General features: G+C 66.2%; 48 protein-coding genes and 1 tRNA gene (2 of these 49 running past the window's edge). 25 read left to right on the top strand and 24 right to left on the bottom strand.

Translation table 11 applies throughout. The features are described from left to right. The 4 genes from J9314_RS08340 to guaB1 all read right to left on the bottom strand — a co-directional run. Window positions 1-625: the 5' portion of a M15 family metallopeptidase gene (locus J9314_RS08340; RefSeq protein WP_210605295.1), read on the bottom strand. The gene continues 419 nt to the left of window position 1, outside the view; the window shows 625 of its 1044 coding nt (coding positions 1-625); its start codon is at window positions 623-625; its stop codon lies beyond the left edge, outside the window. A gap of 299 nt (window positions 626-924) precedes the next feature. After that, a complete protein-coding gene (locus J9314_RS08335; protein ID WP_210605294.1) occupies window positions 925-1986 on the bottom strand; it encodes a hemolysin family protein in 1062 nt (353 codons plus the stop codon). Next, window positions 1983-3320, bottom strand: a complete 1338-nt coding sequence (locus J9314_RS08330) for a hemolysin family protein (protein WP_181275336.1) — start codon at window positions 3318-3320, stop codon at window positions 1983-1985. The genes J9314_RS08335 and J9314_RS08330 overlap by 4 nt, the downstream gene beginning before the upstream one ends. 131 nt (window positions 3321-3451) lie before the next feature. Then, window positions 3452-4909 carry a GMP reductase gene (guaB1, locus tag J9314_RS08325; RefSeq protein WP_210605293.1) on the bottom strand — a complete coding sequence of 486 codons (1458 nt, stop codon included), beginning with the start codon at window positions 4907-4909 and terminating at the stop codon, window positions 3452-3454. Between the two features lie 102 nt (window positions 4910-5011). Between guaB1 and J9314_RS08320 the strand changes: the two genes are divergently transcribed. The 3 genes from J9314_RS08320 (at window position 5012) to J9314_RS19450 (ending at window position 9511) form a co-directional block, all read left to right on the top strand. After that, on the top strand, window positions 5012-8755 hold the full coding sequence (locus J9314_RS08320) for a multifunctional oxoglutarate decarboxylase/oxoglutarate dehydrogenase thiamine pyrophosphate-binding subunit/dihydrolipoyllysine-residue succinyltransferase subunit (protein WP_210605292.1): 3744 nt from the start codon (window positions 5012-5014) through the stop codon (window positions 8753-8755). Then, a complete protein-coding gene (locus J9314_RS08315) occupies window positions 8752-9366 on the top strand; it encodes a GDSL-type esterase/lipase family protein (RefSeq protein WP_210605291.1) in 615 nt (204 codons plus the stop codon). Before J9314_RS08320 ends, J9314_RS08315 begins: the two co-directional genes overlap by 4 nt. A gap of 70 nt (window positions 9367-9436) precedes the next feature. After that, complete coding sequence (locus J9314_RS19450; RefSeq protein WP_373563657.1) at window positions 9437-9511, top strand: 50S ribosomal protein bL37; 75 nt, start codon at window positions 9437-9439, stop codon at window positions 9509-9511. Window positions 9512-9615: 104 nt separating this feature from the next. Here J9314_RS19450 and rsrA read toward each other — a convergent pair whose 3' ends face one another. Together rsrA and J9314_RS08305 are read right to left on the bottom strand one after the other, a co-directional pair. Beyond that, window positions 9616-9882 (bottom strand): mycothiol system anti-sigma-R factor, encoded by a 267-nt coding sequence (gene rsrA / locus J9314_RS08310; RefSeq protein WP_181275340.1) that lies wholly within the window; start codon window positions 9880-9882, stop codon window positions 9616-9618. Beyond that, a complete protein-coding gene (locus tag J9314_RS08305; RefSeq protein ID WP_181275341.1) occupies window positions 9879-10487 on the bottom strand; it encodes a sigma-70 family RNA polymerase sigma factor in 609 nt (202 codons plus the stop codon). Before J9314_RS08305 ends, rsrA begins: the two co-directional genes overlap by 4 nt. 194 nt (window positions 10488-10681) lie before the next feature. Here J9314_RS08305 and J9314_RS08300 point away from each other — a divergent pair, with 194 nt between their 5' ends. The 5 genes from J9314_RS08300 to J9314_RS08280 are packed head-to-tail and all read left to right on the top strand — an operon-like array spanning window position 10682 to window position 15629. Beyond that, on the top strand, window positions 10682-11179 hold the full coding sequence (locus J9314_RS08300) for a DoxX family protein (RefSeq protein ID WP_181275342.1): 498 nt from the start codon (window positions 10682-10684) through the stop codon (window positions 11177-11179). After that, a complete protein-coding gene (aroA, locus tag J9314_RS08295; RefSeq protein WP_246490687.1) occupies window positions 11172-12506 on the top strand; it encodes a 3-phosphoshikimate 1-carboxyvinyltransferase in 1335 nt (444 codons plus the stop codon). The genes J9314_RS08300 and aroA overlap by 8 nt, the downstream gene beginning before the upstream one ends. A gap of 1 nt (window position 12507) precedes the next feature. Next, entirely contained in the window at window positions 12508-13566 is a 1059-nt protein-coding gene (gene rsgA, locus J9314_RS08290) for a ribosome small subunit-dependent GTPase A (protein ID WP_210605289.1), read from the top strand. A gap of 9 nt (window positions 13567-13575) precedes the next feature. Further along, window positions 13576-14367 (top strand): histidinol-phosphatase, encoded by a 792-nt coding sequence (gene hisN / locus J9314_RS08285; protein ID WP_210605288.1) that lies wholly within the window; start codon window positions 13576-13578, stop codon window positions 14365-14367. Continuing rightward, window positions 14367-15629, top strand: a complete 1263-nt coding sequence (locus J9314_RS08280) for an aminotransferase class I/II-fold pyridoxal phosphate-dependent enzyme (RefSeq protein ID WP_210605287.1) — start codon at window positions 14367-14369, stop codon at window positions 15627-15629. The genes hisN and J9314_RS08280 overlap by 1 nt, the downstream gene beginning before the upstream one ends. Window positions 15630-15896: 267 nt before the next feature. On the opposite strand, the gene J9314_RS08275 is transcribed toward J9314_RS08280, so the two are convergent. Further along, window positions 15897-16445, bottom strand: a complete 549-nt coding sequence (locus J9314_RS08275) for a YceI family protein (protein ID WP_210605286.1) — start codon at window positions 16443-16445, stop codon at window positions 15897-15899. Window positions 16446-16740: 295 nt separating this feature from the next. On the opposite strand from J9314_RS08275, the gene J9314_RS08270 reads away from it, so the two are divergent. After that, window positions 16741-16817 (top strand) — tRNA-Met (locus J9314_RS08270). Window positions 16818-17148: 331 nt separating this feature from the next. On the opposite strand, the gene J9314_RS08265 is transcribed toward J9314_RS08270, so the two are convergent. Continuing rightward, the gene (locus tag J9314_RS08265; protein ID WP_210605285.1) at window positions 17149-20178 is read right to left on the bottom strand and encodes a UPF0182 family membrane protein; all 3030 of its coding nucleotides are present in this window, start codon (window positions 20176-20178) and stop codon (window positions 17149-17151) included. Further along, window positions 20178-21239, bottom strand: coding sequence for a YlbL family protein (locus J9314_RS08260; protein WP_246490686.1), 1062 nt, complete (start codon window positions 21237-21239; stop codon window positions 20178-20180). Before J9314_RS08260 ends, J9314_RS08265 begins: the two co-directional genes overlap by 1 nt. A gap of 249 nt (window positions 21240-21488) precedes the next feature. Between J9314_RS08260 and J9314_RS08255 the strand changes: the two genes are divergently transcribed. Together J9314_RS08255 and J9314_RS08250 are read left to right on the top strand one after the other, a co-directional pair. Continuing rightward, on the top strand, window positions 21489-22973 hold the full coding sequence (locus J9314_RS08255) for a zinc-dependent metalloprotease (RefSeq protein WP_210605283.1): 1485 nt from the start codon (window positions 21489-21491) through the stop codon (window positions 22971-22973). Then, complete coding sequence (locus tag J9314_RS08250) at window positions 22974-23528, top strand: NUDIX hydrolase (protein ID WP_210605282.1); 555 nt, start codon at window positions 22974-22976, stop codon at window positions 23526-23528. A gap of 70 nt (window positions 23529-23598) precedes the next feature. On the opposite strand, the gene J9314_RS08245 is transcribed toward J9314_RS08250, so the two are convergent. Beyond that, the gene (locus J9314_RS08245; RefSeq protein WP_246490685.1) at window positions 23599-24150 is read right to left on the bottom strand and encodes a M48 metallopeptidase family protein; all 552 of its coding nucleotides are present in this window, start codon (window positions 24148-24150) and stop codon (window positions 23599-23601) included. 532 nt (window positions 24151-24682) lie between these two features. On the opposite strand from J9314_RS08245, the gene J9314_RS08240 reads away from it, so the two are divergent. Further along, entirely contained in the window at window positions 24683-25585 is a 903-nt protein-coding gene (locus J9314_RS08240; protein WP_210605281.1) for a hypothetical protein, read from the top strand. Here the strand turns inward: J9314_RS08240 and J9314_RS08235 are convergent. Both J9314_RS08235 and nudC read right to left on the bottom strand, forming a co-directional pair. Next, window positions 25562-27601: an ATP-dependent DNA helicase UvrD2 gene (locus tag J9314_RS08235; protein WP_246490684.1), complete on the bottom strand. Its 2040-nt coding sequence runs from the start codon at window positions 27599-27601 to the stop codon at window positions 25562-25564. The two genes, J9314_RS08240 and J9314_RS08235, sit on opposite strands and share 24 nt — an antisense overlap. Continuing rightward, a complete protein-coding gene (gene nudC / locus J9314_RS08230) occupies window positions 27598-28575 on the bottom strand; it encodes an NAD(+) diphosphatase (RefSeq protein WP_181275353.1) in 978 nt (325 codons plus the stop codon). Before nudC ends, J9314_RS08235 begins: the two co-directional genes overlap by 4 nt. 224 nt (window positions 28576-28799) lie before the next feature. Between nudC and J9314_RS08225 the strand changes: the two genes are divergently transcribed. After that, on the top strand, window positions 28800-30137 hold the full coding sequence (locus J9314_RS08225) for an aminoglycoside phosphotransferase (RefSeq protein ID WP_210605279.1): 1338 nt from the start codon (window positions 28800-28802) through the stop codon (window positions 30135-30137). A gap of 81 nt (window positions 30138-30218) precedes the next feature. On the opposite strand, the gene J9314_RS08220 is transcribed toward J9314_RS08225, so the two are convergent. Together J9314_RS08220 and J9314_RS08215 are read right to left on the bottom strand one after the other, a co-directional pair. Then, window positions 30219-33404: an ATP-dependent helicase gene (locus J9314_RS08220; RefSeq protein WP_210605278.1), complete on the bottom strand. Its 3186-nt coding sequence runs from the start codon at window positions 33402-33404 to the stop codon at window positions 30219-30221. Further along, window positions 33404-36721, bottom strand: coding sequence for a PD-(D/E)XK nuclease family protein (locus J9314_RS08215; protein WP_210605277.1), 3318 nt, complete (start codon window positions 36719-36721; stop codon window positions 33404-33406). The genes J9314_RS08220 and J9314_RS08215 overlap by 1 nt, the downstream gene beginning before the upstream one ends. Before the next feature lie 169 nt (window positions 36722-36890). Here J9314_RS08215 and J9314_RS08210 point away from each other — a divergent pair, with 169 nt between their 5' ends. Then, window positions 36891-37427 carry a TetR/AcrR family transcriptional regulator gene (locus J9314_RS08210; RefSeq protein ID WP_246490683.1) on the top strand — a complete coding sequence of 179 codons (537 nt, stop codon included), beginning with the start codon at window positions 36891-36893 and terminating at the stop codon, window positions 37425-37427. Window positions 37428-37523: 96 nt separating this feature from the next. Further along, on the top strand, window positions 37524-37745 hold the full coding sequence (locus tag J9314_RS08205) for a DUF3107 domain-containing protein (RefSeq protein ID WP_166971320.1): 222 nt from the start codon (window positions 37524-37526) through the stop codon (window positions 37743-37745). Between the two features lie 324 nt (window positions 37746-38069). Here the strand turns inward: J9314_RS08205 and J9314_RS08200 are convergent, their stop codons facing one another. Then, complete coding sequence (locus tag J9314_RS08200; RefSeq protein WP_181275357.1) at window positions 38070-38702, bottom strand: ferritin-like fold-containing protein; 633 nt, start codon at window positions 38700-38702, stop codon at window positions 38070-38072. Between the two features lie 62 nt (window positions 38703-38764). Here J9314_RS08200 and J9314_RS08195 point away from each other — a divergent pair, with 62 nt between their 5' ends. Both J9314_RS08195 and J9314_RS08190 read left to right on the top strand, forming a co-directional pair. Continuing rightward, complete coding sequence (locus J9314_RS08195) at window positions 38765-40318, top strand: DEAD/DEAH box helicase (RefSeq protein WP_210605276.1); 1554 nt, start codon at window positions 38765-38767, stop codon at window positions 40316-40318. Between the two features lie 326 nt (window positions 40319-40644). Continuing rightward, window positions 40645-41295 carry an acyltransferase family protein gene (locus tag J9314_RS08190; protein WP_210605275.1) on the top strand — a complete coding sequence of 217 codons (651 nt, stop codon included), beginning with the start codon at window positions 40645-40647 and terminating at the stop codon, window positions 41293-41295. Here the strand turns inward: J9314_RS08190 and J9314_RS08185 are convergent. After that, window positions 41260-42117 (bottom strand): PHP domain-containing protein, encoded by an 858-nt coding sequence (locus tag J9314_RS08185; RefSeq protein ID WP_181275360.1) that lies wholly within the window; start codon window positions 42115-42117, stop codon window positions 41260-41262. The genes J9314_RS08190 and J9314_RS08185 overlap by 36 nt on opposite strands. Before the next feature lie 79 nt (window positions 42118-42196). Here J9314_RS08185 and J9314_RS08180 point away from each other — a divergent pair, with 79 nt between their 5' ends. After that, window positions 42197-43711, top strand: coding sequence for an aminopeptidase P family protein (locus J9314_RS08180; protein WP_210605274.1), 1515 nt, complete (start codon window positions 42197-42199; stop codon window positions 43709-43711). Continuing rightward, window positions 43708-44793, top strand: a complete 1086-nt coding sequence (locus J9314_RS08175; protein WP_210605273.1) for a P1 family peptidase — start codon at window positions 43708-43710, stop codon at window positions 44791-44793. Before J9314_RS08180 ends, J9314_RS08175 begins: the two co-directional genes overlap by 4 nt. 56 nt (window positions 44794-44849) lie before the next feature. Here the strand turns inward: J9314_RS08175 and J9314_RS08170 are convergent, their stop codons facing one another. Continuing rightward, a complete protein-coding gene (locus J9314_RS08170) occupies window positions 44850-46775 on the bottom strand; it encodes a calcineurin-like phosphoesterase C-terminal domain-containing protein (RefSeq protein ID WP_210605272.1) in 1926 nt (641 codons plus the stop codon). A 301-nt stretch (window positions 46776-47076) separates the two neighbouring features. Here J9314_RS08170 and J9314_RS08165 point away from each other — a divergent pair, with 301 nt between their 5' ends. From J9314_RS08165 to J9314_RS08150, 4 genes are all read left to right on the top strand, one after another. Continuing rightward, complete coding sequence (locus J9314_RS08165; RefSeq protein ID WP_210605271.1) at window positions 47077-48351, top strand: magnesium transporter MgtE N-terminal domain-containing protein; 1275 nt, start codon at window positions 47077-47079, stop codon at window positions 48349-48351. Window positions 48352-48353: 2 nt separating this feature from the next. Then, the gene (locus J9314_RS08160; RefSeq protein WP_246490682.1) at window positions 48354-48905 is read left to right on the top strand and encodes a DUF1003 domain-containing protein; all 552 of its coding nucleotides are present in this window, start codon (window positions 48354-48356) and stop codon (window positions 48903-48905) included. Between the two features lie 53 nt (window positions 48906-48958). After that, a complete protein-coding gene (locus J9314_RS08155; protein WP_210605592.1) occupies window positions 48959-50080 on the top strand; it encodes an Mrp/NBP35 family ATP-binding protein in 1122 nt (373 codons plus the stop codon). 315 nt (window positions 50081-50395) lie between these two features. Then, entirely contained in the window at window positions 50396-51949 is a 1554-nt protein-coding gene (locus J9314_RS08150) for a polysaccharide deacetylase family protein (protein ID WP_210605270.1), read from the top strand. Between the two features lie 69 nt (window positions 51950-52018). Here the strand turns inward: J9314_RS08150 and J9314_RS08145 are convergent, their stop codons facing one another. Continuing rightward, on the bottom strand, window positions 52019-52495 hold the full coding sequence (locus tag J9314_RS08145) for a twin-arginine translocase TatA/TatE family subunit (RefSeq protein ID WP_246490681.1): 477 nt from the start codon (window positions 52493-52495) through the stop codon (window positions 52019-52021). Window positions 52496-52577: 82 nt separating this feature from the next. Between J9314_RS08145 and J9314_RS08140 the strand changes: the two genes are divergently transcribed. Both J9314_RS08140 and J9314_RS08135 read left to right on the top strand, forming a co-directional pair. Beyond that, the gene (locus J9314_RS08140; RefSeq protein ID WP_181275368.1) at window positions 52578-52910 is read left to right on the top strand and encodes an MGMT family protein; all 333 of its coding nucleotides are present in this window, start codon (window positions 52578-52580) and stop codon (window positions 52908-52910) included. A 36-nt stretch (window positions 52911-52946) separates the two neighbouring features. After that, window positions 52947-53582: an O-methyltransferase gene (locus J9314_RS08135; protein ID WP_210605269.1), complete on the top strand. Its 636-nt coding sequence runs from the start codon at window positions 52947-52949 to the stop codon at window positions 53580-53582. A gap of 77 nt (window positions 53583-53659) precedes the next feature. Here J9314_RS08135 and J9314_RS08130 read toward each other — a convergent pair whose 3' ends face one another. The 6 genes from J9314_RS08130 to dapE all read right to left on the bottom strand — a co-directional run. Continuing rightward, the gene (locus J9314_RS08130; RefSeq protein WP_135538791.1) at window positions 53660-53830 is read right to left on the bottom strand and encodes a DUF3117 domain-containing protein; all 171 of its coding nucleotides are present in this window, start codon (window positions 53828-53830) and stop codon (window positions 53660-53662) included. A 116-nt stretch (window positions 53831-53946) separates the two neighbouring features. Continuing rightward, complete coding sequence (locus J9314_RS08125) at window positions 53947-55182, bottom strand: hypothetical protein (RefSeq protein ID WP_181275370.1); 1236 nt, start codon at window positions 55180-55182, stop codon at window positions 53947-53949. Continuing rightward, on the bottom strand, window positions 55179-55643 hold the full coding sequence (locus J9314_RS08120) for a DivIVA domain-containing protein (RefSeq protein WP_210605268.1): 465 nt from the start codon (window positions 55641-55643) through the stop codon (window positions 55179-55181). The genes J9314_RS08125 and J9314_RS08120 overlap by 4 nt, the downstream gene beginning before the upstream one ends. A gap of 63 nt (window positions 55644-55706) precedes the next feature. After that, window positions 55707-56606, bottom strand: a complete 900-nt coding sequence (folP, locus tag J9314_RS08115) for a dihydropteroate synthase (RefSeq protein WP_246490680.1) — start codon at window positions 56604-56606, stop codon at window positions 55707-55709. After that, a complete protein-coding gene (locus J9314_RS08110) occupies window positions 56603-57370 on the bottom strand; it encodes an LOG family protein (RefSeq protein WP_210605267.1) in 768 nt (255 codons plus the stop codon). The genes folP and J9314_RS08110 overlap by 4 nt, the downstream gene beginning before the upstream one ends. A 5-nt stretch (window positions 57371-57375) precedes the next feature. Next, on the bottom strand, window positions 57376-57671 hold the 3' end of the coding sequence (dapE, locus tag J9314_RS08105; protein ID WP_210605266.1) for a succinyl-diaminopimelate desuccinylase. The gene runs 871 nt beyond the window's last position; the window shows 296 of its 1167 coding nt (coding positions 872-1167); the start codon falls outside the window, past its right edge; it ends in the stop codon at window positions 57376-57378.

Genomic DNA, 57671 nt, shown 5'->3' with positions numbered 1-57671 from the left:
GTGCTTCACCGTCGCAGCCGGGCAGAACGGACTTCGTGATCGCCCGGGAGGCGGCCTCGACCTTCGTCTGCTTGGCACTCGGGGCACCGATCGTCATCGAGGTCTTGTCGTCCTTGTCGACCTTGATGTCGGCGGAGACTGATTCGGCGTTGATCGCCCGCGGCTGAGATTCGGCCGCTGAGTCGTCGACCTTGACTTCCTGGCTGCCGCCGAGGTTGCCGGCGACCATGACCGCCGCGATGGCGGTGCCCGTGACCGAGACGGTGGCCAGCGCAGAGAAGGTCGTGACCTGACGACGGCGGACCGAGCGCAGCAGCGAACCGTCGGATCCGCGACTGCCCAGCCGGGTCGCCGCGAGCGTCGAGGTGTGTCCGGCGGGTGTCGTCACAGGCGCACCGGCGGCTTCCTTCGCCATCGCCTGACGTCGCGGTGAGTCGGCCGCAGCCCGGGCTTCAGCGGCCATGGCTGCCCGACGCGGGGACAGAGTCGTCTGAGAATCGATGACGCGCGACGGCGATGTCGCGGCCTGCTTCCTGGAGAAGATCGTCTGCGTCGGTGCGTTCTGGCTGCGCAGGTCGCGCCTGCGCACCGGCGGCGCCTCGACGGTCGAGAGCTCACTCGACATAGTGCTCCATACTGTTGGCTGTGATTGTGCGGCGGACGTCCTCCCCGGAGCGTCCCAAAAGCTCATGTCACAACACTATAACGACATCGTTACAGAATGTCACTTCTTCCTCAGACACCGAGTGTGACCTGGGCATACGCCCACCGGGCAAGGGTCACGAATCACTACAGATGACCTTCTGTGCGTGGCGGGGTTCACCGCTTCGTTACCATTCGTTACCGACGGCGTCGAGGCGGCGATCCCGGCCTGAACCGGGCAGCGCCGCCTCGAGGGGCCCTGTCGGCCGGCCGGGCTCGCCTTCAGCTGCGGGAGTCGAATCGGCCCCGCTGCATCGCATCCTGCACCTCACCGACGAGCTCTTCGAGCACGTCCTCGAGGAACAGCAGACCGAGGACCTGCGCCTCGGCGTCGATGACCCTGGCGACGTGGATGCCGACCTTCTGCATCTGCGCCAGCGCCTCCTCGACCTCGTCATCGGCAGTGACGGTGAACAGCGGTCGGAACCGCTTGCCCGGCACGGGAGCATCGAACGCGTCGTCGGTGTCGGCATAGAGGACGTCCTTGATGTGGAGGTAGTCCTGCGGGTACCCGTCGTCGCCGACGACGAAGTAGCGCGAGTAGCCGGTCTTGCCGACGAGCGTGACGAGTTCGTTCGGAGTGACCTTGCCAGAGATCGTCACCAGCTCCGCCATCGGGACCATGATGTCGGCGGCGGTCTTGTCGCTGAACTCCAGTGCTCCCTTGAGCAGTCCCGTGTCGTCGCTGAGCAGTCCTTCGCGCTTCGACTCGGCGACGATCGATTCGACCTGCTCGATCGTGTACGCCTCGTTCACCTCGTCGCGGGCCTCGATCTTGAACAGATGGAGGATCGCGTTGGCGAGTCCGTTGAGCGGACGGATGACGAAGCCGAAGACACGGGCCAGGAACACCAGGGGCGTCGCAAGCACCATGATCGCCTGGCCCGAGACAGCCAGGGCGATGTTCTTCGGCACCATCTCACCGATGACGACGTGCAGGTAGGTCACGACTCCGAGAGCGAGGACGAAGGAGATCGTCGAGGACAGTCCGGCCGGGATCCCGAGGCCCTCAAGTGGTCCGGCCAGCAGATGGTGGATGGCCGGTTCGGCCACATTGCCCAGCAGCAGCGAACAGACGGTGATGCCGAGCTGGCAGATCGCCAGCATCAGCGAGACGTGCTCCATCGCGAACAGCGCGGTCTTCGAGGCCGACGATCCCTCGGCCGCCCGCGGTTCGATCTGCGAGCGTTTGGCAGCGACCACGGCGAATTCGGCGGCGACGAAGAACGAGTTGCCCAGCAGCAGGACGACCAGCCAGACGAGTCCGAACCAATCGGCGCTCATCGGCTCTCACCTCCCGTCTCCGTTTCGTAAGCCGCGGCATCGGTGGCCCGCAGCACCACCCGGAGCCGCTCGATCCGACGGCCGTGCATCCGCTCGACGCGGATCAGAGCCTCATCGGTGCGCACCTGGTCCCCGGGTTCCGGGATCCGCCCGAGCTCCTTGAGCACGAAGCCGGCCAGCGTCTCGTAGTCGGAATCCTCGGGGATCGAGATCCCGATCGTCGAGGAGATCTCATCGGGGCGCAGCTGACCCGGGACGATCCAGGATCCGTCCCGCGCGGGACGGGCGGCTACTCGCATCCGGTCGTGTTCGTCGGCAACCTCACCGACGAGCTCTTCGACGACGTCTTCCAAGGTCACGACTCCGGCCGTGCCGCCGAACTCGTCGACGACCACGGCCATCTGCAGTCCCGTGGCGCGCAGCTCCATGAGCAAGGGGTCGAGCGTCTGTGTCTCCGGGATCTCCCTGACCTCGGTCATCAGCCCTCCGGCATAGGCATCGTCCCGGTTGGCCAACGGCACGGCGAAGGCCTGCTTGACGTGGACGACACCGACGATGTGGTCCTTGTCCTCTTCGGCGACGGGGAAGCGGGAGAACCCGGTCTCACGCGCCTGTTCGATGATCTGGCGGGCCGTCGTGTCCTTCTCCACCGTCGACATACGGGTGCGCGGGGTCATCACGTCTTCGGCGGTGCGTTCGGAGAAGCTCAGCGTCCGTTCGAGCAGATCGGCGGTCTGCTCGTCGAGCACGCCTTCCTCGGCGGAATGCCGGACGAGGGAGGTCAGCTCCTCCGGCGACCGCCCGACCGAGCCTTCCTCCTGCGGTTCGATGCCCATCGACATGAGGATCTTGTTGGCCGTCCCATTGAGCACGGCGATGACGGGCTTGAAGACGATCGAGAAGACATACTGGATCGGTGCGGCGATCCGCCCGGTGGCCAGGGGGACCGCGATCGCGAGATTCTTCGGCACGAGTTCGCCGAAGATCATCGACCCCACGGTGGACACGATGAGGGCGATCGTCAGGGCCAGAGGAGCCGCGAGTCCGGGGCCGACTCCCCAGGTCTCGAACACCGGTGCCAGCAGCTTGCCCAGCGACGGCTCCATCAGATAGCCGGTGAGCAGAGTGGTGATCGTGATGCCCACCTGAGCCGCGGAGAGCTGGGTGGACAGGTGCGTCATCGACTGTCGGAGCGTCTTCGCCCCCACCACCCCGTCTTCGACGGCTCTGTCCGCGGTGTGCCGGTCGAGGGTCAGCAGGGAGAACTCAGCTGCGACGAAGACGCCGGTGCCGAGGATGAGGAACAGCGCGAGAGCGAGGAACAGCCATTCCATCAGCGACGATCCCCGCCGATCGCGGTCCGGGGAACAGAGTGGGTGAAGGGAGTGACCCGCACGGGGTGAGGGTCGTCATCTGGGGCGCCGGCTTCCCGCCGGCAGGGACTGTCACTGGTCATGGAGGAATCTTACCAACTTCCCGCCAGCGGACGGCCCTCTTCGTATCCGGCCGCGCTCTGCACGCCGACGGCGGCGCGCTGGGCGAACTCGCCGAGGCTGCGGGCCCCCGCGTAGGTGAAGGAGCTGCGCACGCCCGAGGTGATCCCGTCCAGCAGATCCTCGACTCCGGGAGACTGCGGGTCGATGTACATCGTCGATGAGGAGATCCCCTCTTCGAACAGTCCCTTCCGGGCGCGGGAGAACGCCGATTCGGTGCGGGTGCGGTTGGCCACGGCGCGGGCGGAGGCCATACCGAAGCTCTCCTTGTACTTGCGTCCCTCGCCGTCGACGAGGAGGTCGCCGGGCGATTCATGGGTGCCGGCGAACCAGGAGCCGACCATCACCTGTGACGCACCTGCGGCCAGCGCCAGAGCCACGTCGCGGGGATAGCGGACTCCGCCGTCGGCCCAGACGTGGGCACCGAGCTCGCGAGCTGCCTCGGCGCATTCGAGCACGGCGGAGAACTGCGGGCGGCCGACCGCGGTCATCATCCGGGTCGTGCACATCGCCCCCGGACCGACACCGACCTTGACGATCTGCGCGCCTGCGGAGACGAGGTCGCGCACTCCCTCGGCCGTGACGACGTTGCCGGCCGCGATCGGCACGCCGAGGTCGGCATCCGCGATCGTCTGGAGCACGTCGATCATCTTCGCCTGATGGCCGTGGGCGGTGTCGATGACGAGGACGTCGGCGCCGGCTTCGACCAGGGCCTTCGCGCGGTCGAGCGCGGCGCCGTTGACGCCGATCGCCACGGCGATCCTCAGTCGGCCCTGCGCATCGAGGTTCGGAGCGTAGATCGACGAGCGCAGCAGCGCCTTCGGGGTCAGGCTGCCGAGCACGATGCCGTCATCGTCGACGACTGCGGCGAACTCGGCCCGCGTCTCGGTCATCGATTCGAAGAGCGCTTCGAGCCGAGCTTCGTCGCCCCAGTCGATCTCGCCTGCGCGGATCACGTGCGGCGAGGACACGAGGAGGTCCGACACCGAGGTGAAGCGATCGACGCCGCGCAGATCGGCAGCGTCGATGATGCCCTCGAGTCGACCCGACGGGTCGACGACGACACCGAAGCCGTGCGGACGCTTGGCCAGGACGTGGAGGGCGTTGATCACGGTGTCCTCCGGGGAGAAGCGCAGGGCGGACTCGAAGATCCGGTCGCGGCTCTTGACCCAGTCGATGGTCTCGCGTGCGGCGGTCAGCGGAATGTCCTGCGGAAGCACCGCCAAGCCGCCTCGCCGGGCCATCGTCTCGGCCATCCGGCGGCCGGACACGGCCGTCATGTTCGCGGCGACGAGCGGGGTCGTCGAGCCCGTCGGATCGGTCGTGGAGAGGTCGACGTCGAAGCGCGAGGTCAGCGCCGATGAGTTCGGGACGAGGAAGACATCGGAGTAGGTGAGATCGCTGCTGGGGTCATTTGAGATGAAACGCATAACACTATTGTCCCTTATGTGCACTTTGCAGGGCACATCGCGTTAGGCTGGGAGATGTCGTTAAGCAGCAAGTCTTGAATCAGGAAGTAGGCGATCAACGCCGTGTCCGTCAATACTCCGAACCGCACCGTTGAAGACTTCGGGTCCAACGAGTGGCTGGTCGAGGAATTGTATGAGCAGTACAAGTCAGATAAGAACTCGGTCGACAAGTCCTGGTGGCCGTTCTTCGACAAGTACGAGAAGAACAGCGGCGGTCAGGGCGCTGCTGCCCAGCCCGCGGCGAAAGCGGCTGAGAAGTCCGGCGCGAAGCCGGCTGAGAAGTCCGCTCCGAAGTCGGAGCCCAAGGCCTCTGCTCCTGCGCAGGCCCCTGCCGCGGCGCGGGAGACCTCACGCGGCGTCTCACCCTCATCGGCCGAATCCGAGACGCTGAAGGCCGAGACGAAGTCCGTACCGCAGGTCACCCCGAAGGACACGGCCCCGCAGCCGGAGCCGGAAGAGACGATCACTCCGCTGCGCGGCCCCGCGAAGCTCATCGCGAAGAACATGGACGAGTCCATCGAAGTCCCGACCGCCACCTCGGTGCGGGCACTGCCTGCCAAGGCGCTCATCGACAACCGGATCGTCATCAACTCGCACCTCAAGCGCACCCGCGGCGGAAAGGTCTCCTTCACCCACCTCATCGGCTACGCCGTCATCCGCGCACTGCAGAACTTCCCCTCGCAGAACGTCTCCTATGACGTCCGCGACGGCAAGCCCGTGATGATCTCCCCCGCGCACATCAACTTCGGTCTCGCCATCGACGTCCCGAAGAAGGACGGCACCCGCACCCTGCTGGTGCCGAACGTGAAGAAGGCCGAGACGCTGACCTTCCGCCAGTTCGTCGACGCCTACGACGGCCTCGTCGACAAGGCCCGCAAGGGCAAGCTCACCGCCGACGACTTCGCCGGCACCACGGTCTCGCTGACCAACCCGGGCGGCATCGGCACCGTGCATTCGGTGCCGCGGCTGACGAAGGGCCAGGGCTGCATCATCGGAGTCGGCGCGCTCGACTACCCGGCAGAATTCCAGGGCGCGAGCCAGAAGACGATCAACGACCTGGCCGTGTCCAAGGTCCTGACCATGACGTCGACCTATGATCACCGCGTGATCCAAGGTGCCGGCTCGGGTGAGTTCCTCAAGCTCGTCCACAGCTACCTCCTCGGTGAGGACGGCTTCTACGATGACGTCTTCGAGTCCCTGCGCCTGCCGTACGAACCGGTCCGCTGGGTTCCCGATGTCTCTGCCGAGGACCAGGACGATGTCAACAAGACCGCGCGCGTCATCGAACTCATCGATGCCTACCGCACCCGCGGTCACCTCATGGCCAACATCGATCCGTTGGTCTACCGTCAGCGTTCGCATCCGGACCTCGACATCAACCAGCACGGTCTGACCCTGTGGGACCTCGAACGCGAGTTCCCCACCGGCGGATTCGGCGCGAAGCCGATGATGCCCTTCCGCAGCATCCTCGGGCTGCTGCGTGAGAGCTACTGCCGGACCATCGGCTTCGAGTACATGCACATCGCCGATCCCGTGCAGCGCCGCTGGTTCCAGTCGAAGATCGAGGTTCCCCACCAGGAGCTGACTCGGTCCGAGCAGGGACATATCCTCGGCCGACTCAACGCCGCAGAAGCGTTCGAGACCTTCCTGCAGACGAAGTACATCGGGCAGAAGCGCTTCAGCCTCGAAGGCGGAGAGTCTGCGATCGTCCTCCTCGACGAGATCCTCAATCAGTCCGCGGACACCGGACTCGACGAGGTCGCCATCGGAATGGCGCACCGCGGACGTCTCAACGTGCTCACGAACATCGCCGGCAAGTCCTATGCGCAGATCTTCCGCGAATTCGACGGCACCATGTCCCCCGACAGCGTGCAGGGCTCCGGCGATGTCAAGTACCACCTCGGCACCCAGGGCTCGTTCACCTCGCCTTCGGGCAACACCACCGGCGTGTACGTCGCCGCGAACCCCAGCCACCTCGAAACCGTCGACCCCGTCCTCGAAGGAATCGTCCGCGCGAAGCAGGACCTCGTCGATCAGGGCGAAGCCGGCTTCACGGTGCTGCCGGTCCTCGTCCACGGCGATGCGGCCTTCGCCGGTCAGGGTGTCGTCACCGAGACGCTCAACCTGTCCGAGCTGCGCGGCTACCGCACCGGCGGAACCGTCCACGTCATCATCAACAACCAGGTCGGGTTCACCACTCCCCCCGCCTCGGCGCGCTCGTCCTTCTACTGCACCGACGTGGCGAAGTCGATCAACGCCCCGATCTTCCACGTCAACGGCGATGACCCCGAAGCCGTCGTGCGTGCAGCGCGCCTGGCCTTCGAATACCGCCAGGAGTTCAACCGCGACGTCGTCATCGACCTCGTCTGCTACCGCCGCCGCGGTCACAACGAAGGCGACGACCCTTCGATGACCCAGCCGCTGATGTACTCGCTCATCGAGAAGAAGGGTTCGGTGCGCAAGCTCTACACCGAGTCCCTCGTGGGCAGGAAGTGCATCACCGACGAAGAGGCCGCCGAGGCGCTCAAGGACTACCAGTCGAAGCTGGAGTCCGCATTCGCCGAGACGAAGGAAGCCGAGACCGGACCGTACGACGGCGAGGCCTTCAACGCTCCCTACGAGCCCAGCGACATCGAGAGCTACAACGATACCGAAACCGCGATCAGCCCCGAGACGCTCACCCGCATCGGGGAGGCCTTCGCCGAGGTGCCCGAGGGCTTCACGATCCACAAGAAGCTGCGGGCTCTGCTGGAGAAGCGCAAGGAGATGGCGCTTTCAGGAGGAATCGACTGGGGCTTCGCCGAGCTCATCGCCTTCGGTTCGCTGCTCATGGACGGTGTGCCGGTGCGTCTGGCCGGCCAGGACTCCCGCCGCGGCACCTTCGTCCAGCGTCATTCGGTGCTCATCGACTCGATCAACGGCAACGAGTGGACCCCGCTGCAGAACCTCACCGAGGATCAGGCTCGCTTCTGGGTCTATGATTCGCTGCTGAGCGAGTACGCGGCCGTCGGCTTCGAATACGGCTACTCCGTCCAGCGCAAGGACGCCCTCGTCGCCTGGGAAGCACAGTTCGGCGACTTCGCCCAGGGCGCCCAGTCGGTCATCGACGAGTTCATCTCCTCGTCCGAGCAGAAGTGGCAGCAGAACTCCGGCGTCATCATGCTCCTGCCGCACGGCTACGAGGGGCAGGGACCCGACCACTCCTCAGGACGCATCGAGCGCTACCTGCAGCTGTGCGCGGAGTCGAACATGACGGTGGCTCAGCCGTCGTCGGGTGCCTCGCACTTCCACCTGCTGCGTCGGCACGCCGCGACGACGAACAAGCGTCCGCTCATCGTCTTCACGCCGAAGTCGATGCTGCGACTCAAGGCCGCTGCGAACTCGCCTGAGGAATTCACCTCAGGTCGGTTCGAGGCCGTCATCGACGACACCGACGTCGATGCCGCTCAGGTCGATCGCGTGGTCCTCGTGTCCGGCAAGCTCTACTGGGAGCTCAAGGCCAAGCGCGAGAAGGACAACGACACGAAGATGGCGCTCGTCCGTTTCGAGCAGCTCTACCCGCTCGACGAGGAGGCCATCACCGCTGTTCTCGATCGCTTCCCGGCCGATGCCGAGATCGTCTGGGCACAGGAGGAACCGGAGAACCAGGGCGCATGGCCGTTCATGGCCATGAACCTGCCGCAGCTGCTCGGTGACCGCCCTGTCACCGTGGTCGCGCGTGCTGCTTCAGCAGCCACCTCGACGGGTCTCAAGCACTTCCATGAGGCCCAGCAGCAGGACCTCGTCGAACGGATCTTCACCCGGTGAGCAGCGACACGACCACAACCATCGCCGTGGTCGGCGGCCCCCTGGTCGCCGGCCACGGTGACGGTCGTGGTCTCGGGTGGGTCGGTCGGGTGACTGCCCGGACTCTGCCGAGCCTGCCCGACCTCAAGGTCTATCCGCTGGCCGTGCCCCGTGAGGACTCCGCCGAGCTCCACGCTCGCACCATCGCCGAGGCGTCCCTGCGGTTCACCCCGGACGGTGACAATCGTCTGGTGCTGGCGCTGGGTTCCGGCGATCTCGATTCGGGCCGTTCGGTGGCCAGGGCCCGCCTCGACGTGGCCAACGTCCTCGACGAGGCCCTGGCTCGGAAGGTCTCGACCTTCGTGCTCGGGCCTCCGCCGGAGCACGACGGGGACCGCAACCGTCGCATCGCCGAGCTCAACACGAGCTTCTCCGATGTGGCCAAGCGTCGCGGCATCACCTACGTCGACGCGTTCACTCCCCTGCTCGGACACCCGGTCTGGCAGCGTGAACTCGCATCGTCACGGGATCATCTGCCCGCGCAGGAGGGCTACGGGCTGCTGGCGTGGCTGGTCCTCCACCGCGGCTGGTTCAGCTGGCTGGGCGTCCGCGACGTCCTCGGCGACAGCTGAGAGCGCCCCCGCGTCTTTGCCCTGTCAGGGCGATCATGAGAGAATTAACCGTCTATTGAAGGAGAGCACTATGAGCAAGCGTGGCCGTAAGCGTCGCGATCGCCGTCGCAACAAGGCGAACCACGGCAATCGTCCGAACAGCTGATGCACTGATTCGTTCAGTACGCGACGAGGGCGGGAAGAGATTCGATCTCTTCCCGCCCTCGTCGTCTCTCCGAGCCTGGTCGGCTCCGCCGGCTCAGTGCCTGGTCAGCTCCGCCAGGACGCCTGTTCGAGAGCGATCCGCTGCCGGATCTTCTCGCGCAGACCCATGGGAGCCCGATCATGGCTGCATGAACGTCGCACCAGCTCCTTGAGCAGCGCTTCGATCTCATACTCGTCGTGGCAGGACGGGCACTGTTCGAGGTGGATCGAGATCTCGCGGATCTCCGTCGTCGTCAGCTCGCCGTCGAGGTAGTGGTAGATCCGCATCAGGGATTCGGTCCTGACGCTTTCGCAGCATCCTTCGTCGCTCATTTCGCACCTCCCTCAGGATTCGCGAAACCGCGTTCGGCGGCGTAGTCGGCCAACATCTCCCGCAGCTGGCGTCGCCCGCGGTGCAGCCTGGACATCACTGTGCCGATCGGGGTCTCCATGATCTCGGCGATCTCCTTGTACGGCAGTCCTTCGACATCGGCATAATAGACGACCATGCGGAAGTCCTCGGGCAGAGCCGACAGCGCATCCTTGACATCGGAGTCGGGCAGATGATCGAGCGCCTCGAGCTCGGCAGAGCGTCCGCCCGAGGACGAATGGCTGTCGGCCTGAGCGATCTGCCAGTCCTCGATGTCCTCGCTGCCGTGCTCCTTCGGCTGCCGCTGCTTCTTGCGGTAGTTGTTGATGAAGGTGTTCGTCAGAATCCGATACAGCCACGCCTTGAGGTTCGTGCCGGGCTTGTACTGGTGAAAGGCGGCATAGGCCTTCGCGTACGCCTCTTGGACCAGGTCCTCGGCGTCGGCGGGATTGCGGGTCATCCGCAGAGCAGCCGCGTAGAGCTGGTTGACATATTCCAGAGCGTCGCGCTCGAAACGCTCCGACCTCTCGGTCGCCGTTTCGGGGACTTCTTTGACTGATTCGGTCATCGCAGTCAATGGTACGCCCGTTCTCTCCAGGACGGCAGTGGCACTCATAGACCTTCCCTTCTGCCGATCGTTGCCGGGCGGGTCTGACCCGCCCCATATCTTCATCGCCTGTAACATCGAGCAGAGGTCCCACTATTCCCCGCACAGCAGTTATGCTTGCCATTGAGATGCCCGCCACTCAAGGAAGGACCACAGTGTCTCCCATCCGTTTCATCGCACGGCCCATGCTGGCCGCCGGATACATCCTCAACGGCGTCGACCGTCTGCGTCGACCCGAAGCCGCAGCCGCTTCGGTCGCGCCCCTTCTCAGCCAGGCCCGCAAGCAGATCGATGTGCCTGTGGATGCGACGACCCTCGCACGCGCCACCGGTGTGGCACAGGTCGCCGCCGGCTCGCTGCTGGCCATCGGACGCTTCCCGCGCATCAGCGCCACAATCCTCGTGGGCACCTACCTGCTCGACACCGTCGGTGAGCGCCTCGCGGCGGAGAAGACGACTTCGAAGGACGAGAAGAAGGCCCGCAACGAGCGGACCCTGCAGCGGACTTCGATGCTCGGCGGCGCCCTGCTGGCCAGCGTCGACACCGCGGGACGCCCCGGACTCTGGTGGCGCACCCAGCATGCCGCCGAGGATCTCTGGTCGAGCGTCGAAGACACCTCCAAGCAGGCCCTCAATGCTCTCGGAGTTGACTGACATCCCCACGCAGACTCCCCCGGTGACCGGCGACTGGCAGGCACCAGTCGCCGGTTCTTCCATCACCGCCACCGTCACCGTTCCCGGATCGAAGTCGCTGACGAACCGCTATCTCGTCCTCGCCGCACTCGCCCAGTCCGAATCCGATCTCAAGGGCTGGCTGCGCAGCCGCGACACCCTTCTCATGGTCGAGGCTCTGCGCGCGCTCGGGGCCGCAATCGACGACGACGGCGATGTCCTCCACATCGAACCGATCGACTTCGCCGCGGCAGCTGATTCCCCCGCCGAGGCGGCCGGGCCGATCACCATCGACTGCGGTCTCGCCGGGACCGTCATGCGCTTCGTCCCGCCGCTGGCCGCGCTGACCGGACGAGAGGTCGTCCTCGACGGCGATGAGCAGGCGCGGGTGCGCCCCATGTCGGTGACCGTGGAGTCGCTGAGCCGCCTCGGCGCATCGATCGCCTCCGCTGACGGCCGGCTGCCGTTGTCCATCCATCCCAGCGCTGCGCTGCGCGGCGGTCACCTCGAGATCGATGCCAGCGCCTCGAGCCAATTCGTCTCCGGACTGCTGCTGGCCGCTCCTGTCATGCCTCTGGGACTCGAACTCGTCAACACCGGCGGCGCCGTGCCCAGCCGCACCCATGTCGACATGACCATCGAGGTGCTCAGGGACGCTGGAGTCGATATCAGCGAACCCGAACCGGAACGCTGGATCGTCGAGCCCGGACTGCCGCGGGGACTCGATGTCCTCGTCGAACCCGATCTGTCCAACGCCGCCGCCTTCGCCGCCGCCGCTGTGGCCACCGCCGGCACGGTCACGATCGCCGACTGGCCCGTCCACACCACCCAGGCCGGTGACGGCTTCCGCGGCATCGCCGAGGCCTTCGGCGCGCAGGTCCACCTCGACAGAGAGGGTCTGCATGTCACAGGATCATCCACGCTTCGCGCAGTCGACCTCGATCTCTCTGCGGTCGGTGAGCTCACACCCGTCGTCGCGGCACTGGCCGGACTGGCCGAGGGCACCTCACAGCTGCGCGGCATCGGACACCTGCGCGGCCATGAGACGGATCGTCTGGCCGCGCTGACGAGGGAGCTGACCGCCGTCGGCGTCGATGTCGTCGAACACCCCGACGCCCTGACGATCACCGGAGCCTCGAAGCTGCGGCCGGCCCTCTGGCACACCTATCACGACCATCGCATGGTCATGGCCGGGGCGATCCTCGGCCTCCGCATCGAGGGCCTGACCATCGAGAACGCGGGCACCGTGGCCAAGACCCTGCCCGATTTCACCCAGCTGTGGGAAGCCATGATCACCCCCGGGGCCTGAGATGGCGAAGATCTACCGCGACGAGGACTACCGACCGCGACCGAACCGTCGCGGCTCCCGCCCTCGCACGAAGAACAGGCCCGACCACAGCGACGCCGTGACCGGTATGGTCATCGCAGTCGACCGGGGACGCTGCCGAGTCATCCTCTCCGACCCGTCGGGAGGCTTCACCTCCCCCATCCCGGCACGCGGAGGAAAGGGGAAGAAGAACCGTCGAGCCACCTCGGTGACGGCGGTGCGCGCCTCCGGCCTGCGGAAGCAGGCGATCGTCCCCGGTGACATCGTCCGCCTCGTCGGTGACACCTCCGGACAGGAGGGGTCCCTGGCCCGGCTCGTCGAGATCGTCGAGCGGCGGAATCTGCTCCGACGCAGCGCCGATGACACCGACCCGACCGAACGCGTCATCGTCGCCAACGTCGACGTCATGGGCATCGTCACCGCGACCATGGACCCCGAACCCTCCTACGGGCTCATCGACCGGGCACTCGTCGCCGCATACGATGCTGATATCGAACCCCTGCTCATCGTCACCAAGACCGATCTGCATTCGGCCGAGGAGATCCGCCGCCGTTTTGCCGCCAGCGGTATCGACATCGTCGAATCGGCCATCGGATCAGAGCGTGACGCCGTCGACGCCGAAGTGCTCGACCGGCTCATCGGTCGCATCAGCGTCCTCGTCGGCCATTCCGGGGTCGGCAAATCCACGCTGACGAATGCACTCGTGCCCGCCGCCGAACGCGCGACCGGTCACGTCAACGATGTCACCGGTCGCGGACGCCACACCTCGTCATCGGCCGTGTGCCTCCCCCTCGACGGCGGAGGCTGGCTCGTCGACACCCCTGGCGTGCGCAGCTTCGGCCTCGCCCACGTCGACCGAGAGACCCTGCTGTCGGCCTTTCCCGAACTCGTCGAGGCCACCGCGGACTGCCCACGCGGCTGCACCCATCTGCCCGACTCCCCCGGCTGCCGACTCGACGAGTGGGTCGCAGCGGGACGAGCCGGGTCCGGGGGTGTCTCACGACTGGAGTCGCTGCGCAGGCTGCTGCCGTCGACTGGATAGGCTGAGGGCATGAACGACCTCGACCTGGCGAGAGAACTCGCCGATCTCGCCGACGACATCAGCCTGGCCAGATTCACCGCTCAGGACTTCACCGTCGAGACCAAACCCGACCTCACTCCGGTGACCGAATGCGACCGTGCCGTCGAACAGGCGATCATGGCCCGGCTCGAGCGAGAACGGCCGGCCGACAGCGTCCTCGGGGAGGAATTCGGCTCCCACGGTCAGTCGCCTCGGCGGTGGATCATCGATCCGATCGATGGGACGAAGAACTTCGTCCGCGGCGTGCCCGTATGGGCCACGCTCATCTCCCTCTATGACGGTGAGACTCCGCTGCTCGGAATGGTCTCGGCTCCGGCGCTCGGCCGACGCTGGTGGGCCGAACAGGGGAAGGGAGCCTTCGCCTCGGCGCTGGGAGCACCGGCGAGGCGGATCTCGGTGTCCGAGGTCGACCAACTGGCCGACGCCTCCCTGTCGTATGCGTCCCTGTCGGGGTGGAAGGAACTCGGTGCCTTCGACGGATTCCTCGAACTCTGCGAGAGCCTGTGGCGGACCCGCGGGTACGGTGACTTCTACTCCTACATGCTGTTGGCCGAGGGTGCGGTCGACCTCGCCTGCGAACCCGAACTCGCCCTCTACGACATGGGTGCACTCGTGCCGATCGTGCTCGAGGCCGGGGGCACGTTCACGAACACGGCGGGTGTGCCCGGGCCCTTCGGCGGCAACGCCGTGGCCAGCAACTCCCGCCTCCACGAGGCAGCGCTCGACCTGCTCGGTCGCGTCGAACCGAAGGAGATCTCCTGATGCCGGATGTGCGCCGAGCCGATCTGTGGCACGCGATGGCCGAATCCGCGGGTCTGACGAATCCCGACGGGTCGATCGGCGAGACGATCTACGGGCAGATGACGAAGCTCGCCGCCCGCCTGGGAGCGGTCAACCTCGGTCAGGGTGCGCCGGGCACGGAGCCGCCTGCCGAACTCATCGACGCCGCCACCGAGGCGATGCGTGCCGGGTTCAATCAGTACGCCCCGGGTCAGGGCTTCCCTCAGCTGCTCGAAGCCGTCGCCGCCCAGCGCGAACGGGACTTCGCGCAGAGCGTCGACCCCGCCGAGGTGCTCTACACCGCCGGCGCCACGGAAGGACTGACAGCGGCGATCCTCGCGCTCCTGCCCCGCGGCGGCGTCGTCCTCGCGTTCGAGCCGTTCTATGACTCCTATCCGGCAGCGATCACGGCTGCCGGGGGCAGCCTGAAAACGGTCCCGATCCTGCCCGACGGCGACGGGGGCTTCGCGCCGGACTGGGAGCTCTTCGACCAAGTCGTGGCCGAGACGCGACCGGCTATCATCCTCGTCAACACCCCGCACAATCCCACGGGCTACCTCTTCACCGCTTCCGAGCTTGCGCATATCGGGAAGGCCGCGGCAGAGGTCGACGCCTGGGTGCTGACCGATGAGGTCTACGAACAGCTCGTACTCACCGACCAGGGGCATGTCCCGCCGGCAGTCGCGATCGCTGATCGGGAACGGGTCGTCACCGTCTCCTCGGCCGGCAAATCGTGGAACACCACCGGATGGAAGATCGGCTGGGTCATCGCAGCCCCCGAAGTGCGCGAAGCCATCCAGGCGGTCAAACAGTTCCTCACATTCACTGCCGGCGGGCCGATGCAGATCGCAATGGCTCAGATGCTCTCCGGAGACTCTCGCTTCGTCGAGGAGAACCGAGCGTCTCTGGCCGCCCGGGCCGAGGTGCTCGTACCCGCCTGCCGGACCGTGCCCGGTGCGATCGTCTCGACCCCGCGTGCCGGGTACTTCACCGTGATGGACTTCTCCGCCCTCACGGACCTCGACGCCTTCGCGCTCAATGACCTGCTGGCCCGAGAGTTCTCCCTCGTCGGCATCCCGGTTCCCGCCCTCTGCCGGGCCGACAGCCCGGCATACGAGGCCTATCGGTCCTCGATCCGGTATTCGTTCTGTAAGTCCGTTGAGGACGTCGACAAGGGCGCAGAGCGGTTCATCGCCCTCGGCGAACACCTCCGGAACCATCCCGACGCCCTGAGAGCTTCTTGAGGGCTGCAGACCGGGGGTCTGATGGCTCCACCGTGAGGGCTGCGGACTGAGAATTCGGCCGCGCTGAGGTGTGCGATCTGGGTCGGGCAGACGACAGCCGGGGAGAGGACGGACTGTCAGAAACCGGGCGGAGACGTGAGAAGGGGCGAACCACGCAGTACGTGGTTCGCCCTTTCTGCCTGTCGTCTCTCCTCGGGATCGTCGTTCAGACGCGCAGCGCCTCGGCGACGTTCCCGAGAAGGGCCGGGTCAGGCCCGATCAGGCGATTCAGGCCTTGACGAGCTCGAGTTCGAGTTCGATCTTGATCTTGTCGGACACGAGGAGCTCTCCCCCGCCCAGGACGGCCTCGAACGACATGCCGAAGTCCTGGCGGTTGACGTTGGCGGTCGCCGAGAGGCCGGCGACCTGGTTGCCGTTCGGGTCGGTGGCGACACCGGCGAACTCGGTCGAGAAGGTGACTTCCTTGGTCACGCCGCGCATCGTCAGTTCGCCGACGGCCTCGAACTCGTCAGCGCCGTCGGCCTTGATGCCGGTGGAGACGAAGGTGAGCTTCGGGTGCTCTTCGGCGAGGAAGAAGTCACCGCTCTTGAGGTGGCCGTCACGCTGCTCGTTGCGGGTGTTGATCGAGGAGGCGGCAGCCTCGGCGGTCACCGAGCTGTCTTCGAGCGTCTCGCCCACGGTGACCGAACCGGCGATCTCTTCGAAGTGTCCGCGGACCTTCGAGACGCCGGCGTGGCGAGCGGTGAAGGTGAACTCCGAGTGGACGGGGTCGATGGTCCAGGTTCCGGCGGTGAGTCCCTGAGGCAGTGCAGTCATGATTTCTCCTTTAGTTGAAATTTGAAGTACGAGTGTCACTCTAGTTTAGATTTCAACCATACGCAACCCTGTCGCCGAAAGATCTCACCGACGAGTCGAACTCGACGGCTGCCGGGCGCCTGCATGCCTCCACGGGGGCGGGTCTAACTGCCCGAACACCTCTACTGAACGGGTCCAACGGAGACCTCGGGTCCATTCTGCCGACGGAAGATGAATGGCAGGCAGGCATGTGGCGGAGGTCACCTCACCTCGGTTTGGTTCGCGGGTGGCCGTTCGTGTAGAGTTAAGAACACGCCGCGGGGTGGAGCAGTTCGGTAGCTCGCCGGGCTCATAACCCGGAGGTCGAGGGTTCAAATCCCTCCCCCGCCACCAAAGTGGCAGAACCCCCAGTCAGTTCAACTGGCTGGGGGTTCTTCTCATTCACCGCCCATGTGGGACCCAGTCCGCATGCCTCATGCGCGACTGTATGCCCAAGGTGCACGCGTAGTGATGAAAATCAGTACGCTCACACTTCTGATGCACAGTCACCTGCTCGCCCACCCGATGTCCGTGCACGGACCCGGCCACCGCACACGTTCCGACTACGACGAACGCCCCTGGGATGTCCCAGGGGCGTTCGTCTCACTCCGGCCGAGCCCAGCTGACCCGACGCGAACAGGTCCAGCGCAGCCTCGCTGCGCCGAACCCGTTCGGCGGAGCCGACTCAGTTGCCCGAGTCGCCTCCTTCGTCGGCCGGCTCCGAAGCGGGCGCTGAGGCCTTGTCGCCGGCGCCGTCCTCGGCAATCGACGGATCGGCCGCAACAGCGTCGTCGATCGCGTTCTTCAGGCGATCCTGCGCCTTGCCGTACGCTTCGAAGTCGCCTTCCTTCAGCGCGGCGTCGGAGTCCTCCATCGCCTTCCTGGCCTCCTGCAGCGCGTCGTTGAGAGCCTTGTCCGACGAACCGCCGGAACCGGAGCCCTTGCCTGAGTCGTCGCCGGAGGACGACGAACCCGACTCTCCGTCTCCGCTGTCCTCTGTTCCGGCATCGCCGGCCTTGGCACCCGAATCACCGCCGAAGACCTGATCGAGCGCCTCGTCGAGAGTCGGAGCGAATCCGATGTCCTCGCCGAAGGCCACGAGCACGTGCTGCAGGAGCGGATACGAGGTCTCACCGGCGGACCGGACATAGACCGGCTGCACGTAGAGCAGACCGCCGCCGATCGGCAGGGTCAGCAGGTTGCCGTTCTCCACCTCGGACTCACCCTGACGAAGCAGGTTGAGGCTGCGCTGGACATCCGGCGCGGTGTTGAAGTTGTTCTGCGCCTGGCCCGGTCCGGGCACCGTCGTATTGCGCGGCAGCTGCAGAAGTCTGAGCTTGCCGTAGTTCTCCGACGTCTCGCCCTTCTTGTCGCCGGCATCCGCATCAGCAGACAGGAAGCCTGTGAGGTTGTTGCGCGACTGCCCCTCAGAGGAACGTTCGGGGATGTAGGAGCTCGTCAGCGAGAACGAGGGCGATTCCTGTCCCGGCATCTGCAGGGTCATGTAGAACGGCGGCTGCGTCAGACCGCTGCTGGCCTTCTTCGTCGGATCCGTCGGAAGGGTCCAGAAGTCCTGACCGGTGTAGAACTCACTGGCCGATGAGACATGGTACTTCGCAAGCAGGTCGCGCTGGACCTTGAACATGTCCTCGGGATACCGGACGTGACTCATGAGGTCGCTCGACATCTCCGAAGAGGACTTGATGAGACCCGGGAAGACCTTCATCCAGGTCTTGAGGACCGGGTCGTCCTTGTCCCACTGGTACATGTCGACGGAACCGTCGTAGGCGTCGACCGTGATCTTCACCGAGTTCCGGATGTAGTTGACCTCGTCATCGGGCAGCGTGGCCACGTTGTTCGGGGCGGTCGCCGTCGTCGAATCCTCGGTCGCCTGCTGCAGCGGCTGCGGTGTCGAGTACGGGTAGTCCTCGGCCGTGGTGTAGCCGTCGAGGATCCACTTGATCTTCCCGTCGACGACGGCCGGGTACGGGTCGCCGTCGATCTTGAGGAAGGGTGCGAGCTTCTCCACGCGCTCCCGCGGGTGGCGATCGTAGAGGATCTGAGACTTGTCGTTGAGCGCGTCCGAGAGCAGGATCTGCTCGTCCTGGAACTTCAGCGCGTAGGCGAGTCGGTTGAACAGGTTGCCCACGGTCGGTCCGCCGTTGCCGGTGAAGGTGTTGTTGACCTGGCCGGCGCCGCCCTCTTCGTCGGAGGGGTAGTCGAGCTCGCGCGGTTTTGCGCCGTCCTCGGCACCGACGATCGAGTAGTCCGGTGACGACTCACCGAAGTAGACCCGCGGTTCGTATTCGGGGAACTCACCTTTCGGCGGGATGTCGGATTCCATGAACGTCGGTTCGCCGTCGGGGTTGCGCTGATTGCCGTTGGCGGCGACGACGCCGAAGCCGTGCGTGTAGACGATGGCGCGGTTGAACCAACTCTGATTGTTCACCGAGCTCGGAGCGAGTTCACGCACCGCGATGACAGTGTCGCGCATGTCTCCGTCCATGTCGTAGCGGTCGACGTCGAGCTTCTGCGGGAACGAGTAGTAGGGGCGGACCTGCTGGAGCTGACGGAACGTGTCGGAGACGAGGTTCGGGTCGAGCAGTCGGATCGAGGCCGCGGTCTCTGCGTCCTTCCGCAGCGCGCCTTTCTCACCGCTCGTGCTCGGTTCGTACGGAGTCACCTCGATGTCGTCGAAGTCGAAGGCATCACGGGTCGCGTCGATGTTGTGCTGGATGTACTTCGACTCCAGGCTCTGCTGCGAGGGATTGACCTGGAACTGCTGGAGCAGCGCCGGGTAGGCGATGATCGAGACACCGCCGAGGACGATGAGCGTGAGCGTCGCGATGATCGAGATCCGCCAATTGCCCTTCCACGCGGTATAGACGAACAGCAGCGCCACGAGCACGGCGGCGATCGCCACGATCGCCATCGCCGGGAGCGCCGCACGATCATCGACGTAGGTGACGCCGGGAACGATTCCCCCGGCGGCCGTGAGGCGGTCGTAGCGGGAGAGCCACAGGCGACCGGCCTGGACGAGGACGAGCACGGCAACCGTGATGCCCAGCTGCCACTGCGCCGTCTTCGTCAGAATGACGCCCCTCTGCTCTCCCGGACGGATGCCGCCGAAGAGGTAGTGGGCGACGACTGCGGCGATGAGGGACAGGAGCAGCGCCATTCCCAGCTGGTCACCGATGAGCCGGAGGCCGGGCAGGACGAAGACGAAGAACGACTTGTCGAGTCCGAACTGCGGATCGGTCGATCCGAACGAGGTGGAATGGAACCATTCGAGGACCGTGTTCCAATTCGCCGAGGCGGTGATGCCGGCGAGCACGCCGACGACTGCGGGAATCGCGATCGTGGCGACCTTCCGCAGCGGTTCGATGGCCTCACGGTAGCGGTCGAGGTTCTCCTGCCGCGGAGTCGTCGGCGCATACACGGGGCGGTTGCGGTAGGCCAGGTGCAGGCTCACCCATACCGGAACGGCCATGACGATGAAACCGCCGAGGAAGGTCAGACCGCGGGTGATCCACATGGTGCGGAAGACCTGTGAGGCGTCGATCTGCTTGAACCACAGCACCTCGGTGTAGACCTGGGTGAAGGAGATGAAGGCGACCAGCAGGATCGCCACTGATACGAGGGTGAGCAGCAGCGGCGAACGTCGTGGCCGATTCGCCGGCATGCGTGCGGAGGTGGGTGAGGACGAGGTGCTCACTACTGCCCTTTCTCATTGGTGTCGGCGCCGCCGGCAGGGCACTTCGGAAGGTCCGAGGTGTCGCCGGAGGCGTACTGCTCCACGGTGGTCTTCGCGTCATCGAGCGTGTCGATGCGCGCCACCGTGATCTTGGACTGGTCGGCGGCCGCCATGACTTCGGCGCAGTTGTCGGCAGGCGAGAGGAACAGCGTCGCTCCCTTCTCCGTCGCCGCGGCCACCTTCTGGCGCGCCCCTCCGATGGGGCTGACAGTTCCCGAGGGGTCGATCTCCCCGGTTCCTGCGACGTGCTTGCCGCCGGTCATCGCCCCGGGGGTGAGTTCATCGATGATGGCGAGGGCGAACATCGTGCCCGCGGAGGGGCCTCCGACGCCCTCGACGTTGAATTTCACATCGACCGGGAAGTCGAAGTCCTGCTTCATATTGATCCCGATCGCCTTGCGGCCTTCGATGTCGGCGGGTTCGACGGTGATGTCCTCGGTCTTCCCGTCACGGTCGACGACGAGGTCGACGGACTTTGCGCCCTGTACCGTCCGGCTCATGATCGCCGCGGCATCGGGATCGGTGTCGAGCTTCTTGCCGTTGACCGACATGAGACGATCCCCCTTGCGCAGCTTTCCCTGCGCGGGTGAGTCGGCGACGATGTCGTCGACGAGAAGGTGCACCGAATACTTCTTCCCGAGTTCGCCCATCGCAGCGGCGATGGCGACGTCCTGGCTCGAGGACATCTCGACGGCATTCGTCTGTGCCACCTCTTCGCGTGAGGTGTCGAGCGGATAGTACGCCTCGGTGGGGATCACGGTCTCCTGACCGTTGAGGAGCGCTCCGAGCGCCTGCGAGGCGAACACGTCGCGTCCCGGTCCCCCGCTGACGGCCACTGTGAGCATGTCGATGCGCCCATCGGTGGGATAGGTCTTGGCTCCGGAGACGCTGATCATCGGATCACCCTGATAGTCGCCGAGGGTGTTGAAAACCGGTCCCGGCAGCTGAAGCATGTACGGGACCGGCAGGAGCACGGCCAGAGCGATGAGGACGTAGGTGAGGACACCCGAGGTCGTGGACATACGTGGATTTCGTCGTCGTCGCGGGCCGCGAGGTGGCTCCGCTGGCACCGGCAGGGCCCGGGGGGCGTTCTCTGTCATGTGTTCCTTTCGCTGCACCGCCCCATCAGTCTAATCGAATGCTGAGGATCGAATTCACAGACTCCTTTCGCCCGGTGCGAACATCCTGCGAAACCTCGCCGAATTGGGAAGCTTCGCACATTCGGAACCGTTAACGTGGGTGTCAAACCGATTCATGGGGGCTGTAGAACAATGACCGATGACAACAACAATGAGCAGAATCCGTTCGAGCAGATCTTCGGAATGCTCTTCGGAGCCAATGGCCCCGGCAGCGGTCAGGGTGATGACAAGAACGAGTCCGGCATGCCGCAGGGCTTCCAGATCGACCCGGCCATGATGTCGACGATCATGAACCAGATGCAGGGACTCTTCGGGCAAGGCGCCGACCCTCAGGCGCAGGCCGTCTCGATCGCCCAGAAGGCCGTTCCCACCCCCGACCCCGCGGTGACGGATGAGGCCGAGCGCGCCACCGTCGATGCTTTCCGCCTGGCCGAGCTGTGGCTCGCCGAGGCGACCGAGTTCTCCGTGGCCAACCGCTCCGCCCGTCCGCTGCGACGAGCCGACTGGGTCAAGGAGACGATGCCCGGTTGGCAGAAATTCGTGCTTCCCATCAAGGAGAATATGTCCACGGCCCTGACCGAGACCCTCGAGTCTCAGGTTCCTGCCGAGATGAAGGGCATCCTCGCGGGAGCTTCGTCGATGTTCGGGTCGATGAGCGATTCGATGTTCGCCATGCAGATCGGCCAAGCGGTCGGGGCACTGTCTGAGAGCGTCCTCACCGGCACCGAGGTGGGACTGCCTCTGCTCCCGCATGACACTGCCGTGCTCATCGAGACCAACGTCGATGCCTTCGCTGCCGAGATCGATGTCGACGTCTCCGAGGTCCGCATCTACCTCGCCGCGCAGGAGCTCGCGCACTCCGCCCTATTCGAACGGGCACCGTGGCTGAGCGCCCAGGTCGAGACCGCGCTGACCCGGTACGCACAGGGACTCAAGGTCGACACCTCGCAGATCGAGGACATGGCGTCGAACATCGACCCGTCGAACATCTCCGATCTCAGCGACAACATCCGCCAGGGCCTGTTCAACCCGCCGACGACCGACGACCAGAAGAAGGCGCTGACCTCGCTGGAGAACCTGCTCGCCGTCATCGCCGGATGGGTCGACGTCGTCGTCTACGAGGCCTGCAAGCACCTGCCCGGCCGGGATCAGATCCGAGAGGCGCTGCGCCGCCGTCGGGCGACGGCCGGACCGGCGGAGAAGACCTTCTCCACTCTCGTGGGCCTGGAGCTCAATCCGCGCAGGCTCCGCGATGCGGCTGCGCTCTTCGCCTACCTCGAATCGCAGGGCGGCCCCGAGGACAGAGACAAGGTCTTTTCACACCCCGACCTGCTGCCGACGACTCAGGACCTCGACGACCCGCTCGGGTATTCGGAGCGACGTCATGCCGAATGGACGAACGAGTCGAGCATCGACGAAGCGCTCAGCCGCATCCTCGCTGAGGGCCTCGAGGGCACCGGCGATGCCTCGGCCGAGGATGCGGAGACGGCTGGCGCGACGACGAATTCGGACGTCGAGTCCCCCGCCGATTCGACTCAGTCACAGGAGCCGACGGCCGAGGATCCGTCCGCGTCGGAGACCGCGGACGATGACTCCGATCACACCGACGATCGCTGAATGATCGATCTCGCCATCGCCCGCCGCGAGGTCGGCCTCGCCCCTGCCGGTCAGTTCGTCGCGGACTTCGGCGACCTGTTCGACCAGCAGGGCGAGAACGCACTAAATCGCGACGGCAGCGGCCGGCACGTCACGGCCAGCTGCCTTGTCTTCGATCCCGACGCGGAATCAGTGCTGCTCAATCATCATGGCAAGGCGCGGCTGTGGGGTCAGTTCGGCGGGCACCTCGAACCGGTCGACGACTCACTGCGTGCGGCCGCCCGGCGAGAGGCCGAGGAGGAGAGCGGGCTGACCGGCCTGTCCTGGGTCTCCCCCACACCCATCGACCTGCACGTGCATGATCTGTCAACCGCCTTCGGTTCCTGCACACGGCACTTCGATGTCGTCTTCGCCGCGGCAGCCTCCGTCTCCGAATCGCCGAGCGTGTCGGCGGAGTCGCTCGACGTCGCCTGGTTCCGGCTCGATGAGCTTCCGGATGATCTCATGCCCGACCTCCCGTCCCGACTGCCCGGCCTCTATCGGGCCGCCGCGGATGCCTTCGGGAACCATGCCTGAGGCGCCCCTGTCGCTTCTTCGAGACGTCTCAGCCTCTTCGATGGGTCTTCAGCCGCCTCGCTGATGCGACTCAGCCTCCGCGGCAGTAGCGTTCTCCATCACTGAATCCAGCGAGGTACAGCTGTGCGTCGGACTGCCTTGGGTGCCTGTTCGCGAGATCGTGGAATTCCTTCGAATGCGGTCCGATCTGCAGGTGGACGAGCTCATGGACGACCACTGTCTCGAGCACCCACCGCGGCACGGCTTGGAGACGATGCGAGATCCGGATGTCTCCGGTCGATGTGGTCGTCGACGCCCACCGGCTGATGTTCTGATTCGTCACCCACCTGATCGAGCTCGGACTCAGACGACCTGCGAAATAGCGTCGGTTCATCTCCTCAGCGATCTCGACGAGGTCGGCGGCGGAGGAATGGTCACGAGCCGCCAGCTTGTTGAACAGTTCCGTGAGTGACCGGATGTTGCTCTCCACGCTGTAACGCGCCGGTGCCCGCAGCACGAAGGTGTCGATCTCCTTCGACACGGCCACGGTCTTCTTCCGTCGGGTCGACCGACGCACTTCGATCTCACCGCGGGCGATGGCCCGCAGCACCTCTTCTTCGCTCCAGCTCTGTCGATTGGCCACGGGTCAATGATAGGGAACGGGTCTGACACAGCATCGCGAGGCAGCCTGCCCGATATTACTTGTGAGTTTCCTGAGTATCGAGAATCTTCCTTCCCCATTTTCCCGTCCACAGCCGCTCCTGCGCGCGCCTTTCCCACCCATCCGGGCCTGACCTCTTTTGCACGCACCCTTATCAACAGCCGTCGGCTCCCTCAAGGCGCCTTTCCTCCACAGTCTGCGCGGCGATTTCCACACATTATCCACAAGGTGTTGACGTGTCTGTGCATGACCACGCATTGACGCGGGGGCGAATGCGGAATAAGTTCTATGCTTGACCCCGGAAAACCCGGAGATGCGTGCGGAAGGGGAAGCCGCACGAGTCTCCGCGAGCGCCTGGGGCACAATGCGGTCGAGGGGAGGCCGGAACGTGTTTTCCGGCCTCCCCTCGGCTGTTGTCCACAGAGTTATCCACAGATCGTGTCACCCCCTGGCGATCCCCTCCTCCACTGACTACCGTAGAAGTCTGCAGCGGAGTCGAGGCGAAGGGGCCACGATGTTCAGAATCTTTCCCAGCGTTCCCATTACGTGGCGTTCGTCCTCATGCATCCAGTTCGGGGCCGATGATCCTGTCCTCATCGACGGCCTGCTTCCCGCTGATGTCAGCCTCATCGAAGACCTTCGCCTCGGAATCGGCTCGTCCCAGTTCTATGCTCGGGCACAGGAGCTCGGCGCCGACCTCAGCCGTGCGAGTTCGCTCATCACCCTCTTGGGCGAGGCCGGCGTGCTCATTCCCGACGGATCGGACGCCGAGGAGGTCCCGAAGGGCTCCCCCGCCTTTGCGGCCGCCCGCACCTACGGGCTGCCTCCGAATCGAGTCTCCCGGATCCTGGGCGCCCGCCCCGTCCTCGTCACCGGTCCCCTGCGGTCCATCATCGACGGGCACCTCGGGTCTGCGGGATTCGCCGTCTCGTCGGCTCGCCGGGTCGAAGACCTCGATCTCATGTCTGCCCCGCTGGTGATCACGACCTCACATCTGGTTGCCGACCTGCATTCGGCGATGTGGCTCAACGATCGAGAGGTCGACCACTGTCAGGTCGTGCTCGGCGAACACGCGGTGGAGGTCACGGGCCTCATCCGTCCGGGCCGCACACCGTGTGCCGTGTGTTCCTGCCTGCATCGCAGGGACGTCGATTCCGGATGGTTCGAACAGTACCCGCGCCTCTGCGCTCTGCCCGAACGGGACAGTCTGGCAGACCCCGTGGCTCGCATGCTCGGGGCCGCTCATGCCGTTCAACTCCTCCGCAGCGCTCTGCTCGGGCACGATCGGGGTGCTTACCGACGGGTCATCACCGTCGAGGAGGGGTCGGTCAGCGAATCGGAGCTGTCGTATCACGATCAGTGCCACTGCCGCGCGCCGGTGCCCGACTTCGGTTCAGTCAGCGAGCAGGCCCAATAGACTCGCCCCGTAGAGTTCGAGCTTCGTCGCCCCGATCCCCGGGACCCGGGAGAGTCCGTCGAGGTCGCGAGGATGATTCTCCGCGATGACCGACAGAGACGTGTCGGTGAGCACGAGATAAGGCGGCAGACCCTGCTCCATCCCGACTCGAGTCCGCCACCTGCGCAGTCGATCAAGCAGATCGAGATCGACCTCTGCAGGGCAGTGGGAGCACCTCCCGAGTGCTCGATCGATCTGGGAGACGAGTGCGCGGCCGCACCGACGGCAGCGGTTGAGCGCGGCCGCGGTCGCCGTCGACTGCGCTCGAGCCATCGACTGACCGACCTGCCCCAGCTCGGAGAGGAAGCGCGAGGATCTGCGGGGCTTCTGCTTCGAATCGAAGCGAGCCAGCGACCAGCTCATCCGCAGCTCCCTGCCAGCACGAGTGAGTGCCACGTAGAACAGGCGTCGCTCCTCGGCGACGGCTCGAGGGGTCTGCGCATAGCTGATCGGCAACAGTCCCTCACTCAGCCCGACGAGGTGGACGCTGTCCCACTCCAGACCCTTAGCTGCGTGGAACGATGCCAGGGTGACGCCTTCGATGTCGGGGGCGAACTGGTGTTCGGCACGATCGGCCAGGTCGTCGAGGAAGGCTTCCATCGGCACTGGGAGCTCCTGCCCTGCCTGGTGCTCCTCCGCGAGGTCGACGAGGGCCTTGAGCGATTCCCACTTCTGCCTGCTCGCCCCCGGGCCCGGGGGTTCTCGAGTGAAGCCGAGGGATCCCAACACTTCGAGGACGGCTTCGGGCAGTGGGCGACCGTTCGAGGTGACGCGGGAGGCCTTGAGCATGAGGACGGCTTCCTTGACCTCCTTGCGGGCGAAGAAGCGTTCCCCACCCCGCAGAACGTAGGGGATTCCCGCGGCGGTCAGCGCCTGCTCATACGCGGGACTCTGACCGTTGGTGCGAAAGAGCACGGCGATGCTGCGCGGGCGACGGCCGGCGTGGATCTCGGCCGAGATCGCCTGGACCACTCCTGTTGCCTCGGCCTCATCAGTGGGGTATTCGGTCATGCTCGGCGGCCGACCTTCGGCGTTCTCCGTCCGCAGCGTCAGCGCGGTCTTCGAGGTGTGTCGGAGCAGACTGTTTGCGGTGGACACGATCGACTGCGAGGAGCGGTAGTTGCGAACGAGGCGGATGGTTCTGGCGCCCGGCATCGCCGCGTTGAGGGAACCGAGCAGGCTCGCGTCGGCTCCGGCGAAGGAATAGATCGTCTGGGCGGGGTCTCCGACCACGCAGAGGTTGTCGCGGGGGCCCAACCAGCGGGAGAGCACGTCGAACTGCAGGGGCGAGACGTCCTGGAACTCGTCGACGACGAAGTGCCGGTACTGGTCCCGGATCTCCGCTGCGATCGCCGGGTATTCCGCGAGGACCCCGGAAAGCACGAGAAGCACATCGTCGAAGTCGAGCAGCCGCCCCCGGGTCTTGGCCTCGCCGTAGGCGTCGAAGATGCGCACCATGTCCTGGGCACCCAGCTGTCCCGGCAGGTCGCGTGCGGCTGCCTTGGTCGCATAGTCGTCGACGCCCAGCAGCGACGACGCAGCGAATTCGATCTCCGAGGCGACGTCGCGGGTGAGCTCCCGGCTGGTCTCCATGCCCAAGCTCTGCATCACGGACCCGATGATGCCGGCCTTGTTCTCGATGATGCGGGGGAACTCGCCTTCGGCAAAGCGGTCCCAGAAGAAGCGCAGTTGGCGCAGGGCGGCAGAATGAAAGGTGCGGGCCTGCACTGCCGGCACCCCGAGTCCGCGCAGTCGAGAACGCATCTCCCCCGCCGCCTTCGCGGTGAAGGTCAGTGCCAGGACGTGGTTGGGAGGGAACACATCGGTGGCGATTCCGTAGGCGATCCTATGGGTCATGGCGCGGGTCTTGCCGGTGCCGGCACCGGCAAGGACGATCACCGGGGAGTCGAAATGGGTGGCGACCTCCCTCTGCTCCTCATCCAGGGCCTCGAGAAGGGCCGTGGCCGCAGCGCTCACTCGTTGTCCAACCAGCTGTACAGAAGCTGGCCGGCGATGGACACGGTCGACGGCGACCTGACCGTCTCCTCGGCGATTGCCGTGCGCAGCTCTTCCCGGGTGAACCATCGCAGCGAGGCGATCTCCGCCTCATCGGCGGCGAAGTCACGGCTGGGCGCCTCGGCGGAGAAGCCGAGCATGAGCGAGCATGGGAACGGCCATGGCTGGGAACCGAGGTACCTGGGATCGGTGACCTCGAGGTGGGCTTCCTCCCAGATCTCCCTGATCACCGCGTGTTCGAGGGTCTCACCGGGTTCGACGAAACCGGCGAGAAGCGAATAGCGGTCAGCCTCCCACGCGGCGTTGTTGCCCAACAGCACCCGTTCGACCCCGTCGTCGTCGGTGTTGACGATGACGACGATCACCGCGGGATCGGTGCGGGGGAAGTGTTCGCTGCCGGTCTCCGGATCGCGGCGGACCCACCCTCCGAGCACGGGAACGGTCGGAGATCCGGTGCGCGGAGAGTATTGGTGGGCGCGATGCCAATTGCCGACGCCGACGATTTCGCAGGCTAAGGACACCTGCACGTCGTCGAGGGACTCTGCCAGATGTCGCAGCGGCAGCCAGACGGGTTCGGAGCTGTCGACGCCGTCGCCCGGTGCGGTGAGCAGATCGCTGGCATCGCGGGCGCGAGAGGCCTCCAATGCTGAGTCGATGCGGCTGCGTCCCTCGTCGTCGAGCGAGATGCCGATGTACCGGGTGCCCTGTGGGTCGAGACCCAGATAGACCTCCGTCTGTGCCGCGGGGACGAGGGCGCGATCGCCGAGAAAGAGCCCACCGGAGGCCACGAGCAGGTTCCCCCGATGTTCGAAGACAGGCACGGCACCGGCGGCCCAGATCTCGGACAGGTCCCCGTCCTGGCCACGCGTGAGATGGTCGCGATCGATTCCGTGACGGGCGAGGCTGATCGGCTGGACCGGGGGCAATGGCTTCATGTCCTCCACGATAACGCAGGCCCCTGACTCGCTTGCCGGGGCACGACCGACTCGTCTGCGGGGGCGGATCCATGCAGTGCGAACGGATCCGATCGGTGCCGATTCCCGCCTTGGGGCCTTGTGAGCCCACGCCGGGACCGCCGCTGACACGCTCGGCGGCGAGTCCCGTGTCTCAGCGGGATGCAGACGGTAGATTGGGGAAGGTGGATATCAAGGCGCTCAAGTTGACTGCGATCGCGGCGACGATGCTCGACGGCTTCGCCCCGACGAAATGGACTCCCCTGCCGCCCTTGGACGACGGTGTCCGAGTTCTGCTCAGCGATGACCGACAGCAGCTCGTGGCGACGGCTCAGACGCAGCTCGATCGCACTGCGGACATCGGTTCCGCCGCCGAGGCGGGTCGCCTCTACGATGCCATGTATCCTCACGCCGACTTCTCCTGGCCGCATCTGCGAGCCATCACCGAGGTCGAGGCCGAGTACTTCGATACCGCGACCCCGACGACCGTGACCCTGTCCGATCCGCTGCCGGGCGCCCCGTTGGGCGATGTGCCCATCGCCGACACGGCCCGTGCCAGCTCTCTGGCGCAGGCTCTGGCGACCCTGCACTCTGCTGCTCCCGAAACGGTCTCCGAAGCGGGCTTCCCCGTCGAGGACCCTGCTCGAGCGCAGTTCCTCATCCTCGAAAGGCTCGATCAGGCCGCGAGCACGGGTCGGGTGCCCTCGGCGCTGCTGCAGCACTGGGAGGAGGAATTCGAGAAGGTCGCGCTCTGGCACTTCCTCGCCACTCCGATCCACGGCTCGATCGACGAGACGAGTGTCTACACCGATCAGGAGCGCGTGCTCGCCCTTTCGGAGATCGGCCGCCTGCGGGTCGCCGATCCCGCGATCGATCTCGCAGCAGCCTCGGCGCTCATCGATCCCGCCGCCCTGCCGACATTCTTCGAGGAGTACCGCAGCTCCCGCCCCCGTGCCGATGAGCACGTGATCGATCGTGCCGAACTGCTCGCCGAGTTCGCCGTCCTCGACTGGCTGCTCGAAGCGGTGGATTCAGGTGACGAGACCGCGGTGCAGGACGCCGCCGAACTCCTGACCTCCTTCAGCAACGTCCTCTTCTCCGGCGCAGCCGGTGTCGACACAGCGGACTCCGGCATCAGGGCCGCCGAGTCTCCGGACTCCGATGCGCAGGACGCGACCACCGAGGACTCCGGTCCCGCCTCAACGGACACAGTCGAGGACGCCGCCGCCCCGACGGCGCCCCGACGCATCGCGGCGGCTGCCGATGAGGACACCACCGATGTCGAAGCCGCGATCACCGAGAAGGAGCGTGGCGACGTCTACATTCCGCAGGCCCGCCCGACCAGGTCCTCGGATACGTCGCCGGCTTCCGCCGACACCGGTTCGGACACCGAACCGTCCACAGATGACACCGGAGCGGACACCGAACCATGGTCCGATGACGGGCCCGGATCGGCCACGGAGCCGACCGCCCGTGAACACGAGGTCACGAGCTCACGGGAGAGCGAGGATACCGGGCGGATCGCTCGGCCCGACCGCGACTGACCTGCTGTTCAGCCGCGCTCTGCTGACTCGATCTCTGCCCCTGCGGGTGTCCACGGGCCTTCGGGCGATGTCGTCGGATCATCAGGCGATGTCGTTGTCCTCGAGCCAGCGGATGATGGCGTCCTCGTCGGGCAGTTCGGTGAAGCGCACGATCTCGTCGCTGCCGACGAAGTAGAACGTGCCGGTCACCTCGGTGATCTCCGGATGGGCTCTGAGGATCGCGAACCGGTAGAGCGCCAGCTGCCACTTCATCACCTCGAGCACGTCGGCAGCCGGCTTCTTCGAAGTCTTCCAGTCGACGACCTCCGCGTGTCCCTCGGTGATGAACACGGCGTCGATCTTGCCGGGGACCCGGAAGCGCCCGAGGACGAGTTCGAACGACATCTCGACATGGTCGGCTCGTCGGGTGGCGAACTCGGAGGACAGGAACGTCTCCTGCAGCCGTTCGATCGTGGCGGCATCGCTCGGTCGAGCGATGTCGTCGTCGCCGATGTCGATGCTCGATTGGCCGAAATGCTGTTCGACCCAGGCGTGGAAACCGGTGCCGATCTCGGCGGCTCGGCTCGGCGGGCTCGGAATCGGTCGCAGCGTCTGCGTGCGAAATCCCTGCGGGTCCCGCCGCCACGCGACCAGCGCGGTCGCCGACAAACGGTCGGGCATACCGGATGCCGAGGTCGGCGCCGGCCGGTCGCCGATGCGCAGCGCCTGTGCCGCATACCGTCCGACAGGGCCGGGCTCGTCGGCCAGGTCGCTCAGTGCACGGTCCGGGGTGGTCTCAACCCAGGTCGCGGCCCGTTCTGCGGCCGCCACCTGGCGGGTGCGCGGCACCGGCCACGGAGTCGTCTCGATTCTGTCCTCGGCGGATTCGTCCGCCGGCTCGGGAATGTCCAGGTCGATGCCCAGAGCCTGGGCCGCCTCGGTGAGGAACGGTGAGGGATCGTCGGGAACGGCGCGCGATCCCATCACCTCGGCACCGAGCCACAGGTGGCGTTTCGCACGAGTGAAAGCGACATACGCGAGGCGTCGCTCTTCTGCTTCGTGGGCATCGGCGATCTGCGGCTTGATGAAGTCGTTGATCCATTCGTCGAGTTCCTTCTTCGTGTCGAACTCGGCATTGCGGAGGTCGAAGTCGACGAGATGGGCGCGGTCCCCGCGCAGCGGATACGGAAGCGCCGTCCGTTCCATCCAGCCTTCCTTGTCACGAGGTTCGGTCGGGAAGTCCTTGACCACGAGGGACGGCACCGCGACCGCGTCGAATTCCAGTCCCTTCGAGGCGTGGACGGTCATGATATTGATCGCGTCGGCGGCCGTCGTCGGTTCCGCCGTGCTCAGCGCATCGTGTGTCTCCATGAGACTCAGCCAGGACAGGAAACGCGTGATCGAGGGCAGTTCGTCGGCCGCCGAATACTGGCTGGCGGCCGACAGGAACGCATCGACCGCGGAGCGGTGCAGATTGCGCAGGGAGTCACTCAGTCCCCAGATATCCGAGTCGATTCCCGTCTCGGCCATGGCTGTGCGGATGACGGAGGCGATGGTGCCGGTGCCCGAGCGCACGGTGCGCAGAGCTTTCGCCAGCCTCACCAGACGGCCGAGCGCCACCCGGCTCAGTCCAGTGTCAAGGCAGTCGGCGACAGCGGTCTTCTCTCCGGCCGTACGGGCACCCTGGTCGAGGGCGCGCTCGACGTCGATGAGCTCATCGATGCCTTCGATGATCGTCGCCTGGTCGATGGCTTCGACGATGCTCGCCTCGGACTCGAGGCCGTCTCGGGCTCGTTCTGCCTGCCGACGGTCGGTCTGACGACGAGTGAAAGCTTGGAGTGCGGCGATGTCACCGGCGCCGAGGCCGAGCATGCGGCCGCTGATGAGTCGCATGATCTCGTCCCCGGCCATCGGGTCGACTGCGGCGGTGAGAACGGCGCGCAGGTCCGCGACGAACGGGTCGCTGAGCAGACCGGAGGAGCCGTGCACATGAACGGCGAAGCCGGCGGCTTCGAGTGCGGCGGCGACCGGGGCGAAGTGGGCGCGCTTGCGACACAGCACGGCTTTCGTCGCCGCTTCGGGGACGGTGCGGAACCAATCCGTGAGGGCGCGCTTGCCGTTGGTCAGGTAGTCCGGGTCGTGGGCGCCCGAGCTGATCTCGATGCACACCTCGCCTTCGCCGGCTCCGTCCCGGGCCGACAGCGGGGTCTCCCGGCTGTCGGTGAGTCCGTCGGCGATGCGGTTGGCCGTCTGCAGGATCGTCCGGTCATTGCGCCAGCTGGTGCTCAGGGTCAGCGATTCGACGTCGGCGAAGTCCGAGGAGAACCGGATCATATTGTCGGCACTGGCCCCGCGCCAGCCGTAGATGGCCTGTCGGGGGTCGCCGACGGCAGTGACGGCGGCGGTGCCGAAGAGGTCACGCAGCAGCCCGAGCTGGGCGACCGAGGTGTCCTGGAATTCGTCGAGGAGCACGATCTTCCAGCGGGCGCGCTCGGCCGCGGCGGCGGCCGGCACCTCGTCGATGATGCGCTGGGCGAATCGCACCTGATCGGAGAAGTCCATCGCGAGGTTGCGTCTCTTCGCCCGCATGTAGGAATCGGCCAGTCGCGCGGTCCTGATCTTCGCTTCGAGCTTCGCACGCCGACCGTTGGGGTCGACCGGCTTTCCCTTACTCGACACGAGCGCGGCCAGGCACTGGTCGAGATAGGCGGTCACGTCGTCGACGTCGCGGCCGTGATCGTTCATTGCCGCGGCGAAGGCGATGACGTCATCGATCATCGTTTCGCGGGAGTAGTTGCCGGGGATCTCGTCCGGAGCTGCTGCGTCGATGAGCCCCCCGGCGATGGTGTGCGCGGCCGCCTCGTCGAGCAGCACCGTCTCGGGCTCGATTCCGATGCTCACTCCGTGTTCGCTCACGATCGAGGCGGCGTAGGAGTTGTAGGTCGACACCGTCGGGTTCTCCAGCCCGGGCAGGGACAGGTCTGCGCCCCGCCCGAGGTTGTGACGCAGTCGCGACAGCAGCACCCGGATGCGTCCGCCGAGTTCTCCGACGGCTTTGCGGGTGAAGGTCAGTCCGAGGATCTCTTCGGGTGAGACGTATTCGTTGGCGACCAGCCACACCACGCGCTGGGAGATGACAGTGGTCTTGCCCGATCCGGCCCCGGCGGTGACCTTCATCGACTGGCCGGGGTCGGCCTCGATGATGACTCGCTGTTCGGGACTGGGCGGAAACGCCTGCGCGGGATCGGCGGCGGTCAGTCGCGCGAGTTCCTCGGCGCTGAATCGCATCAGTTCTCCTCCAACATCTTCGGGCCGATGGCCGGACACGATGAGCGCACCGGGCAGCTCAGGCACTTCTGCGGGTCCACGCGGGCGGGGAAGGTCGCTGCGCGCATCCGACCGGAGACGTCGTCGATGAGTTCCCGCGCCCAGTCCGGGTCCTCGTCGACTTCCAACGCCCGCTGTTGCCGGACGGTGCGGGCCGAGTTGCGCAGGAAGACGAGTTCGGCGCCGTAGGCACGCGCGTCGAGCGTCTGATCCTCACCGATCGTGATGGTTCCGGAATTGATCGCCTCCTGGTAGACGCCGAGCTGAGCGTGCCTGTCCATCTCTTTGCCGGCGACGACGTTCTTGCCGGTCTTGAAGTCGACGATGCGCAGTCCGCCGTCGACGTCCTCGACTCGGTCGAGACGGCCGGTGACCTTCCACTGTCGGCCGTCGGCGTCCTCGCCCACGGCGTAGACCTGTGCTTCCACCCCCACGAGCTCACCCGGAGCGTTCGCAATGTATTCGCCGAGGCGGTCGGCCATCTTCATCGCCACCTCGAGTTCCCGTTCGCGCTGCCATTCGGCGTCGAACTCGAGTGAGGTGAATTCGGCCTCGACATAGTCGCGGATCGCCGAGGTCGGCCCGGAGGGGTAGTTCTCCGCCGCAGCGTGGATGATGGTGCCGAGATTCTGTGCGGTCGAGCTCGGTCGGTCGCCGCCGTTGCGAGTGAGGAACCAGCGCAGGGAACAGTCGGTGAAGGATTCGACCTGGGACGGTGAGACCCGCACGGTGTCGGAATCGGAGAAGAGCGGCTCGGACGAGGTGATGTCCTCGGATTCGCGCCACCGGCTCGGCGCTTCGACTGCCGAGCTCGCTGCCGAGAGCGCACGCATCAGCTGCGCCCATGTCTGCGCATCGGAATCGGGATCGGGGCGCTCGGTCGAGGAGGGATCGACGTCGGCGGCCTGAAGCAGATGAGCCCGGGCATGTGCGGCCATCTCCGGCAGGGTCAACGGGGGCAGCTCGTCCTCGTGGGTGATCGCGTATCCGTCGGCCGCCTCGGTGCCTTTCATCGTTCCTGCCGCAATGACGTCGAAGAACGGGGAGGGCTCGGTCTCCGAATCGGTGACGGCGGTGACGATCACCCGCTCCTGTGCCCTGCTCAGAGCGGTGTAGAAGAGTTCTCCCTCCTCTCGCAGGTTCGTGCGCTTGGCGTGCCCGTGATAACCGGGGTCGCCGGTCACCGTCTCACCGGAGGCCAACACCGCGGCGAGGTCGGTGAGGCCAAGGATGCCGCCGCGCAGCTTCGGGTTCGGCCACACACCCTCGTTGACCTCGGCGATGATGACCAACGGCACGCGCACATGGGCCAGGGACGACGGTGTGCCCACGCGGACGTGATCGGAGAACCCTGCGGTATCGGCCAGCGAGTCCTGTGCGATGTCCTGCTCGGCGACGATTCCGGCGAAGGAGCGGGCCGTGAATCCGCCGCGGTCGGCGATCTTCTCGGCCAGGGCGAACAGCCGCAGCACCGAGTCGAGGTAGCCACCTGTGACCGATTCGGGATCGCGAAGCGCTTCGGACTGCCACCTCTGGGCCACGCCGGCGGCATCCCAGATCGACCACAGCGCTTCGTGCGGGTCGACCGCTCCGACGTCGGCTGCGGCGCGGAGCATGCGTGAGATCGTCACCAGTGCCTGCGGCGAGTCATCATCGACGGGGTGGCGCAGCGCCTGAGCGAGTGACGCCGTACTCGAAGCTGCGGGGAAGCGTCGCCGCACCGCCCGACGGAAACGACGGATCTGCACCGGGTCGAGCCGGACATAGATGCTGCCGGCCAGGGACAGGGCGAGTTCGGCGATGGATTCGTCGTCGTCGAAGTCCGGGGTCGTCGACAGCAGCTGCAGCAGCGGAGCGGTCGCCGGGTCCACGTTGAGCGGCTGCATGAGGGTGGCGATGGAGACTCCCGCTGCACGCAGTTCGTTCGCGATGCTTCGGGCCGTCGACGAGTTCCGGCAGATGAGCGCGACATCGGACCAGGGGTGCCCGTTCTCGACGAAGTTCGTGATCCGGCGGGCCAGATACCGATGTCCCGAGGCGCTGCCTTCGAAGACATGGGTCTCGACCCGCTCGTCGCGATCCGCGGTCGGGTGCGAGCCGCCGGCCTCACCGGCGTTCGGCGCTGCGTCCGTCGGGACGTCGGCGGCCCCTTTCGGCGGTGCCTCCACGGCGTCGTTCGCGTTCATCGGTGCATCATCGACGGCGTCGGCTTCGGCGTCGGCTCCCGCTCCGGGCCTGGGCATGTGCCGAAGCGACCAGCGGCTGGTGATCCGGGCGCCGAATCCGTCGATGACCGCGCCCAGATCGGCATCGACGTCCCACAGCCGGTCGAGGACGACGGTGCGGAAATTCGGGTCGTCGGTGCTGCGGTCGATGATCGACGCATCGGCGCCGTGGAAGCGCCCGGTCACCGTCTCCGGGCTGCCGAACAGGGCGAGGGCGCTGCCGCGTCTGCGCAGCTGCTCGAGGATTCCCCACCCGGCGGCCGGGAAGTCCTGCACGCCGTCGGCGAGCACGACGGTGGGCACCCGATCGGGGGCGAACGTCCACGGTCGGCCCGCGGTCACCTCGGCGGGTTCGCGGAACACCTCGAACGCAGCCAGAGCCAGGACGGTGGCCGAATCGATCCCGCCGTAGCCGGGCATGGACATGATGCCCAGATATTCATCGAGGACCTCGGCCACGGCCGCCCACCGGGGGTCGGGATTGTTCGCAAGCACCCGTTCCAGGGCGCTGCGACCGTAGTCGAAGACGTGTTCGTCGGCGCCGGAACCGGACGGCTCCGGCACGTGCAGGCCGAAGTCGAACTCCATCACCCGGTTGAGGGCATCTCTGACCTCGGTGCGGAACGCCGAGGTCGCCCGCACCTCGGCGGTGATCTCCGTCGGCCAGGCGGGGGCCCGCCCATGGCCGAGCTCATGGCCAGCCAGCAGGTCGGCCAGGAACACATCCTGATCCGCTCCGGAGATGAACTCGAGGTCCTCCCCCGTCCGGGTCGTGTGTGCGGCGCGGGCGATTCCGTAGGCGAAGGAGGACAGGCTCCGGGCGGGAGCGGCCGACAGCACGGCGTCGGCGGGCACCGGCAGCCGATTGCGCAGCACATCGGCATGGTCGCGATCCGGGGTGAGCACGAGCACCGAGGCGGGGCTGATCCGGGACACCAGCCGTGCGTAGACGGATTCGAGCAGCGTCGTCTTCCCCGTCCCCGGCCGACCGACGATGCTCAGGCTCTGCCCGCCCAGCAGGGCGGCGCTCATCTCCTCGGGCATCTCATCCATACTCGTATTCCATCACGAGGGGCTGACATGACTCCCTCGCGGCCGGGTCCGGCGCGTCGCCGAACCGAGGCAGATGCAGTTACCCGACAGTGACGTCGCGTAACATTGAAGAATGTCGAGTCCACAACAGAGATTGCCCCGTGACCAACGCCGCGACCAACTGGTGGGAGTGGCACGCTCCGTCTTCGCCACCCGTGGATATCGCACGACCTCGATGGATATGATCGCCGAGGCCGCTGGTGTGTCCAAACCCGTGCTCTACCAGCACTTCGACTCCAAACAGGATCTCTACCTCGCGCTCATCGACGCTTCGGCCTCCCTCCTCGACTCCAGGCTCGCCGAGGCGCTGGAGCTGACGAAGGATCCCCAGGAGCAGGTTCGTGCGACCTATCGCGCCTACTTCGACTTCGTCGTCTCCCACCGCGAAGAGTTCGTCATCATCTTCAACTCCGATGTCTACGAGCCGAAGGCCGAGGAGAAGCTGCGCGCCCTGCGCGAACGCTCGGCGGCACGGGTGGTCACGGCGCTGCAGCACTTCGCCCGGTTGGGCGACGACGAGGCCCGGCTGCTGTGCCGTGCGCTCATCGGCACCGCCGAGGTCGTCGTCAAGCAGATCGATTCCCAACGCGGTGTCGACGTCGATTCCGCGGTCGCCCTGCTCACGCAGATGAGTTGGGGCGGACTGCAGTCCTTCGCTCAGCGCTGAGCGGAATCCTGCGGGAAGAAAACGCCCTCCGACTGACGTTAAGCTGAGGACAGGCCAACCCGTCAACCGTCACCTAGGATCCGCACAAGGAGCACCATGGAAATCAAGATCGGCGTCAAGCAGACACAGCGTGAGATCACCCTCGAAACGGACGAGGATGCGAAGGCACTGGCCGCACGCATCGAGGAGAAGATCCAGTCCGACGGGCTGCTGACGTTCACCGACACGAAGGGACGTCAGATCTTCGTTCCTGCCGGCTCGCTCGGCTACATCGAGGTCGGTGCCGAGTCCGCTCGCCGCGTCGGCTTCAGTGCCTGAGAATTCCGGCTTCAGCGTTTGAGCGCTCCGGCTTCAGCGCCTGAGCGCTCCGGCTTCGGCATCGGAGCTCTCCGGCACCGGCATCGGAGCGGACGCGAACTCCGCGCGAACAGGGCAGGGCCCCGGTCACACCGACCGGGGCCCTGCCCTGTTTGTGCGGGCTGTATGCCGACATGTGTGTACGGACAGGACGTGTCGACGTGGCGGCGTGGCGGTGCGGGCGCGCATCTGTCTACTGGAAGTGCACGCGCGCAGTGCACAAATGCAGGGGCACATGCACTCTCGATGCACAGTTGTGGTGCGCGCAGCACCAGAGCGGAAGGCTCAGGCGACGAGTCCGAGGGCGGACATGCGCTTCGAGTGATTCGAGGTCACGGCGGGGATCATTTCGACCACGAGGCCTTCGTCGATGCCGAGGACGGGATCGGTGAGCAGGGTGCGGGCACGGCCGAGCGTCTCGGCGACGAGCTTGCGTCCCCACAGTGCCAGACGGGATGCCAGCTGCGTATCCTCGGCCACTTCGGCAGTCAGACGATTGCGCGCATAATCGCTGGCCCGTGTATCATCGAGAATTGCAATAGCCAGGCTGTATCCGGGCTCCGCGAGTTCATCCACAGCCGTGCGGTAGAAATCATTCATGATTCCGTCGAAGACGAATCCCTTCATGAGGCTTTCGTACCAGTCGCGAGGACGAGTCCTTTCAGCCAGCGTGCTGAAGGTCGGCTCGAAGTGCTGACAGAGCTCGATCACATCCTGGCCCATCTGATCGATGTGCTGTGAGAGCTGTTCGAAGTTCGCGAATGACTGAGAGGCCAACCGCGCCAAGATGACCTTGTCATCGAGATCCGCTGCGGTCGTTGCGTTGGTGGCCATACGTTCGAAACCGGTCAGCTCGCCGAACGCCACGAGTGCGAGCGTCGCAGCATCTTTACCGGCCAATGGGACAGAATCGGGCATAGTGCAAGACTACCGGTTCGCAGCCCATGACAAGCGCTCATGCGCTAAAAGGAGTTTGGAATATGGCGGAGACAGAAGCGGATTTCGCGGACCTGGGAGTCGCCGGACCCATCGTGGCCTCGTTGGCCGCAGCAGGAATCACCCACCCCTTCCCGATTCAGGCACTGACGCTGCCGGTGGCGCTCTCGGGCGCCGACATCATCGGGCAGGCCAAGACCGGCACCGGAAAGACCCTGGGCTTCGGCATCCCCCTGCTCCAGCGGGTCGTCGGCAAGACCGAGGACTCCTCGGTCACGTCGAACCCTGAGGCCACCCCCGACAGCGTCAATGATTCGACGGAGCAGCGCCTGCCGCAGGCACTCGTCGTCGTGCCCACCCGTGAGCTCGCCAAGCAGGTCGCGGCCGATCTCGTCACCGCCTCGGTGCAGCGCGATATCGACATCATGACGATCTACGGCGGCATGGACTTCGATCCGCAGATCAATCGACTCAAGGCGGGAGTCGACGTCGTCGTCGGCACCCCCGGCCGCCTCCTCGACCTCTACGGGCGCAAGATCCTCAAGCTCCACCGGGTTCGCACCGTCGTCCTCGACGAGGCCGACGAGATGCTCGACCTCGGGTTCCTGCCCGACGTGGAGAAGATCATCAACGCGGTGCCCGCGCACCGGCAGACGATGCTGTTCTCCGCGACGATGCCCGGCGCCGTCATCACCCTGGCCCGCCGCTACATGAACCAGCCGACCCACATCCGTGCGCAGGATCACGAGGACCTGTCGCTGACGGGGAAGAACACCGCCCAGTTCGTCTACCGCGCCCATTCGATGGACAAGAGCGAACTCGTCGCCCGTATGCTCCAGGCGGAGGGACGCGGACGAACCATCATCTTCACCCGCACCAAACGCACCGCCGACAAGCTCGCGGCCGAACTCGAAGACCGCGGATTCGCCGTCAAGGCACTCCACGGCGACCTCGGTCAGTCGCAGCGCGAGAAGGCCCTGAAGTCATTCCGCGACGGCAAGGTCGATGTGCTCGTGGCCACCGACGTCGCTGCCCGCGGCATCGACATCGACGATGTCACGCACGTGGTCAACTACCAGTGCCCCGAGGATGAGAAGACCTATGTCCACCGCATCGGCCGCACCGGTCGTGCCGGCCATTCGGGCGTCGCCGTCACCCTCGTCGACTGGGACGACATGCCGCGCTGGCGGCTGATCAACAAGGCCCTCGGCCTCGATTTCGACGAACCCGCCGAGACCTATTCCACCTCGCCTCACTTCTTCTCCGACCTCGGCATCCCGAAGGGGACGAAGGGCCGCCTGCCCCGGCAGCATCCCGACGGCGAGGACCAGGGCGGTGCCGAGAAGACGTCCCACGGCTCGGAGCGTCGTCGCTCGTCCGGTCGTTCCCGCTCCTCCGAGCGTTCCACCGATCGCCGAGGTGGCTCTTCCGACCGTCGCAGCGGCTCCTCCGACTCCGGTGACGGTGAGCGCAAGCCGCGTCGTCAGCGTTCACGCCGACGCACCCGCGGCGGCAGGCCCGTCAACCGCGGGCAGGGTGGGCAGAGCGGCCAGAGCGGCCAGGGCGGCCACTCGGCCACCGAAGCCAGCGAGGACTGACAATCGAGACGAAGAGGGCCCCGATCGAAAGATCGGGGCCCTCTTCGTTCACCCTGCGTTCAATCCGACTCCCGCCCGAGTCGACGACTCCTCCCCCGCCGGCGAACGCCTCACCACGCCGTCGACTGCCGACAATGCGCCCACTGCCGAAGCTCAGCCGGAGAAGGCCCACCGCCACGACGTCGACGTCATGCGCGTCCTCGCCGGCGCGCCCCCGCGCACCGAGGCGAAGATGTGGGATCGGATCGTTCGTCACCTGGTTCCTCTTGCCGTGTGGTCGGTCATCTTCGTCCTCGCTTTCACCCGATTCGACACCGACGAGGTGAATGTCCGGCACGACCTCGCGCGCAGCTTCCTCGAAGCCGGCCGTCCCGCATTCCACCTGTGGTGCCTCTACGCGTACATTCCGCTCATCCTCGTCTTCGGCATTCTCGTCCTGTTCTGGAAGGGCGGGCGTCCCCGGCGGCTCGCGCCAGCGCCACGAGCTGCGTCCGCCGATCTGGACGCTGTGTCTGCTCTTCGCCGTCTCGGCACTCGGGGTCCTGTGGTGGGAGTCCCAGCGGGAGTACCCGATCGCGAATGCGAATCCGCTCATCGTCGGTCTCGCGATCAGCGTCATCCTCATCGTCTCGCGCATCCGCCTCGGCGATCGGATGAAGAAGTTCGTCACGCGACTGGCCTCAGCCTCGTTCGGCGCGTTCCTCGTCCACGTGTTCTTCCTCGAGCTCTTCTTCGAACACCTCTACGACGTCGAGGCCGGACCTCTTCTCCTCGTCGTCCAATACCTCGGGTTCCTCGCCCTCATGGCAGCAGTGTCCTACGCGCTCAGCCTCACCTGGGGGGCAGACTCCGTCTGCGCCGACTCCTCGGCTGAAACGGCCGGGTGCCTTCGCCCAGACGATCCCGCCAAAGCGACGACGGCTCATGCCGTCTGCACTCGCTCAACCCTGGATGAAGTCGACTCCGCCGGGCCGTGAGGCCGCACGCTCGATGAGCTTCGCGAGCATGTGATCGGAAGTGACGTGCTCGCCGAGGCGGTTCGGCTTTCCCGTCCCGTGGTAATCGCTCGAACCGGTGATGATGAGATCGTGCTCATGAGCGAGCCTGCGCATCGACTCCCGCTCCTGCGGTGGATTGTCCCGATGGTCGACCTCGAGTCCGTCGAGGCCGGCCGCGATGAACTCGGCCATCGCGGAATCGGGCACGACCCGCCCGCGCATGGCCGCACGAGGGTGAGCGAAGACCGAGACTCCCCCGGCCTCGCGGATCAGGCCGATCGCAGTGATCGGGTCGATCGTCGGCAGTGCGACATGGTACTTTCCGTGACTGGACAGAATCGATGAGAACGCTTCGGTGCGGTTGTCGACGACACCTGCGGCGACCAGGGCATCGGCGATGTGCGGACGGCCGATCGTAGCGTCCTCGCCCGAGACCGAGAGCACAGCGTCCATGTCGATGGGATAGTCCTCGGCGAGACGCTCGATGATGAGGTGGGTGCGGTGAACGCGTGCCCTCCTCGTCTCCTGCACCACCTCGGCGAGCCCGGTGTCATAGGGATCGTGAAGGTAGGACAGCAGGTGCACGCTGATGCCTTCATAGCGACAGGAGATCTCCATTCCCCGGACGAGCCCGAGCCCGTAGACCCGCGCCGCGTCGACGGCCGGCGTCCAACCGGCGGTGGTGTCGTGGTCGGTGATGCCGACGACATCGATGCCCTCCATCGACGCTTCGGAGATGAGTTCGGAAGGGGTCTGGGTCCCGTCCGAGAATGCGGTGTGCACATGGAGATCGATGACCATGGTCACAGTCTATCTGCAACTGTCGTTCGCGCTTCCCACCCGCAGGCGCGATGTCGGAGATGCCGCCTAGACTGGGGTCATGACTGAGCAGAACCCAGACACTCAAGACTCGACTCAAGCACTCTCAGACCGCGTCAACAACCGCTCGCATCGACCGAACTCCCAAGCCTTCCGCGACTTCGTCGCCTCCGGTTGGGATCGCACCCCGCTCAATGCCGAGGCCCTCGCCGCCGCCGGCTTCACCCCTGCCCGTCGTGCCCAGGTATCGGCGGCCTTCCTCGGCGAACGCCTCGTCGTTCCCGCCGGCGGACTCAAGGTCCGTTCGAATGACACCGACTACCGCTTCCGTGCGCACTCGGCGTTCATCCACCTCACCGGTCTCGAGACCGATTCCGAACCCGACGCCGTGCTCGTCTTCGAACCGAGCGAGGACGGCCACGACGTGACCCTGTACTTCCGTCCCCGCGCGGGAGCCGACACCGAGGAGTTCTTCTCCGATGCGCGCTACGGCGAATACTGGGTCGGTCCACGTGCCGATCTGCAGGCCATGTCGACGATGACGGGGATCGCCACGGAGAACTCCGCGGTCGTCGACGACGTCATCACGAAGGACCTCGGAGCGATCTCCGTGCGCCTGGTCCGCCAGGCCGATGTCCGCATCGACGGTGTCATCGACCTCGCCCGCACCCAGGTCCAGGCCGATCTGGAGACGTCCGAGGCCGGCGACGAAGAACTGGCGCAGATGCTCTCCGAGCTGCGACTGATCAAGGACGAGCACGAGGTCGACGCCCTGCGCGAGGCCGTCGCGATCACCCGGGCGGGCTTCGACAACGTCGTCTCCGCACTGCCGAAGGCGCTGGGCCATCGCCGAGGTGAGCGCATCATCGAAACCGCGTTCGAAACCGCGGCCCGCTCCGACGGCAACGGCGTCGGCTATGACACGATCGCGGCATCCGGCGACCATGCCTGCACCCTGCACTGGATCCGCAACGACGGGGAGGTCAGAGACGGTGATCTCGTCCTCGTCGACGCCGGAGCCGAAGCCGACTCCCTCTACACCGCCGACATCACCCGCACCCTGCCGGTCTCGGGCACCTTCACCGAGGTGCAAGCGAAGATCTACGACGCCGTGCTCGCCGCCTCCGACGCCGCGTTCGCCGTCGCCGCCGAACATGCGCAGCGTCCCGTGAAGTTCCGGGAGGTCCACGAGGCGGCCATGGAGGTCATCGCCGAACGCCTCGAGTCCTTCGGCGTCCTGCCCGTCTCGGCCGTCGAGTCCCTGTCCCCCGAAGGCCAGCAGCACCGCCGGTGGATGGTCCACGGCACCAGCCACCACCTCGGTCTCGACGTCCACGACTGCGCTCAGGCCCGGGCCGAGATGTACCTCGATGCCACCCTCGAACCGGGAATGGTCTTCACCATCGAACCCGGCCTGTACTTCAAGGCCGATGACCTGCTGCTGCCCGAGGAGTTCCGCGGCAACGGGGTGCGCATCGAAGACGACGTCCTCGTCACCGCCGACGGTGTGGAGAACCTCTCCGCCGACTTCCCGCGCACCCGCGCCGAGGTCGAGGCCTGGGTCCAGGGACGATGACCGGAGACACCGGGACGAATGCCGGACCCGCCTCGGGTCCCGTCCGCGGACGCGGGATCCTCGAGGTCCCCGGCATCCGCCTCGGCCATGCCGACGAGTCCTCGCCCTCCCGACTGACCGGGCTGAGCGTCGTCCTGCCTCCGCCCGGATCCACGGTCGGCGTCGACGTCCGCGGCGGCGGTCCGGCCACCCGGGAGACCGATGTCATCGCCCCGGGCACCCATTCCTACGGCGCCGATGCCATCGTCCTCACCGGCGGTTCCGCCTTGGGACTGAGCGCCGTGGGCGGGGTCGTCGACACCCTCGCCGAGGCGGGGCTCGGATTCCCGGCTCCCGGACTCTCCGAGACCGTCGTGCCCATCGTTCCCGCGGCCGCGATCTATGATCTCGGTCGCGGCGACGGCACCGTCGCCCCGCCCACCCCGGCCGAGGGCGCCCTGGCTGCGCGGGCGGCACTGTCCGAGGCGGAGGTCGAGGTCAGAGGCTGCCTCGGCGCGGGGACCGGGGCCCGATCGGGATTCCAGAGTCTGCGCAGCGGGCTCGGCTCCTTTGCGATCCGACTGCCCGGCGGCGTCACCGTCGCGGCCCTCGTGGCCGCGAACTCCCTGGGCACGATCGGCACACCGGCCGGCGGCCTGTGGTTGGATCCGCTGCTGCGATCGCTGCACCTCGACCTTCCACCCGTCCACGATCTGCCGGCCGCTCCCGTGCCGGATGCGCAGACGGCTGCGAAGAACACGACGATCGCGGTCGTCGCCACCGATGCCCGGCTCGATCCGGCACAGGTGACGCGGATGGCCTCGGGCGCACATGCCGGCATCGCCCGCGCGGTGCAGCCGTCGCACACCCTCTACGACGGCGACACCGTCTTCGGCATCTCCACCGGCTCACGCGAGCTGCCCTCTGACTTCGGCGCCGCCGACCGCGAACTCGTGAGCATCGCCGCGGCTGCCGCCGACGCCTTGAGCCTGGCGATCCTCGACGCCCATGCTGCGGCGGTCCCGGTCGATGCCGAATGGAGACAGCCGCCGGCCCTGAGCGAGATCGCACCGGACTTCACCTCCGCCTTCACCAAGCTCTGACCACCGAAGACGGGGCCCGCCGTTCGGCGGGCCCCGCAACCTGGTTCGGTTTCGCGTCAGTCGTTGCGAGCCGACTGAGCCTCGTCGGAGTCGAGACCCTTCGGCTCCCTGATCTCCTTCTTCTGCTGGGCGTCGAAGCCGTCCTGGCGCAGCAGCTTCTGCGATTCGGACTGCGCTGCTGCCTCGTCCTCGACCACGGTGAACCTGACCGTCTGGCTGAAGTCACGACCGTAGCGGTCGGTTCCGGTCACCTCGGCGGTGTGGGTTCCCAGATCGAGATCGGCAGGAATCGCCGTCCGCCACAGATGCGAGCTCGACTGCCCGACATTGCCGGAGGTGCGCAGGTTCTGCGAGGCCGTGTACGGGTCGGTGTACTCCCAACCCTTCGCCAGGGCCTCGCCCTTGCCCGGCTGAGTGTGTTCGGACCGTTTCGGGCTCTTTCCGTCGAAGCTGACCTCGACACGGGCATCCGAGGTTCCGGCCAGGAAGCTCGAGGTCAGCCACGTCTGACCCTGCTTGAGGTCGTCGCGGGTGACGACGCGTTCGGAGATCGCCTCCGGAGCGGTGCCTTCCTTGTCCGCATCCTGCCACTCCTGAGCCTTCTGCGCCCAGTCGCGCCATTCCGGCGAGTTCACACCGAGCAGCAGCTGGTGATCCTCAGTTTCGTTGCGCACGGTATAGCGTTCGCTGCGCGAGGCGCCGTCGAATTCGAGGGTGAGCACGCCCGGTTCGGAAGCGTCCTGAGTGAACGAGTACGGCAGTCCGTCGGCGTTGAGCCCACCGGAGTACCAGTCTCCGGAGACGGCGCCGGCGACGATCTGCGTATTGGGCAGCTTCTCGATTCCCGCTTCGGCCCATTCCTTCCGCGTCTCCCCGGCCACGAGGTTCTCCTGCGTGTGCGTGTGACCGCCGATGGTCACCGCGTTGGGATAGTCGGCGATGACGTCGTAGAAGTCCTTCGCGTTGTCGACGACGACCTCTTTGTGAGTGAGGATCGGTGCATGGGTGGCGATGACGACCTGCGCGTTCTTCGGCACGTTCTTCAGGTCGTTGGCCAACCAGGTCAGCTGCTCATCGGTGATGTTCTCCTTGTACTTCTTGTTGTTCGCCTTGCCCTCGTATTCGATGCTGTCGAGGACGACGAAGTGGGTCTTGCCCACATCGTAGGAGAAGTGGGCGGGACCGAACTGGTCGCGGAACGTGTCGAGGGCGTGGGCGTCGTCGACGGCGTCGTAGTCCTGATCGTGGTTGCCGGGGGCGACGCGGACGGGCCCGTTGGTCTGCGAATAGATGTCGCGCAGTTCGTCGTTGAGGCTGAGGTCGTCGCCGACGTTGTCGCCGAGCAGCAGCACACCGCAGGCTCCGTAGTCGTTCCGATCGGCGAGGTCGCCCACGGCGCCGTCGCGGGCGTAGCCCATCTCGGTCTTGTCATAGCCCTGGGTGTCAGCGGCGATCGGGCAGTTCTGCTCCGAGGCGGCTGAGGCCTTCGATTCGACCATCGGGAAGTTCACGGCCTTCGGAGTCTCCCCCGTCGGTGCGATGCCGCCGTACTTGAGGTCCCCGGAGCCTTCGGGCAGGTGGTTGTAGCTGAACTGTGCGACCTTGTCCTCATCGACGGGCACCTGCCAACCGGCCGGCTGGGTGACCGACACGGTCATATTGTCACGCACGGGCAGCTCGTAGCGGCCCTCGCCGTCGGTCTGGACGACGTCGACCCCGTTGGTCACCGCGACCCCGGCCACGCCCGACTCATCACCGTCGAGCTTCGAGTTCTCGTTGACGTCGTCGAAGACCTGGCCGGTGAACGTCTGCGGGTCTGCGGCCGTTCCGCGGTCGACCTGGACGTGTCCCTCATACATCTCGGCCGGCGTATTCGCCGCCGTCGCGGCGGTGGGTGAGAGCAGCGGGGCGAAGAGTGCAAGGGCCGCGCAGGCCCCGAGGCCTGAGGCGGTGGTGCGAGGACGGATTCGTCGTGTCTGCATGGATTTCTCCTATATTCGACTGTGGCGGACTGTGCCGAGAAACGACCCTAAGGAGACGGGGCGACAACGAGGTGAAGCCGGCAGGACTGCTTGATGAATAGGAGAAGTGCCTCCGTGGAACCCGATGCCCAATGACCTGTAGCCGGTGAGACGTGCGCTGCATCCTCGTCGGCTCGGCACCGGCACACAGCCGGTCGGAATCGGCGGGGCGGCCGGTCGGGGGCGGCCGGCCCGGGTGTGATCTGGCTTCAAATCGCGGAGTCGGCGCCGCAAACCCCCGGCCACCACGTAGTCTGAGAATATGAGTGGCCCACCGAAAAGAGTCTTCGTCGCCCGACTCGTCTCCGCCCCCGTCTTCGACCCGCTCGGTGATCAGGTCGGCAGGGTCAGAGACGTCGTCATCGTCTACCGGGCGACGATGCGGCAGTTCCCCCGCGCCATCGGCCTCGTCGTCGAGGTTCCCGGTCGACGGCGTGTCTTCGTGCCGATGGGCCGCGTGACCGCGATCGACTCCGGGCAGGTCATCACCACCGGTCTGGTGAATATGCGTCGCTTCGAACAGCGGCAGTCTGAGACTCTCGTCATCAACGACCTCCTCGACCGCCGGCTGCGGCTGCGCGACGACAACGCCCCCGTGCTCGTTGAGGACGTCGGCATCGAACAGCAGGTGAACAAGGACTGGGAGGTCACTCGCCTGTTCGTGCGCCGCGTCCCCGAACGCACCGCCTTCGCCGCATTCCGACGCCGAGGTGAGACGAAGCAGATCGACTGGACCGACGCCGACCATCCCGCCGATTCCGAGGTCGACCAGGAAGCCACCCAGGTCATCGCCGCCTACCAGGACACGAAGCCGGCAGACCTCGCCGATGTGCTCTTCGAGATGAACCCCGGCCGGCGCCTCCAGGTCGCCCGCGCCCTCGACGACGAACGCCTCGCCGACGTCGTCGAGGAGCTGCCCGCCGAGACCCAGATCGAGGTCCTCACCGGATTGGAGACCGAACGCGCCGTCACCGTCCTCGAGGAGATGGAGCCCGATGATGCTGCCGATCTCCTCGGCGAACTCAGCGACGAGCAGGCCGAACGCTTCCTGGCGCTGATGGAACCCGATGAGGCCGAGGACGTGCGCACCCTGCTGGCCTACGACGACGACACCGCCGGCGGTCTGATGACCACCGAACCGGTCATCCTCACACCTGAGGCCACCGTCGCCGAGGCGCTTGCCCATGTGCGCCGCGAGGACCTTCCCGCTGCGCTGGCGGCCGCGGTCTTCGTCTGCCGCCAACCAGTGGAGACCCCGACGGGGAAGTATCTGGGCCTCGTCCACATCCAGGAGATGCTCCGGCATCCCCCACATGAGGCGGTCGGCATCATGCTCGACACCGAGGTCGAACCGCTGGCGCCGGACGCTCCCCTCGGTGAGGTGTCGAAGCTGCTGGCCGCGTACAATCTGGTCTCGGTGCCGATCACCGATGAGAACGATCGCCTCGTCGGTGTGGTCACCGTCGATGACGTCCTCGACGAGCTGCTGCCCGAGGACTGGCGCACCACCGGACGCGATGAGCCCAGGAAGGGGTAGGCATGGCTGTGGATGATTTCGAGATCCCTCGGTCGAGCAAACGCAAGCTGCCGACCTTCACCGTCTCCCCCGAGACTTTCGGCCGCGGCGCCGAAGCCTTCGCCCGCTTCATGGGCACCCCGGCGTTCCTCGTGGGAATGACCGTCTTCTGCGCCGTGTGGCTGCTGTGGAACACTCTGCTGCCCGAATCCTGGCAGTTCGACCCGCGGTCGTTGAACTTCACGCTGCTCACGCTCATCCTCTCTCTGCAGGCCTCGTATGCGGCGCCGCTCATCCTGCTCGCTGAGAACCGCAGCACCGACCGCGACCGGGTGGAGTTCGAGCACGACCGGCAGCGCGCCGAACGCAATCTCGCCGACACCGAGTACCTGGCCCGAGAGGTCGCGGCGCTGCGCATCGCCATGCGTGAGGTCGCGACGCGCGACTTCATCCGCTCCGAGCTCAAGGATCTGCTCAAGGAGCTCGAGGAGGAAGCACAGCCGAAGCCGACTGCCGGTCGCAGCGGCTCTTCCGAGGGTGACGGCACCTCCGCGCATGACGGCCCCGACTCCTGAAGGGTAGTGTTGGAGCCCCGGAAGGCACTGAGCCGGGAGGAGAGGACATGAGTATGACTGGTCTGGATACGGATGCGGTGAGAGAGGCTCTGACCGGCGTCATCGATCCCGAGATCCGCCGCAACATCGTCGAACTCGACATGGTCGACGACATCAGCATCGACGGCGGCAGGGTCACCGTCACGGTCCTGCTCACCATCGCCGGATGCCCGCTCAAGGACACGATCACGAAGGACACGAAGGCCGCGGTCTCCCGCCTCGACGGGGTCACCGAGGTCTCTGTCGTCCTCGGCACGATGACTCCCGAACAGCGCAAGGCGATGAAGGAGAAGCTGCAGGGCAGCGGAACCCGCGAAATTCCCTTCAACCGCTCCGATTCCCTCACCAAGGTCTACGCCATCGCCTCAGGCAAGGGAGGGGTCGGAAAATCCTCGGTCACGGCCAACCTCGCGGTCGCCTTGGCGGCCAAGGGCCTGCGCGTGGGCGTCGTCGACGCCGATATCTACGGATTCTCGATCCCCGGCATGCTCGGTCTCTCCGGCAAACCCACCCGAGTCGACGAGATGATCCTGCCGCAGGTCTCCCATGACGTGAAGGTGATGAGCATCGGCATGTTCGTCCCGCCCAGCCAGGCTGTCGTGTGGCGAGGACCGATGCTCCACCGGGCTCTGCAGCAGTTCCTCACCGACGTGTTCTGGGGTGATCTCGATGTGCTCCTGCTCGACCTGCCTCCGGGCACCGGTGATATCGCGATCTCCGTCTCCCAGCTGCTGCCCGGGTCCGAACTCCTCGTCGTCACCACTCCGCAGGCCGCCGCCGCACAGGTCGCCGAACGCGCGGGATCCATCGCCACGCAGACGAAGCAGGAGCTCATCGGGGTGATCGAGAACATGTCCTGGATGGAGATGCCCGACGGCACCCGCATGGAGCTCTTCGGGTCCGGTGGTGGGCAGAGTGTGGCGTCGAACCTCTCGCGCACCGTTGAGAAGGATGTGCCGCTGCTGGCGCAGGTTCCGCTCGACACAGCGTTGAGGGAAGGCTCCGACGCGGGCACCCCGGTCGTCCTCGGCCACCCCGAGTCGCCTGCCGGACGCGCCTTCGACGCCCTCGCCGATTCCCTGCGCAGGCGCTCCCGCGGACTCGCCGGCCGGTCGCTGGGGCTCAGTCCGGCCTGATCTGGTCTGGCTCGGCCCCGGTCTGATCTGGTCTGCCCCGGTCCGGTCTGATCTGGTCTGACTCGGCCCCGGCCTGGCCCGACCGGGCCCGGTCCGGGCTGGCACGACGCCGTCCGGTGCGATCACCGACGGCTCTGCGACAGTGATGTAACGAAAATGTCGTCTCCTCGCTTGGCCATCACGATCCCATATCCAACCGTCGATTCGGCCCGTGCGGGTTCTTTCCGCCCGCCTTCGGCTGTCTAGACTGGACGGCGGCTTCCCCCTTCCCCTCCTGTCCCTCATCCCCCATGCGCTTCTGACAAGGACCTGCACTTGGCGTTCTCCCCCGATCGCAGAGACATGATCGTCTACACCGTCTTCGCTTATGCCAACGCCCTCCTCGTTCTCGTCCTCCTCGCCGGAGCCCTCGTCACGGCGAGGCGACCTGCCCCACCGGACACGGGCTCGATCGCGGACGAGCAGCGAACGACCGCCGAAGCGAACCTCGACCACCTCGCCGCGTCGCTGCGCAGCTACGCGGTGGTGTCGAAGAAGCGCCGACCACAGCTGGACATCCACATCTTCGGACTGCCGGGAGCATCATCGCTGAACTCAGCGATCGAGACCCGGGTGCTCGACGCGATCGACGATGCCGGCGGTTTCGACGGCCGGGCGGCATTCGAACCCACCCCGACGGCACCGGCGCACCGATGGTCGACGACGAGCTTCACCTCGCCCCGCTCGCTAGGCGGAGGATCGCCCTCTTCGCAGAGCGGAGAATCAGCTCATTCACACGGTGGCGGGCCGCCTCACTCACGGGGAGAGAACTCTCCCTCACAGGAAGAGAACTCTCCCTCACAGGAAGAGAGCCCTCGGGGGTCTCAGGACGGGGAGCGAATAGGCGACCCGCACACCCTGGACATCCGCACCACGGTGCTCACCGCCGGCGGCCGGTTCGTCGTCACCGCCCTGCGGCAGGCGTCGTCACGGTCGCACACAGCCGTCCTCCTCACCGATCTCTCCGCCGACACCACGGTCGATGCCAAGAGCCTGTTCTCCGCACGCGTGGACCCCGCTGCGATCTCGACCGATGACACCGGTTCGCTGACCGTCGACGGTCAGCCCGTCGCCGACGCCGATCTCACCGCTGTGGGCACGGCGGTGGTCGCAGACCTGCACACTCCGCTTGAGATACCGCGCCCAGGCGATCTGCGGACGCCCGACTACTCGTGCACACTTCTGCCCTGTGTGGCGCTGACCTACGACGACGGACCCGGAGAGCCGAAGACCGAAGACGTCCTGCTCGACGCCGCCGATGAGGCGAACATTCGGCTGACCTATTTCCTTCTCGGGCAGAACATCCACGAATTCCCGAATGTGGCCGAGCGGATCGCGGCCGCCGGCCACGAGGTCGACAACCACACCTTCAAACACCAGCGCCTCGACCTCCTCAGCAAAGGCGCGCTCAAACATGAGATCGGCCGCACCCAGAAGTCGCTGTCCCATGTGGGCGGCAGCGACCAGGCCCTGGTCCGTCCGCCCTACGGTGCCCTCGATAAGCCTGCGGCACACGCTCTGGGCGCACCGGCGATCATCTGGGACGTCGACACCGGTGACTGGAGAGACAGGAGCCCGAAGAAGACGGTGCAGAACGTTCGCTCACACGCACGCCCGGGCTCCGTCGTCCTCATGCACTCCATCCACCCGTCGACGGTGAAGGCGGCTCCGAAGGTGTTCACGACCGTCGCGGACAAGGGACTCTACGCTGTGACCGTGCGCGAACTCTTCGCCGGAATCAAGTGGGAGAAGGGCGGTTCGTACTTCTGCCGCGGCTACTGGGACGAACTGTGCTCGAATCCCGAGCACCCGTCCGTGCACAAGAACTGACCCGACCTCAAGAATTGATCCCGCGACGGAGGATCGGCCGCAGGTGGCCGCAGGTGGCCGCGGGTGGCCTCAGGTGGCCTCGGAATCGAACGGTGCCGTAGTCGAACGGTCGCGCAGCTCGGCCTGAGCCTGGAAGCGCTCGATCGGGGACTTCTCACGCATATCGACGGCCCCGCCCGCATCGGCTGAGCCATCCTCGGCCGCGGTGACCTGCCCCTGGGCATCCGCTGCGGGAACCGCAGTCTCGAGCGAGGAGCGTTCCCGGCGTTTGGACTCACGGATCGCAGCATCCTCTTCGACCAGGGCTTCGCGGACGATGCGACGCGGATCGTACTGCCGGGGATCGAGCTTCTGCCAGTCAACGTCTTTGAAATCGTCACCGAAGTCGCGTCGGACGCTGTCCTTCGCGCCCTCGGCCATCCGCCGCATCTGGCGGACGAGGTCGCGCAGCTTCTGCGCGTATTCGGGCAGGCGCTTGGGTCCGATGACGACCAAGGCCACAACGACGAGGATCACCATTTCGGTGCCGTTGATACCCATGAACATGCCACCAAGTCTACCGTGACCGACGGTAGCATCGACTCATGGTCAACTCAGGTTCGGCATCCGCCTCTGATCGGGAGGCATGATGGACGAGATCGCTGTCGAACGGGTCCTGCGCATCGTCGAACTCGTTCCCGCCGCGCGCGTCGCCGCCTACGGGACAGTCGGCGCCGTCGCCGGGTGCTCACCCCGATACGTCGGGCGGGTGATGAAGGAGTTCGGCTCCAATGTCACGTGGTGGCGAGTCGTCAGCGCAGCCGGAGTCCTGCCGCCGGAGATCCACGCCCGGGCGCGCCTGCAATGGGAGTCGGAAGGGACGCCGCACACGCACCGGTCGGTCGACCGCAGCGCTTTCCTCGACGTCGACTCACTCGATGAGCTGTGGCGCACCCACGGAACCGAGCCCGAATGCGGTTAGACTTGGGTGCAGTCAACAGCGGAGAGAGAGGGCCGATTGTCACGCGAAAACGCAGGTGATCTCACCTTCTCCGAGCAGTACAACGGACCCGATCCCCTGCTCGACGCGGCCCGTACACACTCACACGAGTTCGGGCTCGTCCCTGTGTCCCAGACGACGGCATCGACGCTGACGCTGCTCGCCCGGCTCCTCACACCTGTGGCCGCGGTCGAGGTCGGCACCGGAGTCGGCACCTCGACGCTGGCCCTGCTGCGGGGTATGCCGACCGCCGGAATACTGACCTCGATCGATACGAACTCCATTGCTCAGGGCGCCGCCCGCGACCTCGTCGACATGGCGGGCATTCGACCCGGGCGACTGCGGCTGATGAACGGTCGTGCCGAGGAAGTACTCAAGAAGCTCGCCCCGGCGGCCTATGACATGGTCTTCATCGATTCCGAGCCGAGCAACCTCGAGCGGATGATCCAACCGTCCCTGCGGCTGCTCGACTCCCAGGGTCTTCTCGTCATCCACCAGACCCTGCTCAAGGGCGCCGTGGCCGATCCTGTCGACCGCAGTCCGCGGACGCAGGCGGCCAGAGGTCTGCTCAATCGCATCGCCCAGCAAGAGAATCTACAACGCGTGCTGATGCCCGTCGGCGAGGGTCTGCTGCTGCTCCAGAAGCGCCTGTGAATACGACAACAGCAGAGACTTGAAGAAGTCTCTGCTGTTCGTGCGGTGCTGTGTCGGCCCGATTTCGGGCCGTCCTCTCAGAGTCCCAGCGTCTCGGCCAGAGTGTCGTGCAGTCCGGTGGCCTCGTCCCTGCTGAGTTCGATCACCAGACGACCTCCGCCTTCGACAGGAAGCCGCATCACCATGCTTCGGCCTTCTTCGGTCACTTCCAGAGGTCCGTCGCCGGTGCGGGGTTTCTGGGCTGCCATGTGGGCTCTTCCTTCCGTTGTCATGCAAAGACGGTCCACATCAGGTGCACCGAATGTTGTACTCAAGATTATTCCACGATCCCGTCGATCCGGGTAACTTTCCTCTGAACCCTCGATCACGGGGGAAGATCTGCCGGCGGTGTGAAATGCCACAGGTACCCCACCCAGACGATCTGGAGGAGGATGTAGGCGACCAGCATCGCCGCCCGATACCCTCGCGATCGCACCAGGGCCAGGGTCAGCGCGAGCGGGAACAACGGCAGCAGCAGACGCAGGGTCGAGGTCTGCGGATTGAAGAAGATGAGCAGGTAGGCGCCGTAGCCGAGGCAGAACAGCTGCATCGTCCGCCCCATGTGCGCTCCCGCCGGTGAGAAGATCAACGCGAGCATTCCGGCGACGACGATGATGAGCAGCACCGGACCGAGCGGTCCGATGAGGCTGATCGACTGCGCCACCCATTGGACGACGAACGACGTCTCCCCCGTATGCCAAGCAGCCTCGGTGTCGGTGTAGGCCGTCAGGGATCCGGTCGCCCACCACGCGTGGACGGGATGGATGAGGGCGGCCGCACATGACAGCACGCCCAGCGTCCACGATCGGGCCACCTCGGCGGCGGGATACGGGTCGTCCCGGCGACGCAGGAAGCGGTCGATGAGGTGCAGGAGCATGAAGAAGGAGAACGCCACCCCGATCGGCCGGGACAGATCCATGAGGACGACGACCGGAAGCGCCAGCAGGTAGCGCCGCTCGACGACGAGGAAGAGGGCCATGGCCTGCAGCAGCAGCGTCAGCGACTCTGCGTAGCCGGTGGAGAAGATCGCCGCAGGCGGGAAGAACATCACCAGCGCGAGCCCCATCAGCGCCTGATCGGCTGCGACGTACTTACGGAACAGGGAGAGGATGACGATCGCGGCGAGCCCGGCGGCCACCGTCGACACGATCGGCGAGATCACCTCATAGCTGATCCCCGTCAGATCCGACAGGGTCCCGACCACGGAGGGATGCAGCGGGTAGAAGGCCCACTGGTTCTCTGTCACGGCACCGCTGTCGTCGACGGGCAAGACCCGCGGATAGCCCTCCTCGGCGACGCGTGAGTACCAGCCTCCGTCCCAGAAGTTGAGGAAGTCGTTGAGCGTGGTCGTCACCGGGGAGGACGACCAGTTCGCCGGATCCTGGCGTTTGAGTACGGCGGCGAAGATCGACAGGCTCACCACGCGTGAGACGAAGTACACGGCGAGGGCCTGCAGCCAGACGGGCAGGGTGAGGAACAGCGCGCCGAGGCGGGAGAGGCGGGAGGAGTCGAAGACTTCGGGGGCGAGGGTGATTCCGGGCAGGTCTGTAGGACGGCTCATCGTGGTCCGGCGGCCGTGTCCGGTGTGGCCGTCCCGTCGGTGGCATGGGTAGTCGACGTGGCGGGCGCGGCGGTGGCGGGCGTGTCGCTCGTGGGGTCGGCTGCGGACGCGTCGCTCGCGGCGGCGGACGAGTCACCAGTGGCGGCGTCCGCGGACGAGGCAGGCGGCGCGTAGGTTTCGGGTGGCGCCGCGGAAGGCTCGTCCGCGGCGGCCTCGAGTTCGCGCAGGCGCTCCTGCAGAACGGCCATGGCCTCGTCGACGTCATCCATCCGGTAGCCGCGCAGTGCCGGCCGGAAGGTCACGGCGCCGAGGTCGCTGCTGGTGAAGTCATCGGGCAGTCCGATCCACCGTTCTTCGGCTTCGTCGCGGGTCTCGGCGGAGAAGACGTCGAAGCTCGCCGCGATCACGATCACAAGGACGAAGACCGCGGCCGCGACACCGATCACTATCCAGAAGGGCATGGGTTCATTTTCGCATAGGCGCCTGGTCAGAACCCTGAGTAAGGGCCGGACACGGTGTGTTGTTCAGCGCAGGCCGCGCACGGTGTGTTTCGGCACGGCCTCGCCGGTGACCGCCGAAGTGACATCGATGGCGTCGGCGGTGGCGCGGACGTCATGGGTGCGGATCATCGCCGCTCCCCGTTCGATGGCCAGCGCGGTCGCGGCGATCGTGCCGTGCAGCCGCTCCTGCGGGGCGACGTCGCCGATGGCCTCGCCGACGAAGTCCTTGCGCGAGATCGCCAGCAGCACGGGATATCCGGTGGCGGCGAAGCGGTCGAGCTCGCGCAGCAGTCGCAGGGAATGGTAGGTGTTCTTCCCGAAGTCCGGGGTGGGGTCGATGACGATTCGGCTCCCGGGCACGCCGACAGCGCGGGCCGCCGCGGCGAGCTCCGTCACACCGGCGAGTGTCTCATCGACCACGTCGCCCGCGGTCAGGCCGTAGCGGCTGCGGTGGGCGTCGGTGCGTGGGCTCAGCCCTCCCGTATGAGAGCAGACGATGCCGGCGTCGAAGCGGGCGGCCACCTCGGCGAGCTTCGGATCGACTCCGGCCCATGTGTCGTTGAGCAGTCCTGCTCCGGCCCGGCATGCGGCCTCGGCGACCTCGTGCCGCCAGGTGTCGACGCTGATGAGCACGTGCGGGTGGGACCGGGCGACGGCCTCGATGGTCGGGCAGACTCGGTCGATCTCCTCGGCCACGGAGATCTCCCGACCGCGCCCGGCCCGCACTCCCCCGATGTCGACGATGTGGGCGCCGTCGGCGGTGGCGTCGGCCACGGCGGTGATCGCGTCATCGAGGGTGGCTGCGGACTCGTAGAACGAATCCGTCGTGCGATTGATCACGGCCATGATCGCCGGTGCTCCCGGCTGCGCTCGGGAGAGGTCGAAGCGCCCGGTGTCCGGCTGTCCTGTGACTGCGTCTCTCACACCCGGCCGCCCGGGCCGATCGCGTCCACGACCTCGTCGATGTCATCGGTGAGGGTGAACAGGTCGAAGTCCTTCTCAGTGATCGTGCCCGTCGCGAGCAGGGATTCGCGCATCCAATCGACGAGACCCTGCCAATACTCCGTTCCGAAGAGCACGATGGGAAACGAGGTCACCTTGCCGGTCTGGACCATGGTGAAGGCTTCGAAGAGTTCGTCAAGGGTGCCGAAGCCCCCTGGCATGACGACGAATCCGCGCGAGTACTTGAGGAACATGGTCTTGCGGACGAAGAAATAGCGGAAGTTCACGCCGAGTTCGACGTGGTCGTTCAGCCCCGATTCGAAGGGCAGCTCGATGCCCAGACCGATGGACACTCCCCCGCCTTCGACCGCACCGAGGTTGCCGGCCTCCATGATGCCAGGGCCTCCGCCGGTGATGACCGCGTTGCCGGATTCGGCGAGGCGCCGGGCGATCTCACGGGCGTCGGAGTAAGCCCGAGTGCCTGCGTGCAGCCGAGCCGAGCCGAAGATCGACACCGCCGGACCGATCTCGGCGAGCGAGCCGAAGCCCTCGACGAACTCTGCCTGGATGCGCATCACCCGCCACGGATCCTCGTGCACCCAGTCAGTGCTCGAACCCGATTCGAGCAGCCGTTGGTCCGTCGTGGTCTCAGGCACCTGGTCACCGCGCAGCCGCAGCGGTCCCTTGCGGTAGTACTCGGATTCCGGTTCTGTCTCGGGGAGGTCCGGATCGTCTCTGTCCGCCATCGTTCTCACTTGCCTTCGAGGTAGCTGCGCAGGGCAGAAGCGGCCTGCTCCACCTCGGCGACTCTCACATGTTCATCCGACTTGTGGGCGTACAGCGGGTTGCCGGGACCGAAATTCACGGCCGGAACCCCGAGGGCGCTGAATCTCGAGACGTCGGTCCAGCCGAGTTTCGGGGCCGGGGACAGCCCGAGGGTGTCGATGAAGGCCTGCGCGATCGGCCGGTCGAGGCCGGGGCGTGCGCCCTCGGCGGCATCGGTGACGACGAGATCGAAACCGGAGAAGAACTCGCGCAGGTAGCCTT

The organism is Brevibacterium oceani (assembly GCF_017948325.1).
Classification (GTDB): Bacteria; Actinomycetota; Actinomycetes; order Actinomycetales; family Brevibacteriaceae; genus Brevibacterium; species Brevibacterium oceani.
The sequence above is the reverse complement of the archived record's forward strand: the minus strand, read 5'-3'. Positions and strand labels throughout refer to the sequence as shown.

Coding starts and splice junctions, on each gene's coding strand:
- J9314_RS08125 (WP_181275370.1), bottom strand. CDS start 55,182: ATGAGCCGTCCTACAGACCTGCCCGGAATCACCCTCGCCCCCGAAGTC.
- J9314_RS08215 (WP_210605277.1), bottom strand. CDS start 36,721: ATGGATGAGATGCCCGAGGAGATGAGCGCCGCCCTGCTGGGCGGGCAG.
- J9314_RS08280 (WP_210605287.1), top strand. CDS start 14,367: ATGCCGGATGTGCGCCGAGCCGATCTGTGGCACGCGATGGCCGAATCC.
- J9314_RS08200 (WP_181275357.1), bottom strand. CDS start 38,702: ATGCCCGATTCTGTCCCATTGGCCGGTAAAGATGCTGCGACGCTCGCA.
- J9314_RS08335 (WP_210605294.1), bottom strand. CDS start 1,986: ATGAGCGCCGATTGGTTCGGACTCGTCTGGCTGGTCGTCCTGCTGCTG.
- J9314_RS08330 (WP_181275336.1), bottom strand. CDS start 3,320: ATGGAATGGCTGTTCCTCGCTCTCGCGCTGTTCCTCATCCTCGGCACC.
- J9314_RS08165 (WP_210605271.1), top strand. CDS start 47,077: ATGAGTGGCCCACCGAAAAGAGTCTTCGTCGCCCGACTCGTCTCCGCC.
- J9314_RS08275 (WP_210605286.1), bottom strand. CDS start 16,445: ATGACTGCACTGCCTCAGGGACTCACCGCCGGAACCTGGACCATCGAC.
- J9314_RS08255 (WP_210605283.1), top strand. CDS start 21,489: ATGACCGATGACAACAACAATGAGCAGAATCCGTTCGAGCAGATCTTC.
- J9314_RS08240 (WP_210605281.1), top strand. CDS start 24,683: ATGTTCAGAATCTTTCCCAGCGTTCCCATTACGTGGCGTTCGTCCTCA.
- J9314_RS08175 (WP_210605273.1), top strand. CDS start 43,708: ATGACCGGAGACACCGGGACGAATGCCGGACCCGCCTCGGGTCCCGTC.
- J9314_RS08160 (WP_246490682.1), top strand. CDS start 48,354: ATGGCTGTGGATGATTTCGAGATCCCTCGGTCGAGCAAACGCAAGCTG.
- J9314_RS08140 (WP_181275368.1), top strand. CDS start 52,578: ATGGACGAGATCGCTGTCGAACGGGTCCTGCGCATCGTCGAACTCGTT.
- J9314_RS08205 (WP_166971320.1), top strand. CDS start 37,524: ATGGAAATCAAGATCGGCGTCAAGCAGACACAGCGTGAGATCACCCTC.
- rsrA (WP_181275340.1), bottom strand. CDS start 9,882: ATGAGCGACGAAGGATGCTGCGAAAGCGTCAGGACCGAATCCCTGATG.
- guaB1 (WP_210605293.1), bottom strand. CDS start 4,909: ATGCGTTTCATCTCAAATGACCCCAGCAGCGATCTCACCTACTCCGAT.
- J9314_RS08195 (WP_210605276.1), top strand. CDS start 38,765: ATGGCGGAGACAGAAGCGGATTTCGCGGACCTGGGAGTCGCCGGACCC.
- J9314_RS08180 (WP_210605274.1), top strand. CDS start 42,197: ATGACTGAGCAGAACCCAGACACTCAAGACTCGACTCAAGCACTCTCA.
- J9314_RS08220 (WP_210605278.1), bottom strand. CDS start 33,404: ATGCGATTCAGCGCCGAGGAACTCGCGCGACTGACCGCCGCCGATCCC.
- rsgA (WP_210605289.1), top strand. CDS start 12,508: ATGGCGAAGATCTACCGCGACGAGGACTACCGACCGCGACCGAACCGT.
- J9314_RS08250 (WP_210605282.1), top strand. CDS start 22,974: ATGATCGATCTCGCCATCGCCCGCCGCGAGGTCGGCCTCGCCCCTGCC.
- J9314_RS08170 (WP_210605272.1), bottom strand. CDS start 46,775: ATGCAGACACGACGAATCCGTCCTCGCACCACCGCCTCAGGCCTCGGG.
- hisN (WP_210605288.1), top strand. CDS start 13,576: ATGAACGACCTCGACCTGGCGAGAGAACTCGCCGATCTCGCCGACGAC.
- J9314_RS08260 (WP_246490686.1), bottom strand. CDS start 21,239: ATGTCCACGACCTCGGGTGTCCTCACCTACGTCCTCATCGCTCTGGCC.
- J9314_RS08120 (WP_210605268.1), bottom strand. CDS start 55,643: ATGCCCTTCTGGATAGTGATCGGTGTCGCGGCCGCGGTCTTCGTCCTT.
- J9314_RS08185 (WP_181275360.1), bottom strand. CDS start 42,117: ATGGTCATCGATCTCCATGTGCACACCGCATTCTCGGACGGGACCCAG.
- J9314_RS08155 (WP_210605592.1), top strand. CDS start 48,959: ATGACTGGTCTGGATACGGATGCGGTGAGAGAGGCTCTGACCGGCGTC.
- J9314_RS08305 (WP_181275341.1), bottom strand. CDS start 10,487: ATGACCGAATCAGTCAAAGAAGTCCCCGAAACGGCGACCGAGAGGTCG.
- J9314_RS08145 (WP_246490681.1), bottom strand. CDS start 52,495: ATGTTCATGGGTATCAACGGCACCGAAATGGTGATCCTCGTCGTTGTG.
- J9314_RS08130 (WP_135538791.1), bottom strand. CDS start 53,830: ATGGCAGCCCAGAAACCCCGCACCGGCGACGGACCTCTGGAAGTGACC.
- J9314_RS08110 (WP_210605267.1), bottom strand. CDS start 57,370: ATGGCGGACAGAGACGATCCGGACCTCCCCGAGACAGAACCGGAATCC.
- nudC (WP_181275353.1), bottom strand. CDS start 28,575: ATGAAGCCATTGCCCCCGGTCCAGCCGATCAGCCTCGCCCGTCACGGA.
- J9314_RS08190 (WP_210605275.1), top strand. CDS start 40,645: ATGTCCGGCACGACCTCGCGCGCAGCTTCCTCGAAGCCGGCCGTCCCG.